This is a genomic window from Psychrobacter glaciei, assembly GCF_014652895.1.
GTDB lineage: Bacteria > Pseudomonadota > Gammaproteobacteria > Pseudomonadales > Moraxellaceae > Psychrobacter > Psychrobacter glaciei.
In genome coordinates this window covers 1-57,671 of the sequence record NZ_BMZR01000008.1, presented here as the reverse complement: position 1 = coordinate 57,671, position 57,671 = coordinate 1, and the positions used below count along the sequence as shown (strand labels likewise).

Here is a 57,671-nt window from a genome sequence, read left to right as displayed (position 1 = left end):
CGGTCGTTTTTGTCAGAATATAAACTTACAAAAACCTGCGAATATTACAAATTAATAAACCATCACATGAATCTTATGAGCAAAGGTATTTCATGTTGATGGACGTTTAAAGGATTGTTGATACTTAAATGATGCTAGGCGTCTCATTTCTATTTTTGTTTTTCATGGTCAAGACAGTCCATCGCAATTTGTTGACAAAACTAATGCATCTACTTACGTATTTGTCATCATATACACAATAGGTTTTCGTAAAATAGCGCTATAAATGATAAGCAGTATATGAGAAGAGCCATATAATCAAAAGTATGACTATAGCGGTCTCATATGAATGTTGAACTTGACTGTATCCGCACGCATATCAATAGCTACAACAAGATTCAAGACACTGACATGATCAGACACTTATATGCCCAAACAATTATATGAATAAGCAGAGCATGTCCCGACGCTGATGCTATCAAGGATATAACAACGACAATGACCGATAATTTTAGCAAAAACGCCTCTCAAGCCATCCTGCACGATGCTGAATCGCAGAATACTGATGCTCAAGATATTGATCTCAAAGAGATCGAATTTTCAGAGACTAAACTTGATACAGTAGCGGCTGCCACAAAGGACGAGCTATCTAAAAAACGCGTCGGCATTCTAGGCGGCGGTACTGCAGGGGCAACGATTGCTATTCGCCTCGCCGCACTAGGACTTGAAACCTACGTCTTTGAAAAGAAAAAGTCGCTTATCGATGGTCCACCAATGTGCCATTTGCACGCGGGTGGTAATCTATACCGTGAAATCCCTGACGAAGACTGCGTTGCTTTGCTTAAGCAGTGTATCGATATTCTTCGCCTTTATCCTTATACCATCGATGTACGTCCAACCGTATTTGCTGTCCCAACGCGCGACGAAGGCTTGCCCGAAGACTTGCTACCGCGTCTCGATATCTTGACGGATGCTTATCGCGAGCTCATCGCACAAGACAGCAATAACAAAGTACTGGGCGAACCGGAAAACTACTATCAGCTCTATAGTCATGAGCAACTGATTGCGCTGTCTGAACGTGAGCAAGTTGCGATACCGAGCACGATTGACGAATGGGTGATACCGGTTGCTAAGTATTTGGACTTGAACAAAGTGAAGTTTCCGCTTATCGTCGTGCAAGAGTATGGCTGGAATATTTTTCGTTTAGCCGCTTCTGCTCAACTCGCCTTAGAAGGCTATGAGCATGCGCACGTCTTTACCAATACAGAAATTAAGCAAGTCATGCCTGTGGATTGTGAGAACTGTACCAACGCTGATCACCATGTCACAAAATGGCGCGTCGATTACCAGCAAGCGAGCCGGTCTCAACCTGAGTCTATCGAAGTCGATTACTTGGTCAATGCTTGCGGTTTTCGCACTGGTGTTATCGACGATATGGTCGGTGTCAAAGTCGAGCGTATGGTTGAGTTCAAATCTTCTTATATCACGCACTGGGGCGACGCTGGTGGACAAATACCCGAGATTATCGTGTATGGCAGTCGCGGCACGCCAGAGGGTATGGCGCAGCTAACGCCTTATCCAGGCGGTTACTTTCAAATCCACGGTATGAGTAAAGCCATCACCCTATTTACTGATGGCTTGGTCGCTTCTGATAAAGCCAGTGCACAACCTCAATTACCGCCTCAGTATGTACATTATATCGAAGATGGCTGGGACAAAGCACCGCTACAAGCCCGTAGCCAGCAAGCGATTGAGTACGTAGCAGAGTTTGTGCCTACCTTTAACAGTGCGCGCACCGTCGGTAATGCCTTATACGGCGGACAGCAAATCCCGGGGCAGGACGATACCTTACGGGTAGCAGATGTGAGTTTATACTCTAATATACGTTACGCCCGCGCAGAAAATGTCAAAGCATCTTCTACCTTAATCGCTGCTGATCAAATCGTTAATGAATTGACGACTCTTGGCTTAATCGACAATGACACAGCAGAAAATCGTAGCCGCTATGCGCACGACTGGGCCTATCTAGCCAACAACGATAGCTTAACGATTGATAAAGTGGCACGCGTCTTGGCTGAAGATCGTGGTTTCCCAGCGGCGATGGCTGATGTCAATCATAGCATTCGCGCAATGGCGTTAGAGAATTTAACACCAGCTCAGCCTTAGGCGTTTGCCGTCTGTTAATACGTTCGATAAATCTGGCAGTAGCCAACGCTAAAGAGTATAGAAAAAAGGAGGTCGTCGCTAGTGATTAGCGACGACCTCCTTTTTTCTTATATACAATGAGACCATTTAACAGCTTATATTCTGATCTACCTATATTTAATTGCCTGCCATTTTTTCAGTATCGACCGCATCATCTATCGTCACGATTGTCCGTAACAAATCAATCGCTTCAGCGATGGTATTACAAACCACCAAACGCTCAAGATCTTGCTGCTTCATAAAGCCTTGTTCCGTGGTATATTTTAAGTGCTCAATCATGCGATCATAAAAGCCATTAATGTTCAGAATAATCATCGGCTTTTCATGTTGGTACAGCTGACGCCATGTGGCGATTTCCATAATCTCTTCGAGCGTACCAAGGCCACCGGGTAAAGTAATAAAAGCATCCGCGTACTCTGCCATGACCGTCTTGCGCGTGTGCATGGTATCGGTCAGATGCAGACGAGTCAGACCCTCATGGGCGATTTCGTGTTTGAGCATAAAGGTGGGAATTACACCAACAGCTTGCGCGCCGCCTTTGATAACGTCGTCAGCCACTGCACCCATTAGACCAATACTGGCACCGCCATAAACCAAACCCAACCCATTTTCTGCTAGAGCACGACCAAGCTCACGGGCTGCTTGCTCATAAACCTCACTGTTACCCAGTCGTGACCCACAATAAACAGCCACTAATGGCATCGCTAATGTTGATTTATCCACGGCTTTTTCGATATGAGTGATATCTTGGCTGGTAATAACCTCATAATTCTCATTATTAATTTTCATTTGCATATAACGCTCCTAAGTTTGCTTAGATTATTGTATTGAATGGTTCGGTAAAGGGGTTTATCGTTTGTTAGAATGACACAATATGACGTTTATCACTAACGTTAACTCGCTGTATTCTGTAGTGCTGCCACCTTTTACTCTTTTTACGCTTTGCTGATAAGAGCTTATGATGAGGCGCTCTCATAAGGTCTAAGGTGTTGTCAGCAGTCTATTAATTACGCATAATAAGCATCCGTCAAACTCACACCTATTTGTGATTTTTATATTTGTTTTTATAAGTGGTCAGTAGAAATAGCATAAATCTGGTTGCTCACAGAGAAAATAAAATAGCGCTCATTATCCTGCTATTTGCTAGCGTTTATCTTAACATAAGCCGTGCTATCACGCGGTAGCAACGATTTATCGCTACGCAATGACTACATTTTTTAGCACTGACTTGCTATAAAACGTTGCAGGTCAATACTTATCATCCTTAATAAAAACGACAAAACTCATCAAGGTATTTTTATGCATAATAATCATGCGCCATCTTCTGTAGCACCACAAGGTGACACAATCGACGCTAATAATGATCATGAAAGCAACGACGATAACGGCAGCTACTCACTAAGCATCATGACTGAGCGTAATCAAGCGTTGGCCGCAACGGTTTATCGTCCTACAGAAGCGGTCAAAGCCGCCGTCATGATAGCGCCTGCCACTGGTATCAAGCGTCAGTTTTATCATAACTTTGCGAGCCATTTAGCAGCGCAGGGCTTCGGTGTACTGACCTTTGACAACGAAGGTATCGGCGAGTCACTAGCAACCGATTTGGCCAAATGTGATGCCTCACTGATAAGTTGGGGTCGTCATGATATGCCAGCCGTCCTCGATGCGTTGCAAGATGAATTTCCTGATGCGTCTTACCATCTCATCGGTCACAGCGCAGGCGGTCAGCTGATTGGTCTGATGCGCAATTATGATGCTATCGCCTCGGTGTTCAATGTCGCTTGCTCGTCAGGTTGTATCAAGAACATGGACATGCCGTATAAAATTAAAGCGATGGGTTTTATGGATGCATTCATTCCTGTCACGAATTTTGCATTAGGTTACACCCCATCAGATAAAATCGGCATGGGTGAGCCGCTACCACGCGGCGTGGCTCGTCAGTGGCGCGAATGGTGCAATGGCTCAGGTTATATAAAGACTGCCTTTGGCAAAAGTATTCACACGCATTTTTATGATGACATTCGCATGCCAGCACTGTGGTTAGGCTTTAGCGATGACGAAATTGCGAATAGCAAAAACATCGACGACATGATTCGCGTCTATACAAAGATGCCGGTCGAAAAACGCTTTTTTGAGCCAAAAGACTTCGGTCTGAGCAGTATCGGTCATATGCGTTATTTTAGTGGTCGAACCAATGCCAAGGCACCTGAGTTATGGCAAATGGCGGTAGATTGGTTAAATCAGCAACAATAACTTCCAAAACTACAGCTTCGAGCATGAATAAAAATAGAACAGATGATAATGCGCTTTACTCTTTTGCATTTTCTACGTCTGCTGCCTTAATACGCTTCGTCAACGCTGAATAAAGCGACGGCTGCATGTTATGGATGTTACCGAGCATCCATTTCACATAGTTGATGGGTACGTCTTTAATCAGCTTACCTTTATGCTTACCAAAGGGCATCTTGCTCACGGGATTGGCTTTGTTAGAGATAGCATGTGCCGCCGCAAAATCCGTCGGCGCAATCTCTAGACGCTCACAGCAAGCTTGATAAAGTAAGTAGCACATACGCGCGTCACCTAGCGCGTCATGAGCGGCTATCGTCATTCTGCTCGCCTCAGACTTGCCCAATAATTGCTCGATACACTTAGATTGACTGTAAGCGCTCCACTCTGGGAAGGCCACGCGCGCCAGCCTCACGGTACAAATCAGCTTGGCAGAGGGACTGCCAATCACCCGCCAATCAAAACGTACGTTGTGACCAATTAAGTACTTGGGCAATTCAAATTGCTCCAAATCAAAACGCTCAAGCCCAGCCACATCTTCATCCGTAATACCATGCACTTTGATAACAACGGGTGATATCGAGCGACCGCTGTTGAAGTATTTCATCCACTCAAATCCGCTAGCCACATTAATCGTCGCCACCTGAATCGGTCGTGGATCACGGCCTTGATCGGTTTCGGTATCGATAACCAGCGCCGTATCAGCCGTGGTAGAAATGTCAGCCACGTTAGAAATGTCCGCAGAATTAAAAGCATCAGTCATAGAAAATTAACCATCAATAGCACCATCGTGGCTGAATAGGAACAATAAATAGATAAAACTCTATTTATTGTACTTGTATTTATGGGGGCAAAAACCATAGATAACAATGCTATACACACCTTGGAAGATAGGGGTTTTATAATACTAACTCAAACTACATCAGATATATAAGAGACATCAATGCTAGCAGATGGCAATAATCGACCACCAAAGCCAACACTATTCAGCCGTTTGCTAAGCCTAATAATAAGGGCTACGGTATTGCTAGCGCTGTTATTTGTATTTGACAAATTACTACCTAGCATTAGCCAACAGACACAGTCTTTTGTCGTGGCAAAATGGCAGCAACTGAGTTTATTGCAACAAGCGTTGCCCATAGAAAACAGCCTTCCCAGTCCACTACCAGAGCAGCATCTAACCGACACTTGGGGCGCAGCACGTAGCCAAGGGCGCTCCCATGAGGGCATTGATATTTTTGCAGCGCGGGGCACACCGATACAAGCTACGACGCAAGGCATTGTCAGCAAAGTTGGAGAAAATACATTAGGGGGACGCGTGGTAGTGGTGGTCGGACCGGGCGGCGCAGGACATTATTACGCCCATCTAGAAGATTATGCCGACATCGCGCCCAATGACTGGGTCAATGCTGGTGATATCATTGGCTATGTTGGCGACAGCGGTAATGCTAAAGGAACACCAACCCATGTTCATTATGGTATTTATATCAATGGCAGTGCAGTGAACCCCTACCCACTTTTACAAAAAGATTAAGGGGCATGGGCAGAACGTACATAAGCGCTAGGAAATACTGCACTAAAGGTCGAGCCTTTGCCTTCTACCGACTCTATGGTTAGTTGCGCCTCATGTTGATATAAGACATGTTTTACAATTGCCAACCCTAAGCCTGTACCACCCGTAGCACGGCTGCGTCCGCTATCGATGCGATAGAAGCGTTCCGTCAAGCGCTCGATATGTTGGGGCGCAATACCGAGACCATCATCTTCGACGGCAAAGCGGCAGCCTTCCGATGTTTTTGTCCAGCTGATAGCGATGTTGCCACCCTTTGGCGTATATTTGATAGCATTAATCACTAAATTGGATAAGGCGCTTGTTAAGTACATCTCTGAGCCATACAGTCCATCGTAAGTGTCTATCTGCAAATGAATAGTATGACCATATTCTTGGTTATACGCCTGCGCATCATCATAGATATGCGTCAGTAACTTGGTCATATCAATATCATTTAGCTCATGCGTCTCTTCTATTTCGATGCGAGACAACAGCAGTAAGTCATTCACAATCCTATTCATACGAGCAGTCTGCTGAGTCATTAGCTCAAAACCACGTCGCCACTGTGGGGGCATATCCTCTTGATCGGAGAAGTTTTCTAGATAGCCCATCAGCACGGTCAGTGGTGTACGCAGCTCATGCGAGACATTAGCGACAAAATCACGGCGCATTTGCTCCAAATGCTGCAAGCGGGTCACATCATAAATTATCAGTAGTTTTTCATCACCGAAAGGCGTCAGTTCACATTTTAGATAACGTTTAGGATCTCGCCATGACACCATGTGCACACCATCGCTCGGTGGCATGATAGCCTGATAATACTGGCGAAATTCAGGCACGGTGATAAAGTCAAAAATGCTTTGACCTTTATTACTTGACTGCAATAACAATAAATCTTCCGCTGCCTGATTCCACCATTCCAAACCATCATCATCATTGAGCAAAATGACCGCATCCCGTAGTGCTAGTAAGGCACTGCGGATTTTTTTGAGTTGATTTGTTGTATTGTGCTGGGCAACTTGCGCTTGCTCACCCTGTTGCTCATTTTTTATCGGCATTATCGTCATCGTTATCCTTACTACTGTCTTCTGCGTTGTTTTACGCTTGCCACGACTTGTTCTGTCTTGGTCTAATTGGATTCAATCAAGCTGGAAAACCGATACCCAGTACCGCGCACCGTTTGTATCAGCGTAGCACAGTCATAAGGCTGTAGTAATTTACGTAAACGCCGAATATGGACATCAATCGTTCGATCTTCAATATAGACATTGCCGCCCCAAACCTGATCTAGCAGCTGTGTCCGTGTATACGCACGCTCTGGATGACTCATAAAAAATGCTAACAACCGATACTCTGTCGGGCCGATATCAATGAGCTGACCTGCCGCCGTTACGCGCTGGCTTTTGGGATCTAAGCTAAGCTTGCCGATTTCGATAGGCTTGTCGGCGCTCAATGTACTACTACGACGTAGCACTGCCTTGATTCTTGAGATTAATTCCCGTGTCGAAAAAGGCTTGGTCATATAGTCATCAGCACCCGCATCAAGACCATGAACCTTACTGTCTTCCTCACTTTTGGCCGTTAGCATAATAACCGGTATCTCAGCGAGCAAATCGTCGTTCTTGAGCATACGACAAAAATCAATACCACTTTTTTCGCCGGTCAGCATCCAATCCAATAATATGAGCGCCGGACGGTGATCGACCACTTGCTGATGCGCCTCTGATGCGTCGGCAGCCTGTAAACTATCAAATCCAGCCATCTCTAACGTCATCACAATCATTTCACGAATCGCAGGCTCATCCTCGACGATCAAAATTTGCTCATTGTACATACGGCAACCTTATTATTATAGTCAAAATATCAGCGTTCAAAAAGTTAGCATTCAAAAAATCAAGATACAGAAAGAGGCGATAAACACTCACCCGTTTCTACTTATTAAACGGACTAATTATGACAGCTTGATGACAGATAATTTTTATACTTCTAATAAAAAGTTTAAGGGCCCATCATTGACGCTGGCAACTTGCATATCAGCGCCAAACTGACCAGTGGCAACATTGTGATGCTGAGTGTTGGCATAATCAATCAGTTGTGCAAACAGCACTTGAGCAGCATCAGGTGCCATCGCGCCACCAAAGTCAGGGCGACGACCCTTATCTGTTTTTGCCATCAAAGTAAATTGCGACACCAACAACAGTCCGCCACAGACCTGTTGCACATTTTTATCCAGTTTACCGACCTTGGCAGGATCTTCATCGTTTTCAAAAATACGATAGGCCAAGATTTTGTCGATCATACGTTGGGCAGTTTGCAGGCTATCTTCATGCCCCAAGCCAATATATGCCAATATCCCATGATCGATTTTGCCAATACAATGCTGATCGACGACGACACTGGCATGGCTCACTCGTTGTATAAGTGCTTTCATTTACTGATTCCTTAACAGATTATGCTCAGACAATAATATGCTGTCCATGATAAAATACAGCCATTAACTTGCCTAATTTTTATTCTTATTTCCAATCCTATTTTGGTAGCCTTATTATGAATGTATTTACCACCTTACAACAGCTTGTCCCGCAGCAGCAGCTGAGTAAAGTCGCTGGGCGTCTAGCCGCCAGCCGTCATCCGTACGTCAAACGTGCCTTTATTCGTGGCTTTGCCAAAGCTTACGGCGTCAGCTTAGGTGAGTATGAGCGTCAGAGCTTTAATGCTTATGAGAGCTTTAATGACTTTTTTACCCGTGAGCTCAAAGAAAATGCACGTACTATCGACAGCAGCGCCAACGGTATTGTCAGTCCTGCTGATGGTATCATCTCGCAGCTAGGTCAAATTGAAGACCATAAACTACTACAGGCTAAAGGTCGTCATTATGATGTTGGCCAATTACTTGCTGACAGCGAAGATGGTAGCTACTTCGCTGATGGTAGCTTTGCGACTGTTTATCTCGCGCCCAGTAATTACCACCGTGTGCATATGCCATTTGCGGGTACACTGACTAAGACCCGCTATGTGCCAGGCACACTGTTCTCTGTCAATAATACCACGGCCGAGAACGTGCCTGATTTATTTGCTCGTAACGAGCGTTTGGTCTGTTTATTTGATACGAAATATGGCAAAGCTGCAGTCGTGATGGTCGGTGCTATGATCGTCGCTGGCATCGAAACCGTCGCCACTGGCAAAATCAGCCGCACTGAAGACATCCAAGAAGCAGATCACGACATGAGCTTTGAAAAAGGCGCTGAGCTTGGACGCTTTTATTTGGGTTCAACGGCGATTGTCGTTTTGCCAAAAGCCGCAAAAGCGGATTGGCAGGACAGCATGAAAGCCAATAGCGTGGTAAAAATGGGACAGTTATTGGGTCAAGCAAAAGCTCAGCAAGCTTAATTTGTAAGAAACTCATAATACTGAAAAGCCCAGTTAAACGTAGATAATGACGTTTGACTGGGCTTTTTAATGGCTGTTATTTTGTACTACTTCCATTTTGTATTGCTTGTTTTTACAAGCTTTAGGCTACCTTGTCCAAAAGCCTTTATCAATATCGAAAGTGCTTATGGATAGGATAAGCAAATAGGATGTTTTCCTCCTGCGTACCACTTCCGATATTATGAATAATCAGCGGCGTACCATCAGCAGCTACTTTATCTGAGACGATACCGATATGCGGCAAGTTACTCTTTGGCAGCCGCCATGACACAACGTCTCCCGCTTGAAAACTGCCTTTATCGGTCGTAGATAACGTCTGTCCATGACGCGCAAAAAACGTTTCAAGGTTGGGCACGCGTCGATGATCGATATTTTTGTCCGTTGACTTTAAGCCCCAAATCTTTGGGTAGCCCGACCAATTTGATTTCATATCATGGTTGATCAATTGCTGCAAATCCACATTTTGCAAACGATAAGCACGGACAATCACATCGGTACAGACACCAGTCTCTATTGGTATATCGCCACGCGGAAACTCTAATTTACGATAAGTAGGATCATAATTCACCGTAACACCAATCTGTTTTTTAGCATCGTGCGCCAATTTATCGCCATCACTGATAGGAGCAAGCGCTTGTGCCATTTGCGCTAGTCCCAGCATGCTAATAAAGGCTAGCGATTTGTACCATGTTTTATAGTTCTTAAATAAGTGCATGGAACCTCTCTGTTATTATTGACACTGTTCAATATAAAGGTTTTAAACAGCGTCAAACATTGCGAGTCAGTAACAAGGTGACGCTATCAATTTACTTATCAACCAACCACCCTTGCTGGGTCGCGTGTTCAATGTTTTGTGATAACCAATCATGGATGGGAGGAAAGCTGTCTTTGATAAATTCATGCGCGCCAGCCACTTGCGAGCGTGTAACGCCAAGCTCAATCCACGTTTTGCCCTCAGTATTTAAATTAAGCAAAAATGGCAATAAACGATCGACCACTCTAAGTAGATCAGCCTCTTTGCTATTACCTGTCTCCTGCTCCTCCCAGATCTCACTTAAATCAGCAATCCCGTTACCGCGTTCGCGTTGTAATCGAGCAATACCCTCGCGCTCTTCGAAGTGCGCATCACGACGGGTATCAGCATATAAAAAAGTATCGCCCGCATCAATCTCACCCAAATCATGCACCAGTGCCATCTTAAGCAATTTTTCATGATTGACGTCCAACTCAAACAATTCAGCGATTGACCAGCATGCCATTGCTAAATGCCATGAGTGCTCAGCAGAGTTTTCCAAGCGAGTCGTCCCCGTCACATAGCTGCGTCGATTGACACGTTTTAGGGCATCAAGCTCTAATAAAAAATGCGTGACGTCATCTATCTTAATATTTGCATCGCGCGTTGGATCGGTCAATGTTATAGGTGTGTTTGAGGACATATTTCTCTCTGATTAAATGCAATACAGCGCCTGTCTTATCAAGCGCTGTTTTCACGAAAATAATTTATATTGATTGAAACAACAACGCTAAGAGTTTGTCATTCTCGACCCTTTATCGCATCCGCTACTTAATCAAATTACTAATAGTCTTAAAGGCAGGGTCTTGGCTACTGCGGCATAATTCAAACAGAATGGATTCTACTGTCGTAATCACGCCGCCAGCGCGTCGAATACGGCGAATGGCTTGCTTTTTGTCATAAGGAAAGCGCGATCCAACGGCATCGCCAATAATAACTGGCTGCATCCCATTATCCAATAAATCCAGCGCCGTTTGCATGACGCAAACATGGGCTTCGACACCAAATAATAGGACAATGCTGCGATTTTGCTGTGCGAGATAATGCCATGAATCATTATTATCACAAGCGCTAAAGGTAACCTTTTCAAAGCTTTTGGCATTGTCGCCTTCTAATACTTCACGTATCTCAGGTAGCGTATCGCCCAAACCTTTTTTGTACTGCTCGTTGAGCATAATTGGGATGTTGAGGGCTTGTAGACCTTTGATCAAAGTGACTGTCTTTTTGACGATATTTTCATGGTCATAAATATGCGGCGTTAAGCGTTCTTGAACATCGATTATCATCGCTTGGGTATTTTCGCGAGCGATTCGATAGGTACGATCGGTAATCATAGTAGACATGGCACACTCCTTGTACGGCTGACTTTATTGTTAAAGGCTATGTTAGTTTTATCATTGATATTGTCTTTGTTAGCCTTACGCTCATTTAGTCATAGTTTGCTGAGTGCGTCAATGGAGATAATTTTTAATCACAATACACAATCTGTTTTACAACATCGAAATTCATTAGTTTAGCCCATAAAAAAACCTCCAGCCATAATGACTAGAGGTCTTATTTATCAGCAAGTCGTTACTATCTAAGTATTCGTATAATCTTATTCATATGATGCCACCATCAACGACTGATGCTGATACGATGGCATACCGTATAAGTCAGACTAAAATTACACACGCTCAATGATAGTAGCAATACCTTGACCAAGACCGATACACATGGTAGCTAGACCGATTTCAGTATCTGATTGCTCCATCGCGTTTAGCAAGGTAACCGTGATACGAGCGCCTGAACATCCTAGTGGATGACCTAATGCAATCGCGCCACCGTTGATGTTGACGATGTCTTGCTTGTCCGTCAAGTTCAAGGCTTTTAATACTGATAAGCCTTGCGCTGCGAATGCTTCGTTTAGCTCAATGGTTTGCATATCATCGATGCTCATGCCAGCACGCTTAAGTGCTTTTTGCGTGGCAGGTACAGGACCGTAACCCATGATAGCGGCATCACAACCAGCCACAGCCATGCTGCGAATACGAGCACGCGGCTTAAGACCTAGCTCTTTGGCTTTTTGGGCGCTCATCACTAGCATTGCAGATGCACCGTCAGATAATGCAGATGACGTTGCAGCCGTTACCGTACCACCTTTAGGGTCAAAGGCTGGACGTAGATTTTGCATTTGCTCCATTGTCGCGTCTGGGCGAATCACTTCATCGACGGTACATAGTTGCAAGCGACCAGCAGCGTCATGACCTTCGATACCGATGATTTCATTGTCAAAACGACCTTCAGTAGTCGCAGCCCATGCACGGCGATGAGACTCAAGACCAAAGGCATCTTGCTCTTCGCGGGTGATGCCATTCATACGGCCCAGCATCTCAGCAGTCAAGCCCATCATGTTTGAAGCTTTTGCATAGTGCTTTGATGCTTCAGGGTTTAGATCAACGCCATGCATCATGCCGACGTGACCCATGTGCTCTACACCACCGATGATGAACACATCACCTTGGTTGGTCATGATTTGAGCAGCAGCAGTGTGTAGCGCCTGCATAGAAGAACCACATAGACGGTTAACGGTTTGACCACCTGCAGTCTTTGGAATACCAGCCAGCAGACCGATGTTACGACCGATGTTTAGACCTTGCTCTAGCGTTTGGTTGACACAACCCCAGATGATGTCTTCAACGTCGCGTGGATCGAAATCGTTACGTTCAACCAATGCACGTACCAATTCAGCAGACATGCTATCAGCGCGAACGTGACGGAACATGCCGTTTTTGGTTTTACCCATCGCTGAGCGTACGCCATCTACGATGACCACGTCTTTTGGACTTAAAATTGTCATACTATCTTCCTTTTCAATTTTTATTGTCAGTGTAGTCAGTCCACTTTAGTGCTATTACCTCGTCAATCTCGCTTAAAGTACAATACGTACATTTGCACTCGATTTCCTTGTGCTAGCATTAAATGAAACTCACTATAATCGTACGTTCACTATTGGAGACGATTCATGTCTCAATTGCTCTTAGCCTAAATAGCAAACGTACGGCACTTCATCCTAGTAGTGACTGCCTATTACGCTGTGGCGTAAAAGGTCTCGCCTGCTGCTGCCATGTCGCGAATCTTTTGCGGCGCTTCATAGGCTTTGCCAAGATGGGCGTATTTTTCACACAATGCCAAGTAGTTATCTAGACCCATTTGGTCGACATAACGGCAAGGACCACCGCGGAATGGCGGGAAACCAACGCCCATAATCATCGCCATATCAGCTTCAGATGGCGTGCTAACGATATTGTCTTCTAGGCAGCGTACGGTCTCATTACAGAAAGCCAGCATAGTACGGTCGATAATCGCTTGATCATCAAAGGTTTGCTTTTCACTATCTGTCGTGGTTTTGAGTAGCTCATAAGTGGCTTCGTCAGCAACTTTCTTTGGCTTGCCGCGCTTGTCCATTTCGTACTTATAGAAACCAACACCGTTTTTCTGACCTAAGCGTTTGTTTTCATATAAAAGCTCAATCGCACCTTTATAATCAGGCTTCATACGGTCAGGGAAGCCTTCTGCCATGACTTCTGCACCATGTACACCCGTATCTAGACCAACGACGTCGATTAGGTAAGCAGGACCCATCGGCCAGCCGAATTTTTCCATGACTTTATCAACATGGACGAAATCAGCACCTTGCTTAAGCAGCAAATCAAAGGCACCAAAGTATGGGAACAATACGCGGTTCACAAGGAAGCCTGGGCAGTCATTCACGACGACAGGCACTTTGCCCATTTTTGTGGCCAAAGCAACGGTCGTTGAAATCGCTTCTTCAGATGACTTCTCACCGCGAATAACTTCTACTAACGGCATACGGTTTACTGGGTTAAAGAAGTGCATACCAACGAAGTTTTCTGGACGCTCTAACGCTTCAGCTAAGAAAGTAATAGAAATCGTTGAAGTGTTTGACGCTAGGATACAATCGTCTTTTACTAGACCTTCTACTTCTTTAAGAACCGCACGTTTGACGTTCGGATTTTCTACGACCGCTTCGATAACGATGTCAGTCTCAGCAAAGTCACCATAGTTAAGCGTTGGACGGATACGGCTTAAGGTTTCGCCCATTTTTGCTGGGGTCATTTTGCCGCGATCGACCATTTTGCCTAGTAACTTGCTGGCTTCGCCCATACCAAGGTCTAATTGCTCAGACTTGATGTCTTTCATAATGATTGGCAAGCCTTTGCTGGCTGCTTGATAGGCAATACCGCCACCCATGATACCAGCACCTAGTACGGCGGCTTCATTGATTTCGTGTGCTTGCTTGCTGTGCTGCTTCGCTAATTTCTTAACCAATTGATCGTTTAAGAATAGACCAACCAAGCTTTCTGCTTGTGGAGTTTTCGCCGCTTTTGCAAAATAGGTCGCTTCAACGTCGATCGCTTTGTCACGTGATAAATTCACATGCTTTTCGATTGCTTCGATCGCGAGCGCTGGTGCTGGATATTGCTTAGGATTTGCTTTGGCAAAGATCATACCTTTAGCACTGTTGAATGCCATGGCTTGCTCAAGCTGATTTAGCTTAACAGGCACCAATTTCTCTTCACGTTTCGCTTTCCAGTCAAGCTCACCTGAGATACATTTTTTGACCAAGTCAATGGCTGCATCTTGCAAGTCATCAGCAGGAACCGTCGCGTCAACCAAGCCTAGCTTTAGTGCTGCCAATGCTTTCTTTGGGCTACCAGTCGCGATAAGCTCAAGCGCATTGTCGATACCAATGATACGCGTACTACGAACCGTACCACCAAAACCTGGGAAGATACCTAGCTGAGTTTCTGGTAGACCGATAATCGCTTTGTCACTCATGACACGGTATTCACAAACCAATGTCATCTCACAACCGCCGCCCATCGCCGCACCATTAATGGCAGCAACTTTTGGAAACGGCAAGTCTTCAAAACGATTGAAAGCGTCATTAACATGAACGACCCAATCTTTGATCTCGCTTTCTGACTTTTTGAAAGAACCGACGAATTCTGTGATGTCAGCACCAGCGATAAACACGCCTTTCGCCGAAGTTACGATAAGACCTTTTACGTCATCAGCTTTTTCTAAAGCGGTGACGGCTTCACCAAACTGCTTGTTGGTTTCGGCATCAAACTTGTTCACGCTCTCATTTTCGGCGTTGTACTGCATGTTGGCGATGCCATCCTCTAGCATTGTCACCGTGATGCGATTTCCTTGGTATACCATCTGAAACTCCTTTCTATATAACGAAAGCTACGTTTTAAATTAAAATAAATAGCCAGTTACTGTTAGTAAAATGGGTAATAGCACTGTGCGCCTGTTGTGTCATAAAAACCAACACAGAGTCTACGCACGAGTGAAGATGTCTTTATTATCTAGCGCTCATGATGATGCACTTATTTTGCGTTTCTTACATGACATCATATGACACTTCATTTATATAATTTCTTTCAAGGTGCTGCTGTTGCAAGTGTTGATGTTATAAATATTGACTGAGATATGGTGCGATATGAGGCATCGACGACCAAATAACCTGAGTAAAAACCTATTGCCATCGTCACCAGATCATTTTCACGTCAATTAGTGTAGGGGATTATGCCCCTCACTGTCACAAGCTAATGCCATACTCGCAAGTCACTCTTAAATCGCTTGTAGGCATTTACCTTACGCTAAAAGTTATTTAGTGAACAACTGTATACTTAGTTATCGAATTGAATCACTAACTTAGATAAACAATGAACCTAATCTTGAATGAGTACCATCTCAAAGATGGTAGACCGTTGGTGCTATCCGATTAATTGTACCTCGCTTAGCTTGCTCTTTTATCAGAACATATTCAACCAATGAGTGAAATCATCTGTGCGTAACGAAATCTTGTTGTTATCTTTCGGCTGAAGTGAGCCTTGTCCCAAACAGACCGCAACAGAAAAATGCCAAAAATAATCGATTGATACTCTGTCACACATAAGCAATATAATCGTTCATGCTACACTAACGATAATTTTATTACTCCTCTGATAAATGGTTGGATTATGACTGTTTCTTCTACGCTAAGCGTTATGCCTAATAGCTTTAAGTCTTTTAATCGCTCTGACAGCAGCACCGATAGCAATGCCAATAATAGCACCAAGCAATTCCATAGTGCTGTGCGCGCGCAATTAGCCAAAGATATCGATGTGTTGTTTGCTTATGCCCAGTTACCAAGCCCACTGTTGGATGCTTGCCGTTATGTGATGACGGGTCAAGGTAAATTGGTGCGTCCACTGCTGGTCGCCAGCGCCTTTGCCAACGTGAATGATCACAGTGATAAGAGTATTGATAGTAAGCTTGATACAGATACGGCAGTCAGCGATGAATTAGCATCGTTATTAGAAAACGACTCAGATTATGATATGGCGCGCCGTGCCGCGTTGGCAGTAGAGCTGCTACATACCTATTCGTTGGTGCATGATGATTTGCCGTGTATGGACGATGATGACCTGCGCCGCGGTCAGCCAACGGCTCATATCGTCTTTGAAGAATCGACCGCCCTACTCGCCGGTGACGTATTACAAACGCTAGCTTTTGAAGTATTGACCGCAGAGCTGCCTACCTTTGCGCCTTATGACTCAGATATTGCCAGCCAGCTGCTCGCTATATTTGCGCCGCGTGCTAGACGTATGGTCTCCGGTCAAATGCTAGATCTCAATGCAGAAGCCAGTGATAGCATTTCACAAAGCGATTTGGAAGCCATTCACCGTGACAAGACTGGTGCATTGATTGAAGCGGCCATGCTCATGGGCGGCATCTGTGCTGGCGCGACGGCTCCGCAGCGCATGGCACTGCAAGAGTGTGCTCAGCATATTGGCCTAGCCTTTCAAGTTCAAGACGATATTTTAGATGTGACCACCAGCACCGATACGCTGGGCAAACCTGCCGGCAGCGATGAAAAACTGGACAAGTCTACCTATGTGAAATTCATGGGCGTTGATAAGGCGACTGACTATGCGCAATCGCTGTTTAATGATGGGCGTGCTGCCATCATTCGTGAAATGAGTAGTCATGAACTGAGTAGTGAAAACGAAAAAACAGATACAGACAACGACGCACTACTGGCACTAATTGAGTGGCTATGGTCGCGTAAGAAATAGTTTAGTGAATAACCGAAGACAAAAGATATCGTAGCAAACTTTATTACCCAAACGGCAGTGAGTGGTCAACATGGACAGTAACCCTACCCCGCGTATCTACCTTGGCACTGGTGGCTATAGCGATACTGACATGCTCGGTACGCTGTATCCTGCTGGCACCAAAAAGACGGACTTTTTACGTGAATACGCCAAGCAATACGGTGCGGTGGAGATTAACAGCAGCTTCTATGCACCTATTGGACAAAAAGCTTTTACCGGCATGGTTAATAAAGCTTATGTACAAGCCGACAGCGAGTTAAAGTTCGCCGTAAAACTGCATCAAGACTTTACTCATGCACGCAAAGGCACTGCCGAACACGCACAAGCATTTTTGAATGCCCTGTCTCCGCTTATCGAAGCAAATGCTTTAGCACCCTTGCTACTCCAGTTCCCGCATGGCTTTGATCGTACTCGCGAGCATCGTCTCTATCTAGCAGAGCTTGTCAGTTGGTTTCAAGATTATCCTCTCACCATTGAGTTTCGTCATAACGCTTGGCACACGCCGCAAGTGGTCGATAGCTTTCGGCAGCAAGGTCTCATTTGGTGTAGCGTTGATTATCCTAAGGTCAGCGGACTGCCGCCGTCACGATTGATATTTACCGAACGTACTGGCTATCTGCGCATGCACGGCAATAACCTAAACTGGTGGGATGCGATGAGCGCAGCTGACCGTCATGATTATCGCTATAGCGAAGCGGAGATGCAGGACTGGGCGCAAGCGATTGCCAATCAGCGTCAGCACTTTGATACGCTGTATATCTTCTTTCAGAATACCGTCAATGCGCATGCTTATTATAATATTGCGATGCTGCGAGAGGCGTTGACGGCGCATAACTTTGACGTTTTATAAATGCATAAATATCGTGCGTAGGGTGCGCGCGGCGTAACCCACCATTTCAAAACTTCAATTAAAAGATCAAGCTATGTAGTGCCGCCCCGCGCATTACGTAGACTAAATTTTATCACTTCTCAAACAGCTATCATGAACCCTTATTAAAGAGCCTATTACTTCTCATGGATTCACTCAGTCAAATCGTCTTAGGCGCTAGTGTTCAAGGCGCTATCCTCGGCAAACACCAAGGACGCAAAGCTTATCTCTATGGCGCAATGCTAGGTACCTTGCCTGATTTGGATGTCTTAATAAATTATCCTGATCCCATCAGCAATATGACGTACCATCGTGGTTTTAGTCATTCATTAATCGTCCTGACGGCAGTCGGTATCGTAGGCGCTTTGCTGATTAGCCGCTATCATGCATGGCGCAACATGCCACTACCTTACTCTACTATGCGCTTGGCAATAGCCATGACGCTAGCGCTCACGACCCATCCAATTTTAGACAGCTTCACAGTCTATGGCACGCAATTACTGTGGCCGCTACAAGAGTCTTTATCGCTGACGCCTTTTAGTATTGCCTCGATGTTTATCATCGATCCGCTATATACGTTGCCACTGCTCATCGCCATGATTATAGGGCTGATAAAAGGAAGCAAGCTTGGTGTTTTTAAAACTGCTGTATTAGTCCACTGTCAACGGCTTGCCATTTGGATGTTGGTTATCAGTAGTGGCTATTTGATGCTTTCGTTAGGGTTAAAATATTACGCGCAAGACAAAGCTGAGCAAACCTTAACAGCTGCCAAAATAGACAATATAGCCCGTATCAAAACCATGCCTGTCCTACCTACTATCCTAATGTGGCGTACGGTCGCTGAAGACGATCAAAATAGATTGATTGAAATACGCGGTAGCGTTTTAGACAGTCGCTTACCTGAGTATCGCTATCTGACGCAGTATGACAAGTCGCAGACGCTACGTGCAAACTTACCAACCGCGAGCCAGCCCTATGCAAACAGGCTGGATTGGTTCTCTGGTGATTGGACAGGCTACCGAACGCAAACGATGCTTGATGACGCTGTTGAACCGAACAAACAAGACATCCAATTGGTCGTTGATGACCTACGTATGATGGCAGGCGACACGGCGTTCTTTAGTTTTGTATTGGCAAATAAAACAGGACAAGGATCACCATGGCAATCGATTACGCCTCTAGATGCACCTATTGTCAAAACGGATGGTGAACCTGAATTATCGCGCATTGAACTGGTGAAACAAGGGTTTGTGAGAGTGTTCGATGAGTCGGTTGTGGATAACGATGCTGGTTGGGTTTTGGTTGATAGAGATTAGTGCTTACTAAGATTAAAAATGTCTATAGCGTGTAAGATACGGACAATACCTGTCAGCGTCAGTACTTTGATACACTGTATATCTTCTTTCAAACCACCACTGAAGCGCATTTTTATTATAATGCTGCGATGCTTAGAGAAGCGCTGAGTAGGTTTGGGTTTGAGGTCATTTAAATCCAACATATTACACCCATGCAATTAAATACTTGTTCGTTAAAAGTATAAAGTTTAACCTTTACTTCAAATACTTTGAAAAGAACCTAAGGACAGAGAATGGATTCTGATGAAGATAAGGAATATGATGCAATCCTCGTAGATACATCTATTTTTGATAGAAATGGTTTGAAATTAGAGAAAGGCTGGTTAGGAAAATTGACCCAGTTTAAAGATAGCAATATATACTATATTTTACCCGATGTCATAAAAGGTGAAATTGCAAGTCATTTAGAAAAAAAAGTTAAAAGCTCTAGAGCAGCCTTAATAAAAGCTCTAGACGATGCTGGAGACCATCTATTCTTTGATGGTAGTGAACTTAATGATGCAAAATCAACATTAACCGATAGTAGAGAAATTGAAGATATTTCTGCGAATCGTCTTGATAGGTTTATAACGAACTCAGGCGCACTAGTACTTGAATGTGGCAATTACGTAACAGTATCTGAACTCTTACAACAATATTTTGAGAACAAATCACCTTTCGCAGAAACAGGCAAAAAGAAAAACGAGTTTCCTGATGCGATCATACTTTTAGCTACAGATAAATGGGCTAAAGAAAATGATATTCAAGTTTTAGCTGTTGCTCTTGATGGTGACTGGAAAGACTACTGTGACACGTCAACTAATATTGACTATATTGAAGACTTTGCAGACGCACTAAGTAAGTTCAACAAAGCAACAGCGCCATTCGCTTTCCTACATCTTTTAACATCAAAAATAGAAAGTGATGATGATGAAGCAAAAGTATTTATTGATAAAATTAGAAATGAAGTTGAGCTCTATTTTAAAGATTTTGTTCCAGATCAAGAAGCAGATTCTTATCATCATTGGGAATCTGATGGATGTCATGGATGGTTAAGTAATTTCGAACTAGTTGACCATAACTTTAAAATAGTAGCTCACGGGGAAAACTATCTCGTCTTAGAAATGAATTCTATTATCTCAGTTGAGGTAGAAGGCGAATTCTCTCTTTCACACTATGACTCTATAGATCGTGATTATGTTGGAATGGGTGCGATTGTAACTACTACTGAAGCACAATTTGAATCTGAAATATTAGTCACTGTCTGTGGAAATTTAAATGGTGATTTATCAGATGTGGATATTGAAGAAGTAGAAGTTGTAAACCCTATAACTTCAGTTGATTTTGGTACGTTAGAGCTTAGCTACCGTGATCGTGATGAATATGATTAAGGGTTGATTAGTGTCCTTTTTTCAATCAAATACTTAACTGTTAAAGATTACTCTTCAACGCCAACATCCTCATCTTTATGCTTTGCATCTGCGTAGACACAATGGATAAGCTTATCCTAAAATAATTATACGTAACCGCTCTACTCATTGTCTTCGCACACTGGTAATGTCTGTACCGTTAATTAAAAATCATCAGACAAAGTGCCATAATAGTCATGCTGATATTTATCCACCATAATAGAGAGAATAATAATGAAAACACTAAAAAATAAAGTCGCGATTGTAACCGGTTCATCAAAAGGAATCGGTGCACAGATAGCCATATTGCTAGCATCAACAGGGGCGAAAACGGTCATAAATTACGCAAATGATGACGCAGCAGCCAATGATATCGTCAGCCAAATTAAATCGGCAGGCGGTGAAGCCATCGCTGTGCAAGCCGATGTTAGTAATGCCAAGCAAGTCGAAGCGATGTTCGACACCACCATCAGTGAATTTGGCAAGCCAGATATCTTGGTAAACAGCGCAGGCATAATGATCAATAAACCCATTGCCGAGACCACAGACGAAGACTTTGACCGTATATTCTCTATCAATGTAAAAGGCACGTTTAATACATTGCGTGAGGCGGCGACTAAACTTAATGACGGCGGCCGTGTTGTAAACCTCTCAAGTACGACTACTCGTATGCTGCTACCTAGTTACGGCACCTACTGTGCTACCAAAGGTGCAGTCGATCAGCTGACCAGAATCTTCTCTAAAGAGGTTGGCACGCGAGGAATTACGGTCAATGCAGTCTCTCCCGGTCCTACTGATACCGAGCTATTTCATGAAGGTAAAGCAGATGATACGGTAGAAAGACTCGCTAGCATGTCACCGTTTAACCGTATCGGTGAACCAGTCGATATCGCCCGTGTGGTGGCATTTTTGGTGAGTGAAGAAGCCGCTTGGGTCACAGGGCAAAATATCGGTGCTAACGGCGGTATCGCGTAATATCGTTGTTCTATTAAGAACTATTAAACAAAAAAAAGGATACCTCGCGGTGTCCTTTTTTATCAATCAAATACTTAGCTGTTAAAGCTTATGCTTCAACGCCAGCATCTTGACCTTTATATTTTGCATTTGCGTAGTCCCAGTTCACTAGCTTGTCTAGGAACGTGTCAACGTAGTCAGGACGACGGTTACGGTAATCAACATAGTACGCATGTTCCCATACATCACAAGTCAATACAGCGACTTGGTCATGTGCAAGCGGGGTGTCAGCGTTAGCTGTTTTGGCGATTGATAATTTGCCGCCAACTTTATCAGCAACTAGCCATGCCCAACCTGAACCGAACTGAGTCAATGCTGCGTTTTTGAACTCTTCACGGAACTTGTCATAGCTACCGAAATCTTCTTCGATTTTAGCTTTTAGATCACCAGTAGGTTCGCCACCGCCGTTTGTAGGCGTCATGCAGTTCCAGTAGAACGTGTGGTTCCATACTTGGGCTGCTTGGTTGAACATACCTTGCTTGCTGTCATCTTTAGCAGTCGCTACGATGATTTCTGGCAACGTTTTGTCTTCTAGACCAGAACCTGGTAACAAGTCTTTTAGCTTGTTTACATAAGCGGCATGATGCTTGTCATGATGATACTCTAGCGTCTCGGCACTGATATGTGGCTCTAGCGCGTCTTTTGCATATGGTAGGTCTGGCAATGTAATGTTTGACATAATTATTTTATCCTTGCTGTTTAGCCGTTAGTTTATAAAAAATTATTATAGAGATTGAATTTTACGCTATTTTTACACCGCAAAAAACACTATAAAATAGCGGACTAAATTGGCTGAGTTTATTGTTAGAAATGAATGTTATCGCTTGATACATGTTACTGCTCAATACAATATCACGTATCATTATGAATCCAAAATTAACCTAGCGGTTACTGCTTGCTGTTATTCTTTGCTTAAAAGCCAAGTGTTTGACTCTATAAACTTTTATTAACTTAATATTCACAAGCTATAAGATATAACTCACTGTAGCTTGGCGAGTATTATAGCAACAATGACCAATAATATCAGTTACCAAATGTTATAGACCGTACAATAAGTATAGCGATTGGCTATGTATCAGCAGAGAGCCTAACCTATCTTAAAGAGATAAATGATAGGTCAAATATGACTATTGAACAGGTTTATGGCAATACTAAAAAAACGCCAAAAAGCAAAATTATATTAACCTGACTCTACATAATTATTTAACGGAAAGACACTATGACCAACACGAGCACCTTCGACACGCCCCTACATGCGACACAATCAGCACCAATTACCCAATGGGTGCTCGCCAGTAATAACAAAGGCAAGCTGGCTGAGTTCAAAAGATTGTTTGCTGAAGCAAATCTAGAGGTGACCATCATCCCGCAAGGTCAGCTCGATATCGAAGACGCCATCGAAGACGGGCTAAGCTTTGTAGAAAATGCCATTATAAAAGCCCGCCATGCTAGCCGTATCAGCGGATTGCCTGCTATTGCTGACGACTCAGGACTGTGTGTGCCCGCACTTGGTAACGCACCGGGCATCTACTCTGCTCGCTACGCTGGTGAGCATGGTAACGATAGTAAAAACAATGCCAAGCTCATTGCTGACTTACAGCCTATTCGTACTGAGCACGCTAACAAGCCTATTAAAGGATTATTTGTTTGCGTACTGGCGATGGTGCGTCATGCCGATGATCCATTACCAATCATTGCCCAAGGATTATGGCATGGCGAAATCTTGGATACGCTACATGGTGAAGGCGGTTTTGGGTATGACCCATTATTTTGGTTACCTGACTTGCAAACCAGTGCGGCCAGTCTGAGCGCTGCTGATAAAAACAGTATCAGTCATCGCGGTCAGGCCATTCAGCAGCTATTGGCGCAGCTGCCTTTATAAGCAACTATAGTCAAGTCTATATAAATCAGCTTGTATCGTATTTGCTCCACTTTAAACCAATACGACTAGACTCTATATAGATAAGCTAAATAGAACATCGAGCGCAAAATTATGAACGGTGCGTGACGTGCAACTAACGTGGTAATTTTTGAGTGAACAAACGGCAAACAGATAATTTTTACTTTAATAATCAGATAGATTATACTGTTCTACTTTTAAAAATTTTGTCGAAAACCGTTATATGTCTGTATAATTCACCAAAAAGCGTTATTATGCGGTGCATTAACGGTTTATTATTGATATTTGATAGCATTTACAACCTCAGCGGTTTTATATTTTGTGCTGGCAGCGATTGCTACTGACACTGATATGGACGTTGCGGGCTATCATTATCCCCTATTTATTCCAACGGCAATCCGTTGTACACGCCCGTATTTTGAGGCTCGGTTTGTCTATTACCATTTAATCCTAAGTACTGCTTAATTTTAAGTACTATCTAATCCTAAAGGTGTAATTAACATGGCTACAGATTTACAAGTCACAACCAACAAGCTATCTAACAAAGAAACCCAATTGACAGTTAAAGTACCTGTCGAAAAAATTCAAAACAAAGTCGAAGGCCGTATTCGCCAAGTTGCGAAAACTGCCAAGATTGACGGTTTCCGTAAAGGTAACGTCCCTATGTCACACATCCGCTCTCAGTACGGTGCTGGCATTCAACAAGAAGTTATCAACGATGTGATCCGTGATACCGTTTTTGAAGCGATCAAATCTGAAGACATCCGCGCTGTTGGCATGCCTAACATCGACGACGTAAAACTTGAAGATGATTTCTTGGTTTATCAAGCGACTGTTGAAATCTTCCCAGAAGTTGACGTACAAGGTATCGATGAGATCGAAGTTGAGCGTCATACTGCTAAGGTTGATGAAGCTGACGTTGACACCATGATCGAAAACCTACAAAAGCAACGTGAAGAATTCGTTGAGAAAAAAGGCATGGCTGCGAAAGACAACCAAGTGACTTTTGACTTTGAAGGTTCTATCGACGGCGAAAAATTCGAAGGCGGCTCTGCTGAAGACTTCAAATTGGTTATCGGTAGCAACCAAATGATTCCTGGCTTTGAAGCGGGTATCAAAGGCATGAAAGCTGGCGAAGAAAAAATCATCGAAGTAACTTTCCCAGAAGATTACCAAGCTGAAAACCTAGCGGGTAAAGAAGCTCAGTTCAAAATCAACGTAAAACTGGTTGAAAAATCTAAGCTACCTGAAATCGACGATGCGTTCCTTGAGCTATTCGGCGTAAAAGAAGGCGGCGTTGAAAAACTAAAAGACGACGTACGCAAAAACATGGAACGCGAAATCAAAAACGCTGCGCGTAGCCAAGTTAAGCAAGCGACTTTTGATGCATTGCTAGAAAAGAACGAGTTTGACGTACCAAACGCTATGCTAGAGCAAGAAATCGAGCGTCAACGCAACATGATGATGCAACGTTTTTCTCAGCAGTTCGGCTCTAACGCTGAAAGCTTCGATAAAGACATGCTACCAAATGAGCTATTTGAAGAGCAAGCGCTACGTGCTGCCCGTCTTGGCATCATCGTTGCTCGTGTTATCAATACCAAAGGCTTAGAAGTAGATCAAGAACGCGTTGAAACGTTCATCAAAGAAGCCGCTGAAAACTACGAAGATCCAAGCGAGGTAATCGAGTACTACACCACTGATAAGCAGCAGCGCGCTAACATTGAGTCTGTGGTACTAGAAGACCAAGTGGTTGATTATCTAATCGAGCAAGGTAAAGTAACTGACAAAGAAGTTAGCTACCAAGACTTGCTAGCTGCTCAGCAACAGCAGCAGCAAGCGATGTAAGATGATGCTCTGATTATTCATCAGTGTCGTCACATCAGCGCTAATCGGTAACCATGCTTGAGCGATGCCCTAACATTTTGTTGGGGCATTTTTATTGGTAGCTTATGTGCTATCTTTATCCATACTTTATAGCAGCTCCCCTTGATAAATCCATATAGACGCCTTATTAATAGGGAGTCATTTATCGTTTGTCACATTAAAACGTTACTATTGCCCCCATAAAAAAGTTACCATTGGCTCAATTATTTTTAGCGACATCTGGCGCTTATTATTTTAGCCAGTTAGTATTATTAAAAGATGGCAACATTTACAATGATAAGCATTAATAAAAGCTTGGCTGTTCGCTAATCTCTATCTCTTTATTTTATGTACTTATAAACAGGACATCTCTATGACAGATTATGATCGTATTACTGCTAACCCGCATTTTGATATGCTGATGAGTGCGCACAATACTGCTCAAAGCGCGCAACACACTCAAAGCGCACCTCAGGCTGCACTAGTGCCTATGGTTGTAGAACAATCAGCACGCGGTGAACGCTCGTTCGATATTTTCTCACGCCTATTACGTGAACGCGTTATCTTTTTGACCGGTCAAGTCGAAGACCATATGGCCAACTTGATCGTCGCACAGCTATTATTTTTAGAAGCTGAAAATCCTGATAAAGATATTCACTTGTATATCAACTCACCAGGCGGCTCAGTAAGTGCTGGTTTGGCTATTTTTGATACCATGAACTTTATCAAGCCTGAAGTATCGACCATTTGCATGGGCGGCGCGTATAGCATGGGTTCATTCCTATTGGCAGCTGGAGAGAAAGGCAAGCGTTATGCCCTAGCCAATGCTCGAGTGATGATTCACCAGCCATCAGGTGGCGCACAAGGTCAAGCAACTGATATCGAAATTAATGCGCGCGAAATTCTAAAAACTCGTGCACGTTTGAATAAGATATTAGCTGAGCGTACGGGTCAGCCAGTAGAAAAAATTGAAAAAGACGTCGAGCGTGATTATTGGTTGGATGCCGAAGAAGCCAAAGAATACGGCTTGGTCGATGCAGTATTAGAGCGTCGCCCTGCTTCTTTATAATTACTGCATAAGAGCACAAGCTTTGATGAGCATCAAAAGCCTGAACGTTATGCGTTTTGGCTTTGATGTCAAAAATCAAAATATTTGTAAGTTTTAAATTTTAGGAGCGCCTTTATATGGCAAAAGATAAAACACCGCATTGCTCTTTTTGTGGCAAAGAAAAAAGCGAAGTAAAACAGCTAATCGCCGCTGATGATGCCAATATCTGTAATGAGTGCATCGAATTGTGTACCGACCTCATTGCAGATACCGACAATGATAATGACGATGCTGATAGCGAGATTGATACCTCTTGGGTCAATAAAAAGCTACCAACGCCAAAAGAGTTGCGTGCCAAGCTCGATGAATATGTCATCGGACAAGATGCTGCAAAGAAAGCACTGGCGGTCGCTGTTTATAACCATTATAAGCGTCTAAAAGTCAGTCAGACTTTAGCCAATGACAGCAAAAAATCTAAGATTGGCGCTGACGATGCCATGGTTGAATTGGCTAAGAGTAACATCTTGCTAATTGGCCCGACAGGCTCTGGTAAAACGCTACTGGCACAAACCTTGGCTCGTCTACTCGATGTACCTTTTGCGATGGCGGATGCGACTACCTTGACTGAAGCAGGTTATGTGGGTGAAGACGTTGAAAACATCGTACAAAAGCTGCTACAAGCGTCAGATTATGATGTAGCTAAAGCTGAGCAAGGCATCATCTATATTGATGAGATCGATAAAATCAGTAAGAAAGGCGACAACCCTTCTATCACGCGTGATGTATCAGGTGAAGGCGTACAGCAAGCCTTGCTAAAGCTTATCGAAGGTACGGTTGCTGCTATCCCGCCGCACGGTGGTCGTAAGCATCCACAGCAAGAGCTGATTCAAGTCGATACCAGTAACATCCTTATCATCGTCGGTGGGGCGTTTGCCGGTCTTGATGCGGTGATTCAGCAGCGTACAGAAAAAACCGGTATTGGCTTCAATGCTGATGTCAGCTCAAAAGACGATAGTAAACGTAGCTCAGATTTGCTACAGCAAGTCGAGCCAGAAGATTTAATCAAGTTCGGTCTGATTCCTGAGCTGATTGGTCGTTTGCCAGTGCTCGCTGCCCTAAAAGAGCTTGATGAAGAAGCGTTGGTGCAGATATTGACGGAGCCAAAGAACGCCTTGGTTAAGCAATATAAGTACTTGTTCGATATGGAAGGCGCTGATATTAGCTTTACCAAAGAAGCGCTTGATGCGATTGCCAAAAAAGCAATGGCACGCAAAACGGGTGCTCGCGGTTTACGCTCTATCGTAGAAAATGCTTTGCTTGATACTATGTATGAGCTGCCATCTATGAAAGATGCGAAGACCGTGCTCGTCGATGAGGAAGTGATTAATGACGGCAAAACCCCTGAAATTGCTTAATATATAGTTCAATGATGACAGCTAATTACTTAATTGGCTGTCATCAAAAAAAGCGTCTGGCATTATGCTAAGACGCTTTTTTTATGTCTATTTTTTGTCGCCTCTGTCTGCGCAGGCACAGCAAGCAAGAAAAATTGATATCAGCAATGCGTGATGGTTCGATATTGCTTTTCACTGATTATAAGTGGCTCAAAAAATGACAGCAGCGTTTATCAATCGCAGGCAGCTAACCTTATAAACCATGCTAAGGTAGAGGTTCTATTTATGCTTTACTCTCAGAGTCTATGCCCAGTAAAGCTAAGGCCAAATGCACTATCTAGACTCCATCACCGATGATACAAAGGACTGTTTATCATGCTTAACAACGTTACTTCTATAGCAATCTCCCTGCGTCAGCACCTACCTTTTTCTGCTAATAAAGATCATGATATTGCCCCTTATTATCGCAATCATGTTGCCGCCATTACCGGTGCAGGATCTGGTATGGGTCGCGAGCTTGCCATTCATTTAGCACAAATGGGCTGTCATGTCGCGCTCTCCGATATCAATCCCGAGCAATTAGCACAAACCAAAGAACTGCTCGTCGGTTATGATGTCAAAGTCACCATGACCGTACTCGATGTCTCAAACAATAAAGCGGTGCAAGCATGGGCAGACGACGTCATGAGCGATCACGGCAAAGTAAACTTTATCTTTAACAATGCAGGCGTAGCGCTTTATTCAACCGTAGAAGGCAGCAGTATCGATGAGCTGGAATGGGTCATGGATATCAATTTTTGGGGCGTGGTCTATGGCACCAAGGCATTTTTACCCTTAATCAAAAATAGCGTTAAAGAAAGCGAATCGACTAAAAATGGTAAAGACAGCAAAGCACGCCAATTTACTGAGCACGGTCATATCATTAATATCTCAAGTCTCTTTGGTTTGACCGCTCAGCCTTCGCAATCTGCCTATAACTCTAGCAAATTTGCGGTACGTGGCTTTACCGAAAGCCTGCGTCAAGAGCTGAATATTCAGCGCTGCGGCGTCTCAGCCACTTGCATCCATCCAGGTGGCATCAAAACCAATATCGCCAATAGTGCGCGTGGTAATGACAGCATCAGTGACCTCGGCATGCGGGGTGGCAGCAAAGCGATCAGTAGTTTTAATAAATTTTTAAAGTTCGATGCCAGTGAAGCGGCTTGGATTATTCTGCAAGCCGCCGCGACCAATCAGCCACGCTGCTTGATCGGTAACGATGCCAAAATAATCGACGCCGTACAGCGCGTGTTTCCATCAAGCTATAGCAAGATACTGAATGACGTCCATAAGCTATCACGCAAATTCAAAGGCAAGAAACCTGCCAGAACTGGTGCTCGTAAATCGGCCTAATCGCTATAAGATTCAGATAAAGATAAAGACAGTCAAAAAAGCCCCGCTACACTAGCAGGGCTTTTTTGATTTTTAGCCTTATCGTAATATCGAAAAGGTCAAATAGTCCTTGAGGATTAAGGCAGTTTCATATCACCATCAACTAACCAGCCCAGCCGGCGCATCATATAAGCGACGACGCCAGCAATCAGTGCAGGCAATACGAACATCAATAAAATAATCGCTGTCCATAACTGAGCGCTACTCATAATCTCTTGTGACGCTTCAATGACCCCAAACACCCCGACCAGTCCAGCAGTGCCCATACCCGCGCCTGTCGCTGTACACGCCAAGCCAAAGCCTACTGTGGCGATAGGACCGACGATGGCACTAGCGACAACAGCAGGTAATAAGACCACAGGTTTTTTTAACACATTGGGGATCTGTAGCATACTCGTGCCTAGACCCTGAGATATCACACCGCTAATCCCATTATCTTTAAAACTGGCAACCGCAAAGCCTATCATATGCGCCGCACAACCAACCACAGCAGCGCCACCTGCTACACCACCAAGTCCAATCGCGATACAAATGGCAGCGCTTGAAGTGGGCATTGTCAGCAAAATACCAACCACGACTGCGATAACAATACCCATCAGTAGAGGCTGTAGCTCAGTAGCCGCTTGAATACCTTGACCAATAGCAGCGACAGCCGCAACGATAGGCGGATTAAGCAAGGCGCAAACTGCCAATGCGACGGCACAGACCAATAATGGCACTAGGAGAATATCAAGTTTGGTCTTGCCAGCGACCCAAGTACCAGCGCGATAGGCAAATACTGAGGTCAAATATGCGCCAATAGGATTGCCGGGCAAAGCCACGAATGTCGCCGGTCCACCCACTTGCGGGGTAAAAAGCGTGCCCGCCATCAACGCTTCAGAGTGCGCACCAAGCATCCCTGCGACCAAGCAGCTGAGCATAACCAAAGTCGGTGCTTTGAGATAATACGCAATGCCCACACCGATGCCAGCCCCCATTAATATAGAGGCCAATTTCCCGACTGCAATGAGTGCTGGCATGTCTAACCAACCACCGATTTGTGAGATGATCAGACCAGCAATCAATGTGACAAATAGCCCTAAAGCCATACCAGTAAAGGCATCGATGAAATACTTTTGGAAAAATGCTTTTATCAAGCCGTTAGGCGGTGTTGCTGAGTGAGAGACAGTCATAGCCACGCTCTTTATGAAATTTTTGATGAGAGATAATAAACCAACAGAAAAAATAACTTTGCCAAAAAACAGAGATAAAAAAAACGCCATTGCGACGCTTTTATTATTAATAAATGAGTATGGCAGCTATTAGGCGCAACTTAGCGGCGCTGCTCAACAATAATAGAATCAATACCATTATTTTGTAGGCGCTGCTGAGCAGTAGTGACTGCTTGACGGTTATTCATTGGGCGCGAAATAACCTGATAGATAGGCAAGCCATTGCCCGTGGTGTTTTTGACCACTCTCGCATCTACACCTGCCATCAACACTTGGGCACGGCGGCGATCGGCTTCATCAGCATCACCGAAGCTATTAATCTGCAAGATATAAGTCGCTGCAGGCTTCGCAGGTTGAATACTAGCCGTACTCGCCCCTGCGTTATTGGTACGGTTTGCTGTATTGCCGTTAGCTGGTGCACTATCATAGGTAGCGTCTTCTTCAACGATAACAATATCATCGCTATTATTGCTCGTGCCAGCATTGCTACCACGGCTCGGCTCGATAGAGGTGCTTTCAGAAATACCGAAGTTACCCGTATCATCATTGCGACTGGCTGAGTTGTTCTCTGGTTGAGTAACGACGACGTCCGGTTCAAAAGCACCGATACTACCCAAACCATCATTACCTGTCTCACTGATATTTTCATCAGGAATAGTGGCCATCTCTTGATTGGGCAAGATATCGTAGAACTCGTAATCGCTATTATCAGTGTCAGTATCGATGCGAGGCTCTACCTGACGATCAGGATCATTGCCGGCAGTGCTATCAGCGGGGCTGAAATCGAATAATGGCGAAAGGTACAAAAACACCCCAATCATTAAGGTCAATACTGCCCCGACAAACATCCATAATAAACCTGATACGCTACTTGATTTGCGCTTTTCGGTCGCGCCTTTAGGTTTTTTGGCTAGCATGGATCTCTTTCTCCCTACTGAATCTATCATTATCGAATTATTGCTATCGGTCGCCTATACTCATTCTACATGTTAGAAAATTACCACATGTTAGAAAGACACTACATGCTAGACGGTGCGGATAGCCCTAATAAACTAAGCCCATTGGCCAATACTTGGCGTACTGCTTTAGACAAACGCAGACGTGCTTGCATCAATTCAATCTCTTCCTGACTTGGTGTTTCGCCTGAAGTTAAGCTCACCGGCAAAATACGATTGGTATCGTACCAGCCATGGAATAGCGCTGCCAACTCTTTTAGATAGTTGGTCAGTACATGCGGCTCATAGCCTGTCGCTGCACGTAACAGTGTCGCTGGATATCCTGCTAGCAGTTTAATCAGCTCATCTTCATTGGGTGCACTAAGCAGATTTTGATGCGCCAAACCAACGGCATCATCTACTGTCAAACCATAGGTTGCCAGTTTTTCTAATACGCGGCAAACCCGTGCATGCGCATATTGAATATAATAAACCAAGTTGTCTTTGCTTTGTGATTTGGCAAGCTCTAAATCAAAGTCAATATGCACTTCAGGCTTACGTGCCACATAATAGAATCTCGCAGCGTCATTACCGACTTCTGCACGCAGCTCGCGCAAGGTAACAAACTGACCAGAACGCGATGACATTTGTACTTTTTCACTACCACGCCATAGCGCTACGAATTGTACCAACACCACATCGAGGCGTTTTGCATCAATTCCCAAAGCTAATAAAGCAGCTTTTACCCGTGGCACATAACCATGGTGATCCGCGCCCCAAACGTTGACGACTTTATCAAAACCACGATCAAACTTATTTTTATGATAAGCGATATCAGAAGCAAAATAGGTAGATTGACCATTAGCACGGCGTACCACACGGTCTTTTTCATCGCCAAAGTCGGTCGATTTAAACCAAATATTACCGTCTTTTTCGTACAGATAACCTTTGTCATCTAAAACTTGTAGTACTGGCTCAATCTCGCTATCGATCGATCTTTCGCTAAACCAACACTCGTAACGCACACCAAAGTCAATCAAGTCGTCTTTAATATCAGCCAAAATACTGCTCAATGCGGCATTTAAAAACAGCTCATAGCCCTCACCAAGCAATGCTTTACTATTGGCAATCAAACCATCGATATGGGCTTCTTTATCACCTGATAGCAAAACTTTTTCGCCGTCGGCATTGATTTCAAACTGTGCATCTTCTGGCGCATCTTTAGCAACGTCTGTAAAGCGATGCACGTAGCTTGTGCCATGCTGTACTTTTAGCGTTTCTGCAATATCACTGACATAGTCGCCTTGATAACCATTAACGGGAAACTGTATTTCCTCGCCGTTGGCTTCTAGATAACGCAGATACGTACTGGTCGCCAAGATGTCCATCTGCCGACCGGCATCGTTGACATAGTATTCGCGGGTGACGTCATAGCCAATCGCTTCTAGCAGGTTTGACACGCTCATGCCAAATGCAGCACCGCGACCGTGACCGACGTGCAGACTTGACGTTGGATTGGCAGAGACGAATTCAACTTGAATTTTTTGCCCTTCAAACTGATCACTTAAGCCAAAACGATCTTGTAAGTTAAAAATATCGTCTAACACTGCAAATTTGGCTTCAGCGTTTAAAAAGACATTGATAAACCCTGGCCCTGCGATTTCTATTTGGCGAATGTCTTGATTTTCAGGCAAGGCGTTGACGATTTTTTCGGCAAGCTGGCGTGGATTAGCCTTGGCAGCTTTGGCAGCAGTAAGCGCGATATTACTGGCAAAATCACCATGGCTTAAGTCTTTCGTACGGGTGATTTGGCTGTTGTTTTGCCAGTCAGCAGGTAGTGTGCCATCGGCTTGTAAGGTATGAATAGCATCGTTGAATAGTGATGCAAGTGTATCAATTTGGGCTTGTGACATAAGGATTTGAACTCAGTTAAATAAACAACAAAAACGGTGTAAAAATGTGGCGAATGCGAGCAGTCGATAACTGCCCATTATAATAGCGACCGACATTGCAAGGGATAAAATAGTACAAAAGGATAAGTAACCTGTAAATATAACAATCTTTGCGCTTTATTGCACCATTTGCACCAAAATTAGCACTAAAATCTTACGGTTATAACAGTTAATGCGAGTAATTTATGCAGTTAAAAGGCCTACCTATGCTATCGTTCATGATAAATCCCAAAGAGACGGTATAAATAGGCTGCGATTTAGGATGGGCAATGAACAGTTAGCCCTGCTAATTGTAGCGTTACTGTTGTCGACTCATTAGCATCAGTTTATACCCACTTGCTTCCGCGTTATAATGATGCTTTGTATTTTTCCCTTCTATTTAATTTTCATTTATTGTTTTATTTATTACTGCTCATTATTTGAGGGTGATACGCTTTTCTTAGGGCGATTTCTATCAAAGAAACCATAGAATGATAGCGTTAAATAGACGGTATGTTGCCACTTTATAGGATTATGCCATGTTTGCCATTGCCGCCAGTACCGTCACCAGTTGGGGACTATACGTATTATTACCTATATTCATTGCGTTTTTATTCTTTATTGTTTGGGATATCTCTAAAAAGTCTGAAGCTGGGCGAGCAGGTACTTTTTGGATTTTCTTGGCGCTGGGTGCGGGCTTTGTAGGATTTTTACTCAAGATATTATTAGAAGTCGCTTTTAAGAAGTGGCTCATTTAATTCGGGCATATCTTCACCTTCCAATGATGGGTCATAAACACCTAGCTTGTTACTAAGGTTAGCAATGACTTGTGCAAGAGATCTATTCATGGCAGATACTAATAGCGCTCTACCTCTTGGCAATCAAGGTCGCGCGCATTGGTGCTGGATACCCTTCCATGGTCTTAGTCGAATCATTGGGATCTAGGAAGTCTGCTAGCGAATGATAGGTCATCCACTCTGTTTTACGCTGCTCTTCCGTCGAAGTCACTGCCACATCCACGCAGCGCACGTCTGAGAATCCTACTTTTTCTAGCCAACCAATCAATGCTGCCACTGATGGTAAGAAATACACGTTATTCATCTGCGCATAGCGGTCGTGCGGTACGAGTACGGTATTGGCATCGCCTTCGATGACCAACGTCTCAAGCACTAACTCACCGCCTTTGACGAGCTGACCACGTAGCTGCTGTAAATGCTCAAAAGGTGACTGACGATGATAAAGCACGCCCATGCTAAACACCGTATCAAACAATTGGCTGTGCGCAGGCAACGCCTCAAGCGGTACGGGAATATAGTGCGTCCTATAATTATCGGCATTACCCATAAAGTGCCGAATCGCCATAAACTGATGATAAAACAAGCATGACGGATCAACGATAATGACCGTCTCCGCTCCTGCCCCTGCCATGCGCCAACCATGGTAACCAGAACCACCGCCTACATCTAATACACGACGGCCTTCTAACCTACCCAAATGCGGCGCCACTCGTTGCCACTTCCAGTCACTGTGCCATTCGGTATCAATTTTTATAGCTGATTCATCATTACCGATCTGACTGCCAATTTGACTACCAATCTGAAAAGGCCCTTTACGCCACGGCATCAATTGCTTTAGTAGTGCCATTGTTTGTTTGCGCTCAGACTCATTAAGTCTCGCGTCAATCGTCAATGTATCACTGTTTAGATCGACGTTGTTGACGGTTAGTATTGGCAAACGAGCGACTGACGCTTGGTAGGCAGGCGCATGCGCATAGTTAGCTTTGTCTTTGATCGCATTTAACCATGTTGGTAATTGCTTAAGCCACTCATAAGCGCTCGGCTGCTGTTGCGCCAGCTCTAGTAGGGTTAGATATAATTCGCGTTCGGCGTTGATGATAGTGTCGTTGAGCATAAAAGCAGGTTACCGTATTGATTGAAAAATAACTGTATTAAAGATAAGGATTATTTAAACGCCACCACAGAGACAAAGTTTAAAAACTGAAACCACGTCAGATGACGCTCAAATCCAACATCACTCAAGCGTGCATGATGCTCATCTAAGGTATCCGTAATGAGGACATTTTCTAGCGCATTACGCTTGCCGCTAATTTCCATCTCGGTATAGCCATTGGCGCGTTTAAAGTCGTAATAACGCTCAACCAACCACGCATCATATTGCTCATCAAATGCATGGGTCTTTTCGGTTAGCACTAATATGCCGCCTTCGCTAAGCACATTATAGATATTCTCTAATACCGCAACTCTATCTGCTGCTGGTAAAAACTGTAGCGTTAAATTCAAAATCACCATATCGCATGGCTCAAGCTTGACGTCGCGAATGTCAGCAGTGATGACTTCGATGTCATGCTCAGGATAATTCTCACTCAATAACGTGCTTGCTTCCGTCGTCATCGCTGGTGAAATATCAATCGCCTTAATCTGTAAGTCTTGCGCCTCAAATTCGCCTGCCAAGGTCATGCTCGCCGCGCCAAGGGAGCAACCCAAATCATAGATGCGACTGACACGTTGACCATTATCATCCTGCTGGCGATATTTGCAATGACGACGAGCAAAGATAGGCAGCATCGCGAGCACTTGACCATAACCAGGCACACTGCGACGAATCATATCAGGGAAACAAGCCACCACTTGCTCATCGAAAGAAAAGCGCGCTGCTTTATCGAGTGGCGTGGTGAACGGTTTGTCAAATAGGGTGTCATGTTTGATAGCAGACTTGGATTGGCTCATGGTGCGACTCATTTTTGGATAATAGAACTTAAAGTAGGAAATAATTACTTTCATGCTTGTCATTATTTAGTTAAAAGCTGCTCAACGTAGCAAAAGCCCATTATAACATTACTGTTTGTTACTTATCGCGGTCAGATGCCCTGCTAAGCTGATTAGGTAGCGCTAAGGGTAATAAATTCTTCAAAGCAATAAGTCATTGAAAAATGACGCCATTGCATCCAAATAAAGACCTTAGCCCATCTCTATAACAACATCTATAATAATAGGAAAAATTATGCAAACCATTATATTAGGCGGTGGCTGTTTTTGGTGCACCGAATCAGTATTTTTATCTGTAAAAGGCGTGCAATCTGTCGTGTCAGGCTACATGGGCGGTGACGCGGTATCTGCCAACTATGAGGCAGTCTGTAGTGGTACGACAGGACACGTTGAAGTCATCAAGGTTGAGTTTGATGACTCTATCGTCCCGCTAGAAGTCATCCTAGATGTTTTCTTTGCCACTCATGATCCCACCACCATGGATCGTCAAGGTAATGATGTCGGTAGCCAATATCGCAGTGTGGTGTTTTACACCGAAGAAGATCAAAAACCAACCGTCGACCGTACCATTAATAAATTGCGTGATATGGGTGTCAATGTGGTCACAGAAATACATCCTGCTGTTGAGTTTTATCAAGCAGAAGAAACCCATCAAGACTTCTTTAATAGAAACCCAGGACAAGCTTATTGCAACTTTGCGATACCGCCAAAGCTTGCCAAATTGCGTAAAGAGTTCAGTAAATACATGGTGAGCTAAGCAAAACGTTGAATAAGAAACTGCTGAAAAAGCATAGTTTTTAGAGCAAATTTTAATCATAGCCAAACGCTTATCTCATAGGTGTTTGGCTTTTTAATACCTTTAGCATCATCACCCAAAAGATTATTATAAAAATAACTAATAATATAAACCTTAACCAATAAAGGCGAACGTATGAACCCTGAATTTTGGCAAACGCGCTGGCAAGAGAAACGCATTGGTTTTAATCAGTCTGAAGTTAATCCGTTATTAACGAAGTACTTTAACCATTTGAACGTGCCCGCTGGTGGTCGAGTATTTGTGCCTTTATGTGGTAAGTCGATCGATATGGCATGGCTAACAGCGCAGGGCTATAATGTCGTTGGCGTTGAATTGGTTGAGACAGCCGTGCAAGAGTTCTTTGCTGAGCAAAATATCGTGCCTACTGTATATCAACATGCGGATAATCCAATCATTAAATCCTATCAAGGTCAGCTGGCAGGACGAACCATCACGCTATGGGTTGCTGATATTTTTGCGCTATCGGCTGAGGATATTGGCTTTGTCGATGCGGTATACGATAAAGCGGCATTGATTGCCTTACCAGCCAATATGCGTGTGAAATATAGCGAGCAAGTGCGACAGCTTAGCGATACTGCTGATAAAAAATTTGCACCGCAATTATTAATCACGCTCAATTATGATCAAAATAAAAAGAATGGACCGCCCTTCTCCATAAGTAACGAGCAAATACAGCAATACTATGGCGAGCACTATCAAATTAACGAACTGATAAATGAACCTGCTACTATTGGCTCCGCACCTGAGCTAAAAGTCACTGAGCATATTTGGCTGTTGAATTAAACATAAGCTTAATTATCACAGTGACTCAATAGTGATTAAGCGACGATTAAATCATAACGGAGAAACCTAATGAAAGTTCTAGTTAGTCTCGTAAGCTTAATCGCTTTTTTATTGGTGGCGTTACCCGGTCCGCTTTATAAATATGGCGTCGTCGATTTGGGTACCGCCTTTATAGGATTTAAATTCGGTGTGTTTGCTGGAATTGCCGCCCTTATCTTGCTCGTTTTACAAATGATATTTAAACGCAAAACAGTGACGCTTGGTAGCACGGTAATAGCGCTGCTACTGTCGACTATTGCCATAGCTATGCCGCTTAGCATGATGAATAAAGGCAAAAGTGTACCGCCTATTCACGATATATCGACCGACCTGATCAATCCACCTAAGTTTGAGGCCATTGCCCCACTACGCGCTGATGCGCCAAATCCAATTGAGTACGCAGGTGAAGCAACTGCAAAACAACAGCGTGACGCCTATCCGGATCTGCAAACCTTGAGCTATACACAATCACAATCTGAATTGGTCAAGGCGACCGAACAAGCCGTCAATAATTTAGGCTGGGAATTGGTAAATAGCGATGCGGATAAAGGAATTGTCGAAGCGACAGATAGTACGATGTGGTTCGGCTTTAAAGACGATGTTGTCGTACGTGTAACGGATAACGGCAGTGAGCGTCTACTCGATATCCGCAGTAAGTCACGGGTTGGCGGTAGTGATTTAGGTAAAAATGCAGAGCGCATTCATAACTTTATTAATGAGTTGGATGGGGTTTTGGGGGAGTAGTTGGGTTTTAGTGAAAATAAAGATCTACTAAGATGCTAGGCATTTTGACATTAGACGTTTCCGTCAAAAACCCTCTCCTAACCTCACACCAACGTCCATTTATAGTAACTGAGTGCTTCGATACCTTTTCTTTACTATTTAGATTGGTTACTCTAAGTCCATACTACCTTAACCAGTTCTGCATCCTCTTTTAATGACCACTTTGACGTTTATAGGATATTTTCATGCGTTTGACTCCAGTTTCTACTTTATCGCTACTTAGCCTTTCTGTTGGTTTGAGTTTTGCTAGCACTGCCCAAGCCGCCCGACCAGAAGCACCAAACTTGTCTAATGCCGAGCTACAACAATGTCTAGATGGATTAAAAAACTCTAGTAAGTTTAGCGGAGTTGATGGTTATACCTTTAACAACTATCGCCCAAGCCAGCCTGATCCTAGCGTCATTCAATCGTTGAACTATCAACCAGAGTTTCAAAAAGACGTTTGGGATTACCTCTCATCGCTGGTCGATAGCGAGCGCGTAGAAGACGGTATTCGTGCCAAGCGCCAGTGGGCAGATACTTTGCGTAAAATCGAATCACGCTATGGGGTCAAAGCCGAGCACGTACTAGGCGTCTGGGGTGTTGAGTCAAACTTCGGTCAGACATTGGGCAAAAAGCCGTTGTTTGAATCGTTAGCGACGCTGTCTTGTTTTGACCGTCGTCAGAGCTACTTCCAAGGTGAATATGCCAATGCGCTAAAAATCGTCCAAAATGGTGATATCGCGCCAAGTGATATGACTGGCTCATGGGCAGGTGCTTTTGGGCAAACGCAGTTTATGCCGAGCACTTTTTTAGAATTGGCCGTTGATTTTGATGGCGATGGTCGTCGCGACTTAGTTAATAGTGTCCCTGATGCGCTAGCCTCTACCGCTAACTTCTTGGACAATCGTGGTTATCGTACTGGCGAGCCGTGGGGTTATGAAGTCAAATTGCCCAGTGGTTATTGGGCCGCGTCTGACCGAAAAAACAAAAAGTCTATCAGCCACTGGCGCGATCAAGGGCTAACGCTCGCCAATGGCAGTCCACTGCCCTACGATTTGAATAGTGCTGGTTTATTACTACCTGCAGGCGCTGAAGGTCCTGCTTTCTTAGTGGGTAAAAACTTCGATACGTTTTATTCGTACAATGCGTCAGAGAATTACGCTTTAGCCATCGCACATTTATCAGACCTAATCACTAAAGAAGACAGCAGCAAAACTGACTTCGTCACTGCTTGGCCTACCGACGATCCGGGTATCAGTCGCCAGCAAGCAAAAGACATTCAGCAAGCGCTATTAAATGCTGGTTATGATATTGGTGAAGTCGATGGCATCATTGGAGACAATACTCGCACTGCGATTCAGCAGTACCAAACCAGTAAGGGTATCTTCCCCGCTGATGGACGCGCAGGACAGAAATTTTACCGTTCAATCATTGGAAATGCAGGAAACACAGCTCCAAGAAGTACACAATATGGCAATCAATATGGTCAACCAGCGAACAATCAGCCTTTACAGCTTGCCTCTGCTGATCGCATGGGACAGTTGATTCAGCAACAAACGAGCACTCCCAACACTTACTCACCTCAGTCATCGGCTCGACCATCAAGTTCTGGCAATACGCGTTATCGCCGCGTGACGAGTGCTGATGGTAGCGTGAAGCTCGTGCGTGTTGACGAAGGTTCATAGCACGACGGCATGTCCTCATTTTTATTACCATTTTTAAAATGAGGACATGCGCTAAATTTGTGATAAACCTAATTGTTATGGATTAAAAAAAGCCACGCTAATATGATTAGCGTGGCTTTTTTTTGATCAATCGATTATCTATAGAGGTCGATTATCTACTAAAATTATTTATACGATCGGTGGTGGATTGGGTTTACCATTATCACCATCCCAATTTTCACGGGCTTTATCATCCAGATCCGCAGGCGTCTTCGGCTCCCATTTACCATTTTCTTTCCAAGTATCGTTGCCCCAATCTTCGTCTTCCTGTTTTTTGTCCCAATCTTTATAGGCTTTACTAGGGTCGATGCCACGGCGCTTCATATCAGCCACTTGCTCTTCTAGCGTGTGATACTGTTCAGCAGCGTGCATGGTTTTCTCTAGACCATCAATCTCTTTTCTTAACTCGTCATGTTTATCATTACTCATGATAGTGCTCCTTAATCAGTCAATATTATTATACGCTTTTATGTTTGTCGTTTTTACGCTAGATAAGTTTATATAGGCTAGTACACCATTTGAATTGTTTTCATCTCAGTTATTATCTCAATAACTATTGTTCCAATAACCAATATCATAAAATATTTTTTACGTTGATGAGCTTTATTATCAAGAGTCTTGGCTAGATTCACAACCGTTGACGCGTATGCTTTGTATTACAAAACGTAGTAGGAAGCACAGGAAATCCGTTGACAATCTTTACCATGCCATTGATTAAAGCTTTTAATGACCATTACTGAGTCCGAATGGCGGGTTGTTTATTTTTTAATAGGTTTTGAGCATAGAAAGTCAATTTCCACAATTCTTGCGAGACCCGCGTACCATAAGTCGTTAACTGTATCCAGTTGGCTGCGACTAGCTGGCGTTGCAAATGGTTCAGATCCTTTTGGGCGATTTGACAGCGTGCTACGGCGTGGACATTGGGCATCTCTTGCTTGATGTCATGCTCAGCCTTGGAGGCGATGAGACGATTCATGGCACTTTGTAAACCGTAACTTGAGAAAGTTGCAGGTATTTTCATCAGCGTGCACAATACCTCCTGCCAACTTAATGTCATCGATCTAGTGACATCTGTCAAGTTGCCACCGGCATAGGCTTGCGCGCTATACTGAATAGAAAAAGTATCTGTTAAGACGATCGGCTTACTGACATTATCCGCAACACCTCCGTCGACAACACCGCTATTTTGTTTCAGCGGCGTATTCATAGGAGGCCGAGAGATTATCGAATCAGGTGAAGCTTGTTTGATTAATCTTATCGATTCTTCGCTGACCTTTAACCACACGTCTTTTACACTATAGTGAATCACCATATTATGGTAGGCCTGGATAAGCAGTTGCTCGATATCTGTATCCGCATCATAATAATGTACATGCTTGGCTTGCTGGGTGACTGTGTTGATAAACTCTTGCAACTGCCGACTGATATCTGCACCCTGGTGATGCTTTTTGACTAATATTAGTAAGGGTTTGAGTTTGGCTTTGGCATTCAAATAGCTTAAATGCATTTGACTGACACCAGTATTTTGTACTGTGCCGTAGCTATCCCCGACCACCATTAACGCATAATCGCACGCATCGATACATTGGCGGCCATATAACGAGGCCTTTGGTAATTTGCTGGAGACATCGTAGGTTAGAAATGCGCGCGCCTGAAAAAAAACCGCCAAACTGTCCAGCACTAGCAACTGATCGTTGTCAGCGCATATGACATGAATGTGATAACGACGGTTTGGCAAAATAACCTCTGCGCTTGGGGGATGACAGGAATAAATATGAACGTAAAAATAGCACAAATATCATGTCTTGCACAGCCCAGCATAATCCTATGTAGGTACGCTCAGCTTATTTTATAATCAGGTCTATGCTGTCTAATACAGATATAGCGAGATGGTTATAAACAGTTTTGTCTTCGCCTATCAATGTCAACGCTTACTGAGCATAGTACTGTAAGCACGTCTCTTTACCCAGTAAGCGCTGTATTAGCATAACCAACTTATCATCATATTTGGTCGCATAAAAAGTCAACGGAGGTCGATTTTTTTTACCCATCTCCCTACCTTGTATACCATTATTTTTCGCGCTACTATCAAGTAAGGCAGACAACTGGTTTGCAACCAAGAGTTGCTTGACCCGCTCAGCGATCGCTTGTCCTGAATCTACCACTTGTATCGATAGCTGTTGCTGCGCAATCTCATCCAACAAGAATGCTTTAAAAAATGGATAATGGGTACAGCCTAGTACCAACTGATCCACTCCATCTTGTGCAAATATCTGTAGCTGCTGCCGTAACCGCTCTGCAGTCTCACAATTCTCTGGCATACCTGCCTCGACCCAAGGCACCAACTGTGGGTCGAAATATTTGGTCACTAGTGTATGATTAGGACTGGCAATAGCAGTAATGACTTCATTCAGTAACATGCCATTCAAAGTTGCTTTGGTAGCCAATACAGCAACGTGATTGCTCTTACTGGCCAACACTGCTGGCTTGAGCGCTGGTACCAAACCGACAATAGGCAACTGCGGATAATATCGTCTAGCTGTCTCTAAAGCATAGGCAGAAGCACTGTTGCAGGCAATCACAATGAGCTTGCAGCCCTGCTGATACAGCCACTCTACTGCTGTCAGGGTCAATGCTTCGATATCTTCACTATCACGATTGCCATACGGCACATGCAAGGTGTCTGCATAATAAATATAACGCTCGGCAGGCAGTTGCTGAGCTAAATGCAGATAGACAGACAGACCACCTATACCAGAATCAAATAAGCCAATCGGGGCGTTGCGCTCTTTATTAATCATAGCTTGGCTAACCGAAGTGGCATTTTTAGCAGTATCAATAACAGATTTTTGAAAATCTCGCTTTTCAACAGAAATAGATGACCTCTCAACTACGTTTAACAGATTGGTTGCAGCAATATTCATCGGTACGCTACCGCTGTCTTCATATCGATACCTTCATTTTGATAGCAATTTTCAAATGTTACGCTTAATATAAAACATTACTCTTAATGTAGAATACTACTCTTAATATAAGTAGAAAGGCAGCTTATCGCAATAATAAATAAGACTTAGTAATAATTAGCCAGTTGGCATAGAAAGCTCGTAAGACCGACCACCACTTTGCAAGGTTAGTATCGTCTCACCCCTTTGCTCTGTCAGCTCGCCGATTTCAGTCAAATGATAAAAAACATTACGACCAATTAATGCAGTCAAGCCGTTTCTGACTGGCATATAAGGTCTTACTTGCACGTCAGATTGGTCGTCAGTAGTGCAATCAAGGCTATAAGCCCGTAAAGTAATTGGATGCTCGTCATCTAAACGTACCACATCACCAGTCGTTGTAGTAAATTCTAGCCAGCTATTATTAGCTTCATCGACGATACCGACATCATTAATCAATAATGGTGCATCTTCTACCTGAATGCGAAGTTTTTGTACGGGTGTCTTTAAAAAATACTCTGCTACGCCATTATTTTCTTCTTTCCATAAGATAGTGGCAAATAAGCTCACCAATGACTCTCTGGTCATTTGTCCGCCTTCATGCCACCACTCACCGTTGGCTTTAATCACCAAATCCATATCATCCACTTGTTCAGGGTGCCATTTTTCCAGTGGTGGTATCGCTCTTCCCTCGCGTGTGCCTGCGGCAGACTTTAAATACTGGTTAAGTGCTTTCATCGGATTTTGGTTGGATGCCATGTTCTGTGGGCTATTAGCGCTACTTTGTGTATTATTATCTATCTTACTATTGTCATTACTCATCAGTTCATCCTTTACCTAGTAATTAAAGTTTGGCAAATCTGTTATTACTATAAATTTTAGTTTCGGGTATGATGAGACCATATCAACATTATACCTTTGCTACATGAATTTCACCTTAACACTGATACTCGTAAATGCGTATCGTGTTTATAGGACTTTTCTTTTATAATGAGTAACGATTTTTTATTGAAACAGTCAAGTGAGCGTTGTATTAACGACACATTTTAGGTGATGTGTTAATAGTTTTTCATTAACTGGGTTTAACTACTAGGTTTAGTTTACTAGCAACGTTGTCAATTGATGCCGCAAAGACAGTTTCTGTCGAGCAGCCATATGTCTGAGTGAAATTAGCGCCGCAAGCCTTATTATGCAATTGTTAAGCTAATGATGCCCTGAGATAAGCCACTAAAAGTTTAGGAGTAGGTATGCAAGAGCAAGACAATCAAAAGCCAGTCGTCGACGGTGATAGCGTTCGCACTGATGCACCAGTCGCGACAGATACGGCCAAGCCAGACACCACAACACCAGAGTCAACGACGCTGACCAAAGAAGCACCAGCTGAAGAAGTTGCTGTCGAAACCGCCGACCTTGATAAAGCAGAGACCAATGAAACTGCGACAGAAAAAGCAATCGAAACGGTCGCCATGGATAAAGAGCCTGCTGAGAAAGTAGCGGTCGAAAAAACGCCTGAGCCAGTAGTAGAACTTGTCGCGGCAGAGCCTGAGATTGAGCGCGAATCCATGGAATTTGACGTTATTATCGTTGGCGGCGGACCTGCTGGTCTATCTGCTGCGATTCGTCTGCGTCAGCTCGCTATTAAAGCTGGCAACGATGAATTTATGGTTTGTGTGGTCGAAAAAGGCTCTGAATTCGGTGCTCATACCTTATCTGGCGCTGTTATCGAGCCTCGTGCTTTAAATGAGCTGATACCAGACTGGAAAGAAAAAGGCGCACCGCTAAACGTACCAGCCACCGAAGATCGCTTCTACTACTTAAATTCAGCCACCCGCTCTACTAAAGTGCCTGATCCGTTGATTCCAGCGCCGATGCACAATGACGGTAACTATATTGTCTCGCTAGGTAATGTGGTTCGTTGGTTAGCAGTACAAGCTGAAGAGCTAGAAGTCATGATGTTCCCAGGCTTCCCAGCTGATGATATTTTGTATAACGACGATGGTTCGGTACGCGGTATCCTAACTGGTGATATGGGTGTCGCCGCCAATGGCGAAGCCAAGCCAAGCTTTGAACCCGGTTACGAGCTGCTTGCCAAATACACTATTTTTGCCGAAGGTAGCCGTGGTCATCTAGGCAAGCGCTTAATCAGCCGTTTTGATCTTGATAAAGACTCAGATCCTCAGCATTACGGTATTGGTCTAAAAGAATTGTGGGAAGTTGTCCCAGAGAAACACGAGCAAGGCGTGGTCATGCACGGACTTGGCTGGCCATTGACCGAAACAGGCTCTACTGGTGGGTGGTGGTTATACTTCGACGAAAACAACCAAGTCAGTTTTGGTCTCGTCGCAGATCTGTCCTATCACAATCCATACATGTCACCATTCGATGAAATGCAGCGCCTAAAGACGCATCCTGTCATTAAAAATGTACTCGAAGGTGGTAAGCGCATTTCTTACGGTGCTCGTGCTTTGACTAAAGGTGGCTTAAACTCACTACCAAAATTCACCTTCCCAGGTGGTGTATTGGTCGGTGATGATGCTGGATTCTTGAACCCAGCAAAAATCAAAGGTACGCACACGTCGATGAAGTCAGGCATGCTGGCAGCCGAAGCTATTTTTGAAGCATTACAAGCAGATCGTCAGCACGATGAAGTGATTGCTTATACCACCATGTATAAAGAGTCATGGTTGTATAAAGATAACTACGAGTCGCGCAACTTCTCACCTGCGATACATCGTATGGGTCTGTTTATGGGTGGAGCGTTTACCTTTATCGAGCACAATTTATTGAAAGGTAAAATGCCATTTACCTTGCACGATAACCTTCCAGATTACGATCAGCTAGAGCGTGCCAACCACGCTTATCAGCCAACCTACCTCAAGCCTGATGGCAAGCTGATATTTGACAAGTTGTCGTCGGTATTTATCTCTAACACCAACCATACCGAAGATCAACCAACGCATTTGAAACTCACCGATCAAACGGTGCCTATTTCAATCAACTTACCCCTATATGCTGAGCCAGCACGTTTGTACTGCCCAGCGGGTGTCTATGAAGTGGTCAAAGATGCGGAAGGTGCTAAGTTTGTTATCAATGCGCAAAACTGCGTACATTGTAAAACCTGTGACATCAAAGATCCTTCGCAGAACATTACTTGGGTGACGCCCGAAGGTGGCGGCGGTCCTAACTATCCAAACATGTAAGTCATGATTGAGATAAATAGAAATCAATAAAAAACCGCTCTTAATAATAAGGGCGGTTTTTTTGTACTCATACACTTTATTTAACAATCACAACTAATCTGTCAACTTAATCCGTCCAGGCATCACGATTGGCTTCGTCTTTTAACTTCACAAAGTCATCAGGATTGAACTTAATCTGATCCCCAGTTTTGCCCTCTTTAATCTGACGCTCGTAGTCACGCAAAATTCTAAGTGCTACTGGAGACAAAAGCAAAATCGCCACTAAGTTGACCAAGGCCATCAGACCCATCGACAAATCAGCGAAGTTCCAGATGGCAGGCAAACTAGCAATCGCACCGACAAAGACCATACCCAACACCATAAAACGGAAAATCATAATCATCACTTTGGCGTTTTTGGCACCAGAGATAAACTCAAGATTTGATTCACCGTAGCTATAATTGGCAATAATGGACGTAAATGAGAAAAAGAAAATAGCAATCGCGACGAAGACCACACCCAAATCACCAACATACTGGGACAACGCCAACTGCGTAAGCTGAATACCTTCTTGCTCAACGTTCGGGTCAACCACACCCGATAAGATAATAATCGATGCGGTGGCAGTACAAATAATCAGCGTGTCCATAAATACGCCCAGCATTTGCATAAATCCTTGCACTGCTGGATGGTCAGGATGACTTTTTGCTGTTGCCGCCGCATTCGGGGCTGACCCCATACCTGCTTCGTTAGAAAACAAACCACGCTTGATACCGTTAATCATCGCCTGAGCAATACCGTAGCCGATGACCCCGCCCGCTGCCTGCTCAAAACCAAAGGCGGATTTTACAATTAACGCAATCGCTGCGGGGAATTGGCTAAAGTTAGTAACGATAATGAATAGCGCCAATAAGATATATAAAATCGCCATCACCGGCACAATTTTACCCGCGATACGAGCCACTGAGCGTAAACCACCAAACACCACTGGCGCCACCAGTACTACTAATATTAAGCCTGTCATCCATGTTGGGATACCAAAGGCTTCATTGGTTGCTTGAGCAATGGTATTTGATTGCACGCCATTGAACGCCAAACCAAAAGCCACCAGCAAACATAACGAGAAAAATATCGCTAGCCAGCGTTTACCCAGACCTTTTTCAATATAGTAAGCTGGTCCACCGCGGTAAACGTTATCGTTATGCGGCACCTTGTATGCTTGCGCCAAAGTTGACTCAATAAAGCTGGTCGACATGCCGACTATCGCTGTCATCCACATCCAAAAAACAGCCCCCGGACCACCGAGATAAATGGCAATCGCGACCCCTGCCAAGTTACCCGTACCAACGCGCGCCGCGAGTGAGGTCATCAGTGCCTCAAACGAGCTGATACCACCATCTTTGCGCCCTTGGTTTGAGACACGTAACAGCTGCCACATGTGACCAAAGTGGCGAAACTGTATAAAACGTGTGGCCACGGTAAAATAAAGACCTGCGCCAATCAGCACGAACATCAGTAATCCATACCAAGGATTGCTCGCAATTAACCAGTCATTGTTACCCCAGATAATACTGACACCATAATTTACGATGTTATTAAACCAACTTACTATCCCTTCGTTCATATGGACTCCCTACTCATTCTTTATATACGTTACTTAAATTTTATATTAATATCATATTTTAACGATTCAAAACCTCACAAGGTTATGGACAAAATGTCTGATACTAAAACATCCTGTGCATGATATAGATATTAAATGACTTGCGAGTATCACGTTTGGTTATCCGTTTTATATATTTATTTCTAAAATAAATAATGCTTGTATCTCATATTATATAGAATATATATAAACAATAATTTAGCTGCATACACTGAACATTTTTCGTGCAATTTCAGTAATATCGTTTTTATAATAGTAACCAAACTAATTATCAGTATATTCCCCATAATTTATGCTCAGTTGTTTGCAATGATATTTATTGAATCGTGCTAAGATGAATTTCATATCTATTTGTGCTGCTTTTATAATTACCAGTCAGCACAAAGAGTTAGAGTGCTCAAAACATTAAAACTCTTGTCAGGAAGACGAGATTGCAAAAAAGACACTGGATAGTCCACCCTTTCTGCCTTCCTCAAGAAATGCTGTTTTTACCATTCGATGGTTTAGATCAATGATTTCAATCAATGTGATGCCTACAAGAATAGTTGCTTTTATTTTAAGTAAAAAACCACCAATAAATAAACATACTATTGCGCGTCATCGTTTTCATTATATAAAGCAGTACGTGTCTATTTTTTATATTGATTTTTTTGATAAGAAATAACCACTGTCTTTTTTATATTGTTGGTATTTTTTAGGTAAGACAAAAGGAGTTGTCCTATGGAAAATCATAACGATCCATCCGGTTATTGGCGTGCCAATATCCGTCTCATCGTAGGTAGCCTAGTTATTTGGGCACTATGCTCATACGGCTTTGCTATCTTATTACGTCCCCTCTTAGCTGGTATCAAGATCGGTGGTACTGACTTGGGCTTTTGGTTTGCCCAACAAGGATCCATCGGGGTGTTTATTATTCTGATTTTCTTTTACGCATGGCGTATGAATAAGTTAGATAAACAATATGGCGTAGACGAGGAATAGCCCCATGAGTCAATTTGTAGTTAATCTTATATTTGTGGGTCTATCCTTCGCTCTGTATTTCGGTATCGCGATTTGGGCCCGTGCTGGTTCGACCAGTGAATTTTATGTTGCAGGCGGCGGTGTCCATCCAGTCGTTAACGGTATGGCAACCGCTGCTGACTGGATGAGTGCAGCGTCATTTATCTCAATGGCAGGTCTTATTGCTGCTGGTGGTTATGGCGCTTCCACCTATTTGATGGGTTGGACAGGCGGTTATGTTCTACTCGCGATGCTCTTAGCCCCTTACTTACGTAAATTTGGTAAGTTCACCGTTCCTGATTTCATTGGTGATCGCTTTTATTCCAAGACGGCAGCTATGATTGCTGTGGTGTGTTTGATTACCGCATCGACCACTTACGTTATCGGTCAGATGACCGGTGCTGGTGTTGCATTCTCGCGCTTCTTAGAAGTTGAAAGTACCACTGGTCTGATTATCGCAGCAGTCGTTGTATTCTTTTACGCGGTATTAGGCGGTATGAAAGGGATTACTTACACGCAGGTTGCACAGTATGTCGTTCTAATGATTGCTTATACCATTCCTGCGGTTTTCATCTCACTTGAATTAACGGGTAACCCTATTCCAGGTCTTGGTTTGTTCTCAAATCATGTTGAATCAGGTGTTCCTATTTTGACCAAGCTGAATCAAGTGGTTACTGACTTAGGTTTTGCATCCTATACTGCTGATGTGCCTAACAAGCTAAACATGGTGCTATTTACCTTGACGCTTATGATCGGTACCGCAGGTCTACCACACGTTATCATTCGCTTTTTTACAGTTCCTAAAGTGGCAGATGCACGTTGGACAGCAGGTTGGACACTAGTATTCATCTCGCTACTGTACTTCACAGCGCCTGCCGTTGGTGCGATGGCACGCTTAAACTTAGTAGATACTATCTATCCACAAGGTGTTGAAAATCAACCTATTCTTAATAATGAGCGTCCTGACTGGATGAAAACATGGGAAGAGACCGGTCTCATTAAGTATAACGATCTAAATAATGATGGTCGTATCCAGTTATATAGCGACAGTGGACTTGGTGCCGCGCAAATAGCCCTTAATACGGCTGAAGCTGACGGTGGCGATGTTGCTACCGCAACTGCAGCGGTAGAAAAAGCTCGCATTGCACATGATGCAGAGCTTGATGGTCGTTTTGCTGATGCCGGATGGGCAGGTAACGAGCTTGATGTAAACGCTGATATCTTAGTACTTGCTAACCCAGAAATCGCGAATCTGCCATCATGGGTTATTGGTCTTATCGCGGCAGGTGGTTTGGCAGCAGCACTATCAACAGCAGCTGGACTTCTGCTTGCTATTTCATCAGCGATTAGTCATGACTTAATCAAACGTAACCTAAACCCAAATATCACTGATAAACAAGAGCTAAAATATGCTCGTATTACGATGGGTGTGGCGATTGTTGTTGCGACCTACTTAGGTATTAACCCACCAGGGTTTGCTGCGCAGGTTGTTGCCTTAGCCTTTGGTATTGCGGCCTCTTCATTGTTCCCTGTGCTGATGATGGGTATTTTCTCTAAACGCATCAACAATCTTGGCGCTATTGCAGGTATGTTGACTGGTTTAATCGTCGTCCTTGTCTATATCTTTATGTTCAAAGGTTGGTTCTTCATCAGTGGTACTGCTAACTTCCCTGATACTGAAGAGTACTGGTTATTTGGTATCTCACCATTATCATTTGGTGCAGTTGGTGCGCTGCTTAACTTCATCGTAGCATTCGCCGTATCTTATGCTACTGCCCCACCACCAGCACATATCCAAGAGTTGGTTGAGAGCGTACGTTCTCCACGTGGCGCTGGTGGTGCCGTCGACCACTAAGCTTGCAACTGAGGATATATCTTCTGTTAATATATCACTCACAGGCAGTCACTGCTTGTGAGTGATTTTTTTATCTGGTCGCTATAATAACGATATTTTAGATTCTTCCTTATATCCAATAAGTTCAATTAAACATACCTAACGCATTAAGGAATATTTTATGCTTTTTGAGTTTATCGCTACCATCGCTGCCGCATTTGGCATGGCTGGACTAGCACTTATCATAACTCACCTCAGCAAACTGGCAGGCAAACGTGCCCCTAAATGGCTGATTCCCTTATTTGCTGCTATTGGTATGTTTGCATTTCAGATAAATCAGGAGTACAGCTGGTATGGTCAACAAGTGGAGAAGCTACCAAAAGGTGTAGAAGTCGTCAAAACAGCGAAAAGTACTGAGTGGTTCCGCCCATGGTCTTATTCTAAGCCGCAAATATTACGGTTTATCGCTGCCGATATTGGAAATGCGAGTGTACAAGTAGATAACCCAGATATACATTTATTCAATTTATATTTATTTGAAAGACGAAGAGCCGTAGAGACAGTCCCTCAAGTTATCGATTGTAGTATGCCTGCACGTGCAGACTACGTGATACCTGAGAAAGGCAATACGCTATCAATTGATGAACATGTAAAGCAAACGACTGCATGGCGAGACCTAGCAATAGATGATCCACTATTTATCAGTATTTGCACTGATAAACAAAGCTAACGAATTGAGAGAGATTTAGAACAGTAAAGTATTAAAAAAGACATATGATGATAAGGCGGTATTTTAAACGAGTAAAAAATCTGAAAACACTGCCTTATTTACTTTGCTTTTCAATGATGAGACGTTGTCGTATAAGTGTGCTTAGAATTGGCACCTAGCAGCAGCCCTGCACATAAACCACCAAAATGGGCGGCAAAAGAGATACCTTCTTGCGGCATTAAGCCTTCTTTGATAGTGAGCCAATACCCTGCCCCCATAACGATACAAGCGATTAAATAACCCCAGCGCCGAGCGAACACAGCTCCCCCTATCATATAACCAAGCATCGCGAAGCATAACCCCGATGCCCCGATATGAATTGATAGCGGCGAGCCAATGACCCAAGTGACCAAACCCGAAGCGATAATGAGCTTAACAATCGTACGATAAGCATTGTTCTCAAAAAGCCCAAATAAAAATAGAATTTGTAATAAAGTTACACTATTGCCAAGCAAATGTGAAAAATTGCCATGCATCGTCCATGAAGCAAACACCCCAATCATGCTACCGATATCAAGAGCACGCGGCACGATGCCAAAAATATTCCACAGTCCAAACAGCGCAAACTTATTAAGAAAAAACATACCCCACATCGGCCCTAAGACAAAAGCATATAAGCCGATAACTTGCTTGATTCGTACTAATATCAACGTGAGTAATTGCCGCCACTTCATATAATCTTTTATCCTATTGATTTTATTTTATTCAACAGACCCTAATGGTTCACTGAAAACAGTGGTTGCTGTATCGGCTTAAATGATAATAATGAAGCATCTTTGTCCGCTGCTAAATAACTATTGGCATGCAGTAACGACGTTGAATGATAAGGCACTAAGGCGGTAGGAACAAAACTGCGCGCGGCATCGATATGCTTAATAGAGTCATCAAAAAAGATATGTGGCGCAAACGTCCTAAGTACAGCCGTTTTTTCCAGACCTCCTAAGAAAAACGCCATATCAACATTGACGCCCCACTCTCGCAATGTCTTAATCGCACGCAAGTCAGCGGGTGCATTGCGAGCCGTCACCAACGCAATCTTTATGGGAGAATATTGAAGGCCTGCTGGTAGACGCTCTTGCAAGTTCGATAGCTTAATTAATAATTCAGCATAAGGCCCTTTCTCAATTGGCAAGTCACGCATTTGTGCTTCACGATCATGAAAGGCACGCAATCCTTTTTGCTTATAGAGTAGCTCACCTGAATCATCAAACAGCACGGCATCACCATCAAAAGCGATACGCAGCTGATTGGTATCCAATTTATAAGTATTAACAGGCGTCGCATCGAGTATCGCACAAGCGCAGATATTGGCATCAGCAACTTGCTGCGCATCCTCACGATTGGTGGTCAAAAACAGATCGATATTAAAATCTCTGATATAAGGCGAAACAGGACTACCCGATATAAATGCCGATCGAGAAATATTGAGTCCATTTTCACGAATGGCATTGAGTACTTGAATGCCCGTATCTGGACTGCTTTTCGAGACAATCACTACTTCGACCAAAGGCGCTTCAATATCAGGGAGCTGTACAGTATCGTCTTCACAATAATGATTCAAATTTAGCAATGCTTTGATAAGCGGATAGCCCGCGCCAATATTTAATGGCTCGTTTTCACGCGCTGCCATATAGTCACGAAACTCTTTTATAGCGCTTTCAGGCCGGTGCTCTAATAGCTGTAATAAATAATTTTCTGATTCTGCTAAATCAAACAGCGCGGTTGCAGAAATCGCGACTATGAGCGTGTTACTAAAATCGACAGCCATAAATGTTTACTTCTATTCTAAATATTCAAAATGATAACGTTTTATTTTACTACATATATAGGCAAGCTGTGTGGCTACTCCTGCTAATCACACCAATCCTCAATATATATTTTTTATGACAAAAAAAAGACTGCAATCGCAGTCTTTTTTAGGTTTCAAGCAACACTTAGCTAATATCAGCACCATCATTAATGACAAAACTTACAATCATAATGACATGATATTTACTGATTTTTCCATCAGTAACCCCTACTTTTTGCTCTTTTATCCAAGCGCCTTCAACATTATTAACGGTCTTAGAAATCCGTTCAATACCTTGTTGAATAGCATCTTCAAAACTGGTTTCAGAGGTACTACTGATCTCGATATTCTTGGCAATTGTCATAATATTTCTCGCATCCATGTGATTCTAAAATGAGTGTTTTAAGACAAGCTTATCGTAGAAATGATACTTTAAAGCGATGTCTCTCATTTATTCTAGCGTTATACATAGTACGCAACAATGCTTCAGTGTTATTTTATGTAGGAATTAACTTAATAGCACTAAAGATATCGCTGGAAACGCGACCAGAATAACCAATCGAATCACATCAGAAACAATGAATGGTGCTACCCCGCGGAACATATCGGACAGTTTGATATGCGGAGCCATTGCCTTAATCACGAAAATATTCATTCCCATCGGCGGCGTTATCAATCCAAGCTCTACCGTCAATACGGCAATAATACCAAACCATACTGGATCGAAGCCTAAAGCAACAATGATTGGATACACCACTGGAATGGTAATCACTAGCATCGCTAAAGCATCCATGAACAACCCTAGGAGGAAGTACATGATCAAGATACAGATCAGTACGACCATTGGACTCACTGCTAACGTACCAATCCAAGTCGCTAATGTATAAGACAAGCGTGACACTGAGATAAAATAGCCCAACGCTTCTGCACCCAGTAGCATAAAGAAGACCACTGCTGATAATGCGAGCGTCTCAATCAGCGATTGCTTAAGGCCTTTCATACGCATGCCTTTAACAAAAGCGTAAGCCCAAGAGACAAATGCACCGACTGCTGCGCCTTCTGTGGGAGTGAATAACCCAAAGAAAATACCCGCAATAATCACGATAAAAATAAAGCTAAACGGTATCAAACCGGTTAACGATATGAGCTTCTCTTTCCAAGTAGTCGACTCGCCACGACGCGCTAAATGCGGTTTCCAGCGTACCATAATCATGACAGTGATTGAGTACATCACCATCCCTAACATACCAGGCAAAAAGCCTGCAATAAACATGTCACCAACGGACTGCTGAGTTAGGATGGCATAAACCAGTAGCGCAATACTAGGCGGAATCATAATACCTAATGTGCCACCTGCTGCTAAAATACCACAAGCAAAACCAGGTTGATAACCATACTTCTCCATCTGTGGCAACGCAACCTTCGTCATGGTAGAGGCAGTAGCTAATGATGAGCCTGAAATAGAAGCAAAAATACCAGATGATCCGATACCCGCGATACCAAGACTCCCTCGTACTCCACCAAAAATGGTTCGGGTAGCTTCAAACAATTTTCCTGCCATACCTGAATGTGTGGCAAAGACTCCCATTAAAATAAATAACGGAATAGCACTAAAGTCATATTTTGCCAAGACATCTACTGGAATGTCTTTGAGCATCTGTAAAGCACCGCTTGGCGCAGTCACTGCTCCAAAACCAACCAAACCCACACCCAACATGGCAAGTGCGACTGGCACTCGCAGGACAACAAGCAGGATCATGACGACTAAGCCAATAGCTCCAATAATTTCTGGACTCATGCGCCTGTCTCCTCGGCGTCAAAGAACTCGCCCGTTTTAAAGATATTAATGGATTCGATTAACGAGCGAATAGCGAGTAAAAGACTTAAGAATGCACTAAATGCATAGATAGGCATCATTGATAATCGAAGATCTTGGGTAACTTTACCGTATTCTATGGCATCAATGGCGCTCTCATAGAGACCCCATGAGAACACAATACCAATGACAAAAAAGCCCATCATAAAGATGCCCATCATGTAGCCTTTAACGGCTTGAGGCATCTTTTGGGTAAAGACATCAACGATGATCTGTGAGCGTTCGACGAAAGCGGCAAAGGCGGCAAGCAAGGAAAATAGCATGAAATAAGACACAATTTCCACGCTACCCTTGACCGTAAATCCAAACTCACCACCAGTGAGCTTGAATATATAACGAGCCGTCACATCCAACATGGTGGTTAGAACAATAATAATAAGACTGACACCACCAAAAAATTGGCATAATCTAGAAATAAAGGTACTAATTTTGACTAAAAATGCCATGTGACACCTCCAATAGGTTATACCTTACAGGCAGCACTGGCAGCTTTGGCCTTTTCATAGACACTATCAGCATCCAAACCTAAAGCATTAACGTCTTTTAGATATTTTTGCGTTCCTCTTTCGAGCGGACCTTTCCAATCTGGATCATTGAGTGGATCAGGAATTTCGATAATTTCGTCACCCTTATCTTTGGCAGCCTGAATTGCCATCTGATCATGCTTATCAAACACTTCACCGACCTTATTAGCCAATGCCATCCCTGAGTTTTTATCCAAGACTTGTTTTAGATCATCAGGCAAATTATCGTATTTATCTTTGTTCATCGTCACCATAAGCGCTGAACTATAAAAAGGAATATTGGTATGATATTTCGTAATCTCATCGATTTTGAAAGCAGTAACTGCTTCCCAAGGGAAACTCAAGCCATCCACAACTCCGCGCTGTAAAGAGGTATACATATCATTAGCAGGTAGACCTACCGGTGAAGCGCCAGCGCTTTCGATGATATCACCAGCCACGGCTGAAGGACGACGGATACGCATACCTTTCATATCTTCAGGCGTTCGAATTAGCTTGTCAGTGGTATGAAGTGCGCCAGGACCAGCACCATACATAAACAGGAGATGAGAATCTTCATATTCACTAGCAAGTGTACCATCATCATAAAGGGTCTGGAGCATACAACCCATTTGAGTGGCTGAATTTGATAATCCAGGGAGCTCAGTAATTTGAGTTAAAGGGAAGCGGCCGTTAGTATAGCCATGAGCCTGTGAGCCGATATCGATCGTACCTTTTGCAGCAGATTCATAGGTAACATCTGCTTTAGCAAGACCTGCTGAGGGATACAATTCTACTTTCAAGCGACCATTAGAATCTGTCTCTATTTGTTTAGCCCAAGGTTCAAAAACCTCCGTGCTAATAGATGATGTTGCTGGCCAGAAGTGAGAAAAGCGTAAAACAGTAGTTTCTTGAGAAGTTGCTGATGAGCCATCAGTAGTATCAGCGGATTGGTTAGAACAGCCTAAAAGACTGATCGCTGCCAAGGCACCAATTGAAAAAAGAGGAGCTAGCTTCATTATCAATTCCTTTTGATAATTATGAGATGAGGAGTAGAGCTTACGTTTAGCACTCTAAGTCGATGAAATAATTAATCATTTACAAAGTTAAAACGTCTTTCTAATAAATCTGCAATAAATATACTATATAAAATTAGCAGCTATAATGATATAAGTCAAATCATTTTGAGCATATAAGGTAATAATCCATTCAAAAATAAGCATAGATTAACGAAACTCAATGGACAAATCTAATAGTACTCTCAGATACTAAATTTTGAGCGATTACCGACTGCAAGCAAAATATTTTAAACAACGAATGTTTGTAAAGAGGCAAACCGCGCAGGCAAAAAAAAGCCCCTTGATACGTTAGTATCAAGGGGCTAATCAGAATAGAGAGCTGACGATGACCTACTCTCACATGGACGAATCCACACTACCATTGGCGCTA

Annotated in this window: 51 protein-coding genes; 23 read left to right on the top strand and 28 right to left on the bottom strand. The window is 43.5% G+C overall.

Translation table 11 applies throughout. The features are described 5' to 3' along the window. Positions 1-477 precede the first annotated feature (477 nt). A complete protein-coding gene (locus IE130_RS13075; RefSeq protein ID WP_227676222.1) occupies positions 478-2,145 on the top strand; it encodes an FAD-dependent oxidoreductase in 1,668 nt (555 codons plus the stop codon). Between the two features lie 156 nt (positions 2,146-2,301). On the opposite strand, the gene IE130_RS13070 is transcribed toward IE130_RS13075, so the two are convergent. Further along, complete coding sequence (locus tag IE130_RS13070; RefSeq protein WP_010200649.1) at positions 2,302-2,979, bottom strand: LOG family protein; 678 nt, start codon at positions 2,977-2,979, stop codon at positions 2,302-2,304. 504 nt (positions 2,980-3,483) lie between these two features. Here IE130_RS13070 and IE130_RS13065 point away from each other — a divergent pair. Then, positions 3,484-4,437: an alpha/beta hydrolase family protein gene (locus IE130_RS13065; protein WP_264997274.1), complete on the top strand. Its 954-nt coding sequence runs from the start codon at positions 3,484-3,486 to the stop codon at positions 4,435-4,437. A 55-nt stretch (positions 4,438-4,492) separates the two neighbouring features. Here IE130_RS13065 and IE130_RS13060 read toward each other — a convergent pair whose 3' ends face one another. Then, a complete protein-coding gene (locus IE130_RS13060; protein WP_189586732.1) occupies positions 4,493-5,233 on the bottom strand; it encodes a putative quorum-sensing-regulated virulence factor in 741 nt (246 codons plus the stop codon). A 180-nt stretch (positions 5,234-5,413) separates the two neighbouring features. Here IE130_RS13060 and IE130_RS13055 point away from each other — a divergent pair, with 180 nt between their 5' ends. After that, positions 5,414-6,004, top strand: a complete 591-nt coding sequence (locus IE130_RS13055) for a M23 family metallopeptidase (RefSeq protein ID WP_189586728.1) — start codon at positions 5,414-5,416, stop codon at positions 6,002-6,004. On the opposite strand, the gene phoR is transcribed toward IE130_RS13055, so the two are convergent. The 3 genes from phoR to dtd all read right to left on the bottom strand — a co-directional run bounded on the left by phoR (position 6,001) and on the right by dtd (position 8,453). Further along, a complete protein-coding gene (phoR, locus tag IE130_RS13050) occupies positions 6,001-7,089 on the bottom strand; it encodes a phosphate regulon sensor histidine kinase PhoR (protein WP_227676221.1) in 1,089 nt (362 codons plus the stop codon). The two genes, IE130_RS13055 and phoR, sit on opposite strands and share 4 nt — an antisense overlap. A 62-nt stretch (positions 7,090-7,151) precedes the next feature. Further along, complete coding sequence (gene phoB / locus IE130_RS13045) at positions 7,152-7,856, bottom strand: phosphate regulon transcriptional regulator PhoB (protein WP_010200659.1); 705 nt, start codon at positions 7,854-7,856, stop codon at positions 7,152-7,154. Positions 7,857-8,000: 144 nt separating this feature from the next. After that, positions 8,001-8,453 (bottom strand): D-aminoacyl-tRNA deacylase, encoded by a 453-nt coding sequence (dtd, locus tag IE130_RS13040; RefSeq protein ID WP_189586726.1) that lies wholly within the window; start codon positions 8,451-8,453, stop codon positions 8,001-8,003. A gap of 116 nt (positions 8,454-8,569) precedes the next feature. Between dtd and asd the strand changes: the two genes are divergently transcribed. Next, on the top strand, positions 8,570-9,412 hold the full coding sequence (gene asd, locus IE130_RS13035) for an archaetidylserine decarboxylase (protein ID WP_189586723.1): 843 nt from the start codon (positions 8,570-8,572) through the stop codon (positions 9,410-9,412). A gap of 148 nt (positions 9,413-9,560) precedes the next feature. On the opposite strand, the gene IE130_RS13030 is transcribed toward asd, so the two are convergent. The 5 genes from IE130_RS13030 to fadB form a co-directional block, all read right to left on the bottom strand. Next, positions 9,561-10,166 (bottom strand): DUF1287 domain-containing protein, encoded by a 606-nt coding sequence (locus IE130_RS13030; protein ID WP_201574556.1) that lies wholly within the window; start codon positions 10,164-10,166, stop codon positions 9,561-9,563. Positions 10,167-10,257: 91 nt separating this feature from the next. Next, positions 10,258-10,887, bottom strand: a complete 630-nt coding sequence (locus IE130_RS13025) for an HD domain-containing protein (RefSeq protein ID WP_189586720.1) — start codon at positions 10,885-10,887, stop codon at positions 10,258-10,260. Between the two features lie 124 nt (positions 10,888-11,011). Further along, a complete protein-coding gene (locus IE130_RS13020) occupies positions 11,012-11,587 on the bottom strand; it encodes an isochorismatase family protein (RefSeq protein WP_189586717.1) in 576 nt (191 codons plus the stop codon). 323 nt (positions 11,588-11,910) lie between these two features. After that, positions 11,911-13,083, bottom strand: coding sequence for an acetyl-CoA C-acyltransferase FadA (gene fadA, locus IE130_RS13015; RefSeq protein ID WP_189586714.1), 1,173 nt, complete (start codon positions 13,081-13,083; stop codon positions 11,911-11,913). A 230-nt stretch (positions 13,084-13,313) separates the two neighbouring features. Next, the gene (gene fadB, locus IE130_RS13010; protein ID WP_189586711.1) at positions 13,314-15,473 is read right to left on the bottom strand and encodes a fatty acid oxidation complex subunit alpha FadB; all 2,160 of its coding nucleotides are present in this window, start codon (positions 15,471-15,473) and stop codon (positions 13,314-13,316) included. An 806-nt stretch (positions 15,474-16,279) separates the two neighbouring features. Here fadB and IE130_RS13005 point away from each other — a divergent pair. The 3 genes from IE130_RS13005 to IE130_RS12995 all read left to right on the top strand — a co-directional run bounded on the left by IE130_RS13005 (position 16,280) and on the right by IE130_RS12995 (position 19,600). Next, positions 16,280-17,377 carry a polyprenyl synthetase family protein gene (locus IE130_RS13005; RefSeq protein ID WP_189586708.1) on the top strand — a complete coding sequence of 366 codons (1,098 nt, stop codon included), beginning with the start codon at positions 16,280-16,282 and terminating at the stop codon, positions 17,375-17,377. Positions 17,378-17,447: 70 nt separating this feature from the next. Beyond that, positions 17,448-18,266 carry a DUF72 domain-containing protein gene (locus tag IE130_RS13000; protein WP_189586704.1) on the top strand — a complete coding sequence of 273 codons (819 nt, stop codon included), beginning with the start codon at positions 17,448-17,450 and terminating at the stop codon, positions 18,264-18,266. Positions 18,267-18,430: 164 nt separating this feature from the next. Then, positions 18,431-19,600: a metal-dependent hydrolase gene (locus tag IE130_RS12995; RefSeq protein ID WP_189586701.1), complete on the top strand. Its 1,170-nt coding sequence runs from the start codon at positions 18,431-18,433 to the stop codon at positions 19,598-19,600. Here the strand turns inward: IE130_RS12995 and IE130_RS12990 are convergent. Next, positions 19,597-19,782, bottom strand: coding sequence for a hypothetical protein (locus tag IE130_RS12990; protein WP_189586698.1), 186 nt, complete (start codon positions 19,780-19,782; stop codon positions 19,597-19,599). The genes IE130_RS12995 and IE130_RS12990 overlap by 4 nt on opposite strands. A gap of 90 nt (positions 19,783-19,872) precedes the next feature. Between IE130_RS12990 and IE130_RS12985 the strand changes: the two genes are divergently transcribed. Beyond that, positions 19,873-21,009, top strand: coding sequence for a PIN domain-containing protein (locus IE130_RS12985; RefSeq protein ID WP_189586695.1), 1,137 nt, complete (start codon positions 19,873-19,875; stop codon positions 21,007-21,009). A gap of 252 nt (positions 21,010-21,261) precedes the next feature. Beyond that, positions 21,262-22,002, top strand: a complete 741-nt coding sequence (locus IE130_RS12980; RefSeq protein WP_189586692.1) for an SDR family oxidoreductase — start codon at positions 21,262-21,264, stop codon at positions 22,000-22,002. Positions 22,003-22,090: 88 nt separating this feature from the next. Here IE130_RS12980 and sodB read toward each other — a convergent pair whose 3' ends face one another. Next, positions 22,091-22,720: a superoxide dismutase SodB gene (sodB, locus tag IE130_RS12975; protein ID WP_010200680.1), complete on the bottom strand. Its 630-nt coding sequence runs from the start codon at positions 22,718-22,720 to the stop codon at positions 22,091-22,093. Positions 22,721-23,260: 540 nt separating this feature from the next. On the opposite strand from sodB, the gene rdgB reads away from it, so the two are divergent. The 5 genes from rdgB (at position 23,261) to IE130_RS12950 (ending at position 29,638) form a co-directional block, all read left to right on the top strand. After that, on the top strand, positions 23,261-23,923 hold the full coding sequence (gene rdgB / locus IE130_RS12970) for an RdgB/HAM1 family non-canonical purine NTP pyrophosphatase (RefSeq protein WP_227676220.1): 663 nt from the start codon (positions 23,261-23,263) through the stop codon (positions 23,921-23,923). Positions 23,924-24,442: 519 nt separating this feature from the next. After that, positions 24,443-25,786 (top strand): trigger factor, encoded by a 1,344-nt coding sequence (gene tig / locus IE130_RS12965; protein WP_189586689.1) that lies wholly within the window; start codon positions 24,443-24,445, stop codon positions 25,784-25,786. A 391-nt stretch (positions 25,787-26,177) separates the two neighbouring features. Beyond that, on the top strand, positions 26,178-26,873 hold the full coding sequence (gene clpP / locus IE130_RS12960) for an ATP-dependent Clp endopeptidase proteolytic subunit ClpP (RefSeq protein ID WP_026037287.1): 696 nt from the start codon (positions 26,178-26,180) through the stop codon (positions 26,871-26,873). Between the two features lie 116 nt (positions 26,874-26,989). Then, a complete protein-coding gene (gene clpX / locus IE130_RS12955) occupies positions 26,990-28,267 on the top strand; it encodes an ATP-dependent protease ATP-binding subunit ClpX (protein ID WP_189586686.1) in 1,278 nt (425 codons plus the stop codon). A 354-nt stretch (positions 28,268-28,621) separates the two neighbouring features. Further along, positions 28,622-29,638, top strand: a complete 1,017-nt coding sequence (locus tag IE130_RS12950) for an SDR family NAD(P)-dependent oxidoreductase (protein ID WP_189586683.1) — start codon at positions 28,622-28,624, stop codon at positions 29,636-29,638. A gap of 116 nt (positions 29,639-29,754) precedes the next feature. On the opposite strand, the gene IE130_RS12945 is transcribed toward IE130_RS12950, so the two are convergent. From IE130_RS12945 to argS, 3 genes are all read right to left on the bottom strand, one after another. Beyond that, positions 29,755-30,849: a PTS sugar transporter subunit IIC gene (locus tag IE130_RS12945; RefSeq protein WP_189586680.1), complete on the bottom strand. Its 1,095-nt coding sequence runs from the start codon at positions 30,847-30,849 to the stop codon at positions 29,755-29,757. A 140-nt stretch (positions 30,850-30,989) separates the two neighbouring features. Then, the gene (locus IE130_RS12940; RefSeq protein ID WP_189586677.1) at positions 30,990-31,805 is read right to left on the bottom strand and encodes an SPOR domain-containing protein; all 816 of its coding nucleotides are present in this window, start codon (positions 31,803-31,805) and stop codon (positions 30,990-30,992) included. 101 nt (positions 31,806-31,906) lie between these two features. Beyond that, positions 31,907-33,736: an arginine--tRNA ligase gene (gene argS, locus IE130_RS12935; protein WP_189586674.1), complete on the bottom strand. Its 1,830-nt coding sequence runs from the start codon at positions 33,734-33,736 to the stop codon at positions 31,907-31,909. A 557-nt stretch (positions 33,737-34,293) separates the two neighbouring features. Between argS and IE130_RS12930 the strand changes: the two genes are divergently transcribed. Next, on the top strand, positions 34,294-34,512 hold the full coding sequence (locus tag IE130_RS12930; RefSeq protein ID WP_010200696.1) for a DUF2788 domain-containing protein: 219 nt from the start codon (positions 34,294-34,296) through the stop codon (positions 34,510-34,512). A 109-nt stretch (positions 34,513-34,621) separates the two neighbouring features. Here IE130_RS12930 and cmoB read toward each other — a convergent pair whose 3' ends face one another. After that, complete coding sequence (gene cmoB, locus IE130_RS12925) at positions 34,622-35,665, bottom strand: tRNA 5-methoxyuridine(34)/uridine 5-oxyacetic acid(34) synthase CmoB (protein ID WP_189586671.1); 1,044 nt, start codon at positions 35,663-35,665, stop codon at positions 34,622-34,624. Positions 35,666-35,715: 50 nt separating this feature from the next. Further along, positions 35,716-36,513, bottom strand: a complete 798-nt coding sequence (cmoA, locus tag IE130_RS12920) for a carboxy-S-adenosyl-L-methionine synthase CmoA (RefSeq protein ID WP_189586791.1) — start codon at positions 36,511-36,513, stop codon at positions 35,716-35,718. Between the two features lie 262 nt (positions 36,514-36,775). Here cmoA and msrA point away from each other — a divergent pair, with 262 nt between their 5' ends. From msrA to IE130_RS12900, 4 genes are all read left to right on the top strand, one after another. Beyond that, the gene (gene msrA / locus IE130_RS12915; protein ID WP_189586668.1) at positions 36,776-37,297 is read left to right on the top strand and encodes a peptide-methionine (S)-S-oxide reductase MsrA; all 522 of its coding nucleotides are present in this window, start codon (positions 36,776-36,778) and stop codon (positions 37,295-37,297) included. Between the two features lie 174 nt (positions 37,298-37,471). Continuing rightward, positions 37,472-38,140, top strand: coding sequence for a thiopurine S-methyltransferase (tmpT, locus tag IE130_RS12910; RefSeq protein ID WP_189586665.1), 669 nt, complete (start codon positions 37,472-37,474; stop codon positions 38,138-38,140). 69 nt (positions 38,141-38,209) lie between these two features. Beyond that, positions 38,210-38,923, top strand: a complete 714-nt coding sequence (locus IE130_RS12905; protein ID WP_189586663.1) for a DUF1499 domain-containing protein — start codon at positions 38,210-38,212, stop codon at positions 38,921-38,923. A gap of 224 nt (positions 38,924-39,147) precedes the next feature. Beyond that, positions 39,148-40,629 carry a lytic murein transglycosylase gene (locus tag IE130_RS12900; RefSeq protein WP_189586660.1) on the top strand — a complete coding sequence of 494 codons (1,482 nt, stop codon included), beginning with the start codon at positions 39,148-39,150 and terminating at the stop codon, positions 40,627-40,629. A gap of 168 nt (positions 40,630-40,797) precedes the next feature. On the opposite strand, the gene IE130_RS12895 is transcribed toward IE130_RS12900, so the two are convergent. From IE130_RS12895 to IE130_RS12880, 4 genes are all read right to left on the bottom strand, one after another. Then, entirely contained in the window at positions 40,798-41,097 is a 300-nt protein-coding gene (locus tag IE130_RS12895) for a hypothetical protein (protein ID WP_189586657.1), read from the bottom strand. A gap of 304 nt (positions 41,098-41,401) precedes the next feature. Next, complete coding sequence (locus tag IE130_RS12890) at positions 41,402-42,406, bottom strand: DUF4062 domain-containing protein (RefSeq protein ID WP_189586654.1); 1,005 nt, start codon at positions 42,404-42,406, stop codon at positions 41,402-41,404. A gap of 193 nt (positions 42,407-42,599) precedes the next feature. Beyond that, positions 42,600-43,592, bottom strand: a complete 993-nt coding sequence (gene murI / locus IE130_RS12885; protein ID WP_189586651.1) for a glutamate racemase — start codon at positions 43,590-43,592, stop codon at positions 42,600-42,602. A gap of 156 nt (positions 43,593-43,748) precedes the next feature. Next, on the bottom strand, positions 43,749-44,432 hold the full coding sequence (locus tag IE130_RS12880) for a DUF1285 domain-containing protein (protein ID WP_189586648.1): 684 nt from the start codon (positions 44,430-44,432) through the stop codon (positions 43,749-43,751). Between the two features lie 740 nt (positions 44,433-45,172). On the opposite strand from IE130_RS12880, the gene IE130_RS12875 reads away from it, so the two are divergent. Beyond that, complete coding sequence (locus IE130_RS12875) at positions 45,173-46,810, top strand: electron transfer flavoprotein-ubiquinone oxidoreductase (protein ID WP_189586788.1); 1,638 nt, start codon at positions 45,173-45,175, stop codon at positions 46,808-46,810. Positions 46,811-46,916: 106 nt separating this feature from the next. Here IE130_RS12875 and IE130_RS12870 read toward each other — a convergent pair whose 3' ends face one another. After that, a complete protein-coding gene (locus IE130_RS12870; RefSeq protein ID WP_189586645.1) occupies positions 46,917-48,413 on the bottom strand; it encodes an alanine/glycine:cation symporter family protein in 1,497 nt (498 codons plus the stop codon). A 759-nt stretch (positions 48,414-49,172) separates the two neighbouring features. Between IE130_RS12870 and IE130_RS12865 the strand changes: the two genes are divergently transcribed. The 3 genes from IE130_RS12865 to IE130_RS12855 all read left to right on the top strand — a co-directional run bounded on the left by IE130_RS12865 (position 49,173) and on the right by IE130_RS12855 (position 52,015). After that, positions 49,173-49,433, top strand: coding sequence for a DUF4212 domain-containing protein (locus IE130_RS12865; protein WP_010197775.1), 261 nt, complete (start codon positions 49,173-49,175; stop codon positions 49,431-49,433). 4 nt (positions 49,434-49,437) lie between these two features. Further along, the gene (locus IE130_RS12860; RefSeq protein ID WP_189586642.1) at positions 49,438-51,306 is read left to right on the top strand and encodes a sodium:solute symporter family protein; all 1,869 of its coding nucleotides are present in this window, start codon (positions 49,438-49,440) and stop codon (positions 51,304-51,306) included. 160 nt (positions 51,307-51,466) lie between these two features. Then, positions 51,467-52,015 carry a hypothetical protein gene (locus IE130_RS12855; protein ID WP_189586639.1) on the top strand — a complete coding sequence of 183 codons (549 nt, stop codon included), beginning with the start codon at positions 51,467-51,469 and terminating at the stop codon, positions 52,013-52,015. 110 nt (positions 52,016-52,125) lie between these two features. On the opposite strand, the gene IE130_RS12850 is transcribed toward IE130_RS12855, so the two are convergent. The 6 genes from IE130_RS12850 to IE130_RS12825 form a co-directional block, all read right to left on the bottom strand. Further along, positions 52,126-52,728, bottom strand: coding sequence for a rhomboid family intramembrane serine protease (locus tag IE130_RS12850; protein ID WP_189586636.1), 603 nt, complete (start codon positions 52,726-52,728; stop codon positions 52,126-52,128). A gap of 41 nt (positions 52,729-52,769) precedes the next feature. Then, on the bottom strand, positions 52,770-53,822 hold the full coding sequence (locus IE130_RS12845; protein ID WP_189586633.1) for a 5'-nucleotidase: 1,053 nt from the start codon (positions 53,820-53,822) through the stop codon (positions 52,770-52,772). 166 nt (positions 53,823-53,988) lie between these two features. Further along, positions 53,989-54,207, bottom strand: coding sequence for a dodecin family protein (locus IE130_RS12840; protein ID WP_010197784.1), 219 nt, complete (start codon positions 54,205-54,207; stop codon positions 53,989-53,991). A gap of 144 nt (positions 54,208-54,351) precedes the next feature. Further along, complete coding sequence (locus tag IE130_RS12835; RefSeq protein WP_189586629.1) at positions 54,352-55,641, bottom strand: TRAP transporter large permease; 1,290 nt, start codon at positions 55,639-55,641, stop codon at positions 54,352-54,354. After that, positions 55,638-56,165, bottom strand: a complete 528-nt coding sequence (locus IE130_RS12830) for a TRAP transporter small permease (RefSeq protein ID WP_010197787.1) — start codon at positions 56,163-56,165, stop codon at positions 55,638-55,640. Before IE130_RS12830 ends, IE130_RS12835 begins: the two co-directional genes overlap by 4 nt. 17 nt (positions 56,166-56,182) lie before the next feature. After that, positions 56,183-57,241 carry a TRAP transporter substrate-binding protein gene (locus tag IE130_RS12825; RefSeq protein WP_189586626.1) on the bottom strand — a complete coding sequence of 353 codons (1,059 nt, stop codon included), beginning with the start codon at positions 57,239-57,241 and terminating at the stop codon, positions 56,183-56,185. Positions 57,242-57,671 lie beyond the last annotated feature (430 nt).

What these genes read in the sequence shown, in the direction of transcription:
- IE130_RS13075 (WP_227676222.1), top strand. Translation starts at nt 478, where the DNA reads ATGACCGATAATTTTAGCAAAAACGCCTCTCAAGCCATCCTGCACGAT.
- IE130_RS13070 (WP_010200649.1), bottom strand. Translation starts at nt 2,979, where the DNA reads ATGCAAATGAAAATTAATAATGAGAATTATGAGGTTATTACCAGCCAA.
- IE130_RS13065 (WP_264997274.1), top strand. Translation starts at nt 3,484, where the DNA reads ATGCATAATAATCATGCGCCATCTTCTGTAGCACCACAAGGTGACACA.
- IE130_RS13060 (WP_189586732.1), bottom strand. Translation starts at nt 5,233, where the DNA reads ATGACTGATGCTTTTAATTCTGCGGACATTTCTAACGTGGCTGACATT.
- IE130_RS13055 (WP_189586728.1), top strand. Translation starts at nt 5,414, where the DNA reads ATGCTAGCAGATGGCAATAATCGACCACCAAAGCCAACACTATTCAGC.
- phoR (WP_227676221.1), bottom strand. Translation starts at nt 7,089, where the DNA reads ATGACGATAATGCCGATAAAAAATGAGCAACAGGGTGAGCAAGCGCAA.
- phoB (WP_010200659.1), bottom strand. Translation starts at nt 7,856, where the DNA reads ATGTACAATGAGCAAATTTTGATCGTCGAGGATGAGCCTGCGATTCGT.
- dtd (WP_189586726.1), bottom strand. Translation starts at nt 8,453, where the DNA reads ATGAAAGCACTTATACAACGAGTGAGCCATGCCAGTGTCGTCGTCGAT.
- asd (WP_189586723.1), top strand. Translation starts at nt 8,570, where the DNA reads ATGAATGTATTTACCACCTTACAACAGCTTGTCCCGCAGCAGCAGCTG.
- IE130_RS13030 (WP_201574556.1), bottom strand. Translation starts at nt 10,166, where the DNA reads ATGCACTTATTTAAGAACTATAAAACATGGTACAAATCGCTAGCCTTT.
- IE130_RS13025 (WP_189586720.1), bottom strand. Translation starts at nt 10,887, where the DNA reads ATGTCCTCAAACACACCTATAACATTGACCGATCCAACGCGCGATGCA.
- IE130_RS13020 (WP_189586717.1), bottom strand. Translation starts at nt 11,587, where the DNA reads ATGTCTACTATGATTACCGATCGTACCTATCGAATCGCTCGCGAAAAT.
- fadA (WP_189586714.1), bottom strand. Translation starts at nt 13,083, where the DNA reads ATGACAATTTTAAGTCCAAAAGACGTGGTCATCGTAGATGGCGTACGC.
- fadB (WP_189586711.1), bottom strand. Translation starts at nt 15,473, where the DNA reads ATGGTATACCAAGGAAATCGCATCACGGTGACAATGCTAGAGGATGGC.
- IE130_RS13005 (WP_189586708.1), top strand. Translation starts at nt 16,280, where the DNA reads ATGACTGTTTCTTCTACGCTAAGCGTTATGCCTAATAGCTTTAAGTCT.
- IE130_RS13000 (WP_189586704.1), top strand. Translation starts at nt 17,448, where the DNA reads ATGGACAGTAACCCTACCCCGCGTATCTACCTTGGCACTGGTGGCTAT.
- IE130_RS12995 (WP_189586701.1), top strand. Translation starts at nt 18,431, where the DNA reads ATGGATTCACTCAGTCAAATCGTCTTAGGCGCTAGTGTTCAAGGCGCT.
- IE130_RS12990 (WP_189586698.1), bottom strand. Translation starts at nt 19,782, where the DNA reads ATGTTGGATTTAAATGACCTCAAACCCAAACCTACTCAGCGCTTCTCT.
- IE130_RS12985 (WP_189586695.1), top strand. Translation starts at nt 19,873, where the DNA reads ATGGATTCTGATGAAGATAAGGAATATGATGCAATCCTCGTAGATACA.
- IE130_RS12980 (WP_189586692.1), top strand. Translation starts at nt 21,262, where the DNA reads ATGAAAACACTAAAAAATAAAGTCGCGATTGTAACCGGTTCATCAAAA.
- sodB (WP_010200680.1), bottom strand. Translation starts at nt 22,720, where the DNA reads ATGTCAAACATTACATTGCCAGACCTACCATATGCAAAAGACGCGCTA.
- rdgB (WP_227676220.1), top strand. Translation starts at nt 23,261, where the DNA reads ATGACCAACACGAGCACCTTCGACACGCCCCTACATGCGACACAATCA.
- tig (WP_189586689.1), top strand. Translation starts at nt 24,443, where the DNA reads ATGGCTACAGATTTACAAGTCACAACCAACAAGCTATCTAACAAAGAA.
- clpP (WP_026037287.1), top strand. Translation starts at nt 26,178, where the DNA reads ATGACAGATTATGATCGTATTACTGCTAACCCGCATTTTGATATGCTG.
- clpX (WP_189586686.1), top strand. Translation starts at nt 26,990, where the DNA reads ATGGCAAAAGATAAAACACCGCATTGCTCTTTTTGTGGCAAAGAAAAA.
- IE130_RS12950 (WP_189586683.1), top strand. Translation starts at nt 28,622, where the DNA reads ATGCTTAACAACGTTACTTCTATAGCAATCTCCCTGCGTCAGCACCTA.
- IE130_RS12945 (WP_189586680.1), bottom strand. Translation starts at nt 30,849, where the DNA reads ATGACTGTCTCTCACTCAGCAACACCGCCTAACGGCTTGATAAAAGCA.
- IE130_RS12940 (WP_189586677.1), bottom strand. Translation starts at nt 31,805, where the DNA reads ATGCTAGCCAAAAAACCTAAAGGCGCGACCGAAAAGCGCAAATCAAGT.
- argS (WP_189586674.1), bottom strand. Translation starts at nt 33,736, where the DNA reads ATGTCACAAGCCCAAATTGATACACTTGCATCACTATTCAACGATGCT.
- IE130_RS12930 (WP_010200696.1), top strand. Translation starts at nt 34,294, where the DNA reads ATGTTTGCCATTGCCGCCAGTACCGTCACCAGTTGGGGACTATACGTA.
- cmoB (WP_189586671.1), bottom strand. Translation starts at nt 35,665, where the DNA reads ATGCTCAACGACACTATCATCAACGCCGAACGCGAATTATATCTAACC.
- cmoA (WP_189586791.1), bottom strand. Translation starts at nt 36,513, where the DNA reads ATGAGTCGCACCATGAGCCAATCCAAGTCTGCTATCAAACATGACACC.
- msrA (WP_189586668.1), top strand. Translation starts at nt 36,776, where the DNA reads ATGCAAACCATTATATTAGGCGGTGGCTGTTTTTGGTGCACCGAATCA.
- tmpT (WP_189586665.1), top strand. Translation starts at nt 37,472, where the DNA reads ATGAACCCTGAATTTTGGCAAACGCGCTGGCAAGAGAAACGCATTGGT.
- IE130_RS12905 (WP_189586663.1), top strand. Translation starts at nt 38,210, where the DNA reads ATGAAAGTTCTAGTTAGTCTCGTAAGCTTAATCGCTTTTTTATTGGTG.
- IE130_RS12900 (WP_189586660.1), top strand. Translation starts at nt 39,148, where the DNA reads ATGCGTTTGACTCCAGTTTCTACTTTATCGCTACTTAGCCTTTCTGTT.
- IE130_RS12895 (WP_189586657.1), bottom strand. Translation starts at nt 41,097, where the DNA reads ATGAGTAATGATAAACATGACGAGTTAAGAAAAGAGATTGATGGTCTA.
- murI (WP_189586651.1), bottom strand. Translation starts at nt 43,592, where the DNA reads ATGAATATTGCTGCAACCAATCTGTTAAACGTAGTTGAGAGGTCATCT.
- IE130_RS12880 (WP_189586648.1), bottom strand. Translation starts at nt 44,432, where the DNA reads ATGAGTAATGACAATAGTAAGATAGATAATAATACACAAAGTAGCGCT.
- IE130_RS12875 (WP_189586788.1), top strand. Translation starts at nt 45,173, where the DNA reads ATGGAATTTGACGTTATTATCGTTGGCGGCGGACCTGCTGGTCTATCT.
- IE130_RS12870 (WP_189586645.1), bottom strand. Translation starts at nt 48,413, where the DNA reads ATGAACGAAGGGATAGTAAGTTGGTTTAATAACATCGTAAATTATGGT.
- IE130_RS12865 (WP_010197775.1), top strand. Translation starts at nt 49,173, where the DNA reads ATGGAAAATCATAACGATCCATCCGGTTATTGGCGTGCCAATATCCGT.
- IE130_RS12860 (WP_189586642.1), top strand. Translation starts at nt 49,438, where the DNA reads ATGAGTCAATTTGTAGTTAATCTTATATTTGTGGGTCTATCCTTCGCT.
- IE130_RS12855 (WP_189586639.1), top strand. Translation starts at nt 51,467, where the DNA reads ATGCTTTTTGAGTTTATCGCTACCATCGCTGCCGCATTTGGCATGGCT.
- IE130_RS12850 (WP_189586636.1), bottom strand. Translation starts at nt 52,728, where the DNA reads ATGAAGTGGCGGCAATTACTCACGTTGATATTAGTACGAATCAAGCAA.
- IE130_RS12845 (WP_189586633.1), bottom strand. Translation starts at nt 53,822, where the DNA reads ATGGCTGTCGATTTTAGTAACACGCTCATAGTCGCGATTTCTGCAACC.
- IE130_RS12840 (WP_010197784.1), bottom strand. Translation starts at nt 54,207, where the DNA reads ATGACAATTGCCAAGAATATCGAGATCAGTAGTACCTCTGAAACCAGT.
- IE130_RS12835 (WP_189586629.1), bottom strand. Translation starts at nt 55,641, where the DNA reads ATGAGTCCAGAAATTATTGGAGCTATTGGCTTAGTCGTCATGATCCTG.
- IE130_RS12830 (WP_010197787.1), bottom strand. Translation starts at nt 56,165, where the DNA reads ATGGCATTTTTAGTCAAAATTAGTACCTTTATTTCTAGATTATGCCAA.
- IE130_RS12825 (WP_189586626.1), bottom strand. Translation starts at nt 57,241, where the DNA reads ATGAAGCTAGCTCCTCTTTTTTCAATTGGTGCCTTGGCAGCGATCAGT.